This window comes from Aromatoleum diolicum (genome assembly GCF_012910955.1).
Taxonomy (GTDB): domain Bacteria; phylum Pseudomonadota; class Gammaproteobacteria; order Burkholderiales; family Rhodocyclaceae; genus Aromatoleum; species Aromatoleum diolicum.
Genome location: NZ_WTVQ01000040.1, coordinates 1 through 44,473, shown reverse-complemented (window position 1 = coordinate 44,473; position 44,473 = coordinate 1). Strand labels below are relative to the sequence as shown.

General features: G+C 63.3%; 34 protein-coding genes. 24 read left to right on the top strand and 10 right to left on the bottom strand.

The features are described from left to right. Positions 1–402: 402 nt before the first annotated feature. From GPA25_RS18765 to GPA25_RS18735, 7 genes are all read right to left on the bottom strand, one after another. On the bottom strand, positions 403–1,833 hold the full coding sequence (locus GPA25_RS18765) for an IS1182 family transposase (RefSeq protein ID WP_169261932.1): 1,431 nt from the start codon (positions 1,831–1,833) through the stop codon (positions 403–405). A 366-nt stretch (positions 1,834–2,199) separates the two neighbouring features. Then, complete coding sequence (locus GPA25_RS18760) at positions 2,200–3,978, bottom strand: SIR2 family NAD-dependent protein deacylase (RefSeq protein ID WP_169261931.1); 1,779 nt, start codon at positions 3,976–3,978, stop codon at positions 2,200–2,202. A 148-nt stretch (positions 3,979–4,126) separates the two neighbouring features. Next, positions 4,127–4,948: a dienelactone hydrolase family protein gene (locus tag GPA25_RS18755; RefSeq protein WP_169261930.1), complete on the bottom strand. Its 822-nt coding sequence runs from the start codon at positions 4,946–4,948 to the stop codon at positions 4,127–4,129. Further along, a complete protein-coding gene (locus tag GPA25_RS24315) occupies positions 4,948–6,234 on the bottom strand; it encodes an alpha/beta fold hydrolase (protein WP_169261929.1) in 1,287 nt (428 codons plus the stop codon). Before GPA25_RS24315 ends, GPA25_RS18755 begins: the two co-directional genes overlap by 1 nt. Before the next feature lie 88 nt (positions 6,235–6,322). Further along, positions 6,323–8,065, bottom strand: a complete 1,743-nt coding sequence (locus GPA25_RS18745; protein ID WP_169261928.1) for a S8 family serine peptidase — start codon at positions 8,063–8,065, stop codon at positions 6,323–6,325. A gap of 232 nt (positions 8,066–8,297) precedes the next feature. After that, positions 8,298–9,263: an alkaline phosphatase D family protein gene (locus GPA25_RS18740; protein WP_169261927.1), complete on the bottom strand. Its 966-nt coding sequence runs from the start codon at positions 9,261–9,263 to the stop codon at positions 8,298–8,300. Positions 9,264–10,092: 829 nt separating this feature from the next. Beyond that, complete coding sequence (locus tag GPA25_RS18735) at positions 10,093–10,872, bottom strand: 3-oxoacyl-ACP reductase family protein (protein ID WP_169261926.1); 780 nt, start codon at positions 10,870–10,872, stop codon at positions 10,093–10,095. Between the two features lie 153 nt (positions 10,873–11,025). On the opposite strand from GPA25_RS18735, the gene GPA25_RS18730 reads away from it, so the two are divergent. From GPA25_RS18730 to deoC, 8 genes are all read left to right on the top strand, one after another. Next, a complete protein-coding gene (locus GPA25_RS18730) occupies positions 11,026–11,961 on the top strand; it encodes a LysR family transcriptional regulator (protein WP_169261925.1) in 936 nt (311 codons plus the stop codon). Positions 11,962–12,225: 264 nt separating this feature from the next. Then, on the top strand, positions 12,226–13,101 hold the full coding sequence (locus tag GPA25_RS18725; RefSeq protein WP_169261924.1) for a tyrosine-type recombinase/integrase: 876 nt from the start codon (positions 12,226–12,228) through the stop codon (positions 13,099–13,101). A 7-nt stretch (positions 13,102–13,108) separates the two neighbouring features. Next, complete coding sequence (locus GPA25_RS18720; RefSeq protein WP_169261923.1) at positions 13,109–14,275, top strand: IS91 family transposase; 1,167 nt, start codon at positions 13,109–13,111, stop codon at positions 14,273–14,275. Between the two features lie 628 nt (positions 14,276–14,903). Beyond that, positions 14,904–15,095, top strand: a complete 192-nt coding sequence (locus tag GPA25_RS18715; RefSeq protein ID WP_169261922.1) for a hypothetical protein — start codon at positions 14,904–14,906, stop codon at positions 15,093–15,095. Positions 15,096–15,228: 133 nt separating this feature from the next. Beyond that, complete coding sequence (gene ilvD / locus GPA25_RS18710) at positions 15,229–16,908, top strand: dihydroxy-acid dehydratase (protein ID WP_169261921.1); 1,680 nt, start codon at positions 15,229–15,231, stop codon at positions 16,906–16,908. Between the two features lie 403 nt (positions 16,909–17,311). Next, positions 17,312–20,038 carry a sacsin N-terminal ATP-binding-like domain-containing protein gene (locus GPA25_RS18705; protein WP_169261920.1) on the top strand — a complete coding sequence of 909 codons (2,727 nt, stop codon included), beginning with the start codon at positions 17,312–17,314 and terminating at the stop codon, positions 20,036–20,038. Continuing rightward, positions 19,930–21,693, top strand: a complete 1,764-nt coding sequence (locus tag GPA25_RS18700) for a hypothetical protein (RefSeq protein WP_169261919.1) — start codon at positions 19,930–19,932, stop codon at positions 21,691–21,693. The genes GPA25_RS18705 and GPA25_RS18700 overlap by 109 nt, the downstream gene beginning before the upstream one ends. 1,230 nt (positions 21,694–22,923) lie before the next feature. Beyond that, positions 22,924–23,718: a deoxyribose-phosphate aldolase gene (gene deoC, locus GPA25_RS18695; RefSeq protein WP_169261918.1), complete on the top strand. Its 795-nt coding sequence runs from the start codon at positions 22,924–22,926 to the stop codon at positions 23,716–23,718. A gap of 576 nt (positions 23,719–24,294) precedes the next feature. On the opposite strand, the gene GPA25_RS18690 is transcribed toward deoC, so the two are convergent. Further along, a complete protein-coding gene (locus GPA25_RS18690; RefSeq protein WP_211163213.1) occupies positions 24,295–24,834 on the bottom strand; it encodes a cation efflux transmembrane domain-containing protein in 540 nt (179 codons plus the stop codon). Positions 24,835–25,054: 220 nt separating this feature from the next. Between GPA25_RS18690 and GPA25_RS18685 the strand changes: the two genes are divergently transcribed. From GPA25_RS18685 to GPA25_RS18625, 12 genes are all read left to right on the top strand, one after another. Next, the gene (locus tag GPA25_RS18685; RefSeq protein WP_343035004.1) at positions 25,055–25,510 is read left to right on the top strand and encodes a Cd(II)/Pb(II)-responsive transcriptional regulator; all 456 of its coding nucleotides are present in this window, start codon (positions 25,055–25,057) and stop codon (positions 25,508–25,510) included. A gap of 22 nt (positions 25,511–25,532) precedes the next feature. After that, the gene (locus GPA25_RS18680; RefSeq protein ID WP_169261917.1) at positions 25,533–25,961 is read left to right on the top strand and encodes a disulfide bond formation protein B; all 429 of its coding nucleotides are present in this window, start codon (positions 25,533–25,535) and stop codon (positions 25,959–25,961) included. Continuing rightward, the gene (locus GPA25_RS18675; protein WP_169261916.1) at positions 25,958–26,605 is read left to right on the top strand and encodes a DsbA family protein; all 648 of its coding nucleotides are present in this window, start codon (positions 25,958–25,960) and stop codon (positions 26,603–26,605) included. The genes GPA25_RS18680 and GPA25_RS18675 overlap by 4 nt, the downstream gene beginning before the upstream one ends. A 69-nt stretch (positions 26,606–26,674) precedes the next feature. Beyond that, on the top strand, positions 26,675–27,004 hold the full coding sequence (locus GPA25_RS18670) for a YnfA family protein (RefSeq protein WP_169261915.1): 330 nt from the start codon (positions 26,675–26,677) through the stop codon (positions 27,002–27,004). A 367-nt stretch (positions 27,005–27,371) separates the two neighbouring features. Then, complete coding sequence (locus GPA25_RS18665; RefSeq protein ID WP_169261914.1) at positions 27,372–30,596, top strand: NB-ARC domain-containing protein; 3,225 nt, start codon at positions 27,372–27,374, stop codon at positions 30,594–30,596. 40 nt (positions 30,597–30,636) lie between these two features. Then, positions 30,637–31,656, top strand: a complete 1,020-nt coding sequence (locus tag GPA25_RS18660) for a hypothetical protein (protein WP_169261913.1) — start codon at positions 30,637–30,639, stop codon at positions 31,654–31,656. Positions 31,657–31,906: 250 nt separating this feature from the next. Beyond that, a complete protein-coding gene (locus tag GPA25_RS18655) occupies positions 31,907–32,185 on the top strand; it encodes a hypothetical protein (protein ID WP_169261904.1) in 279 nt (92 codons plus the stop codon). Positions 32,186–32,286: 101 nt separating this feature from the next. Continuing rightward, complete coding sequence (locus tag GPA25_RS18650) at positions 32,287–32,742, top strand: hypothetical protein (RefSeq protein WP_246265849.1); 456 nt, start codon at positions 32,287–32,289, stop codon at positions 32,740–32,742. Positions 32,743–32,757: 15 nt separating this feature from the next. Then, on the top strand, positions 32,758–33,318 hold the full coding sequence (gene kdpC / locus GPA25_RS18645; RefSeq protein WP_169261912.1) for a potassium-transporting ATPase subunit KdpC: 561 nt from the start codon (positions 32,758–32,760) through the stop codon (positions 33,316–33,318). A 13-nt stretch (positions 33,319–33,331) separates the two neighbouring features. Beyond that, on the top strand, positions 33,332–33,508 hold the full coding sequence (locus GPA25_RS23860; protein ID WP_211163212.1) for a PTS sugar transporter subunit IIA: 177 nt from the start codon (positions 33,332–33,334) through the stop codon (positions 33,506–33,508). Positions 33,509–33,850: 342 nt separating this feature from the next. Continuing rightward, positions 33,851–34,816, top strand: coding sequence for a magnesium/cobalt transporter CorA (corA, locus tag GPA25_RS18635; RefSeq protein WP_169261911.1), 966 nt, complete (start codon positions 33,851–33,853; stop codon positions 34,814–34,816). Between the two features lie 979 nt (positions 34,817–35,795). Beyond that, complete coding sequence (locus GPA25_RS18625) at positions 35,796–36,020, top strand: hypothetical protein (protein WP_169261910.1); 225 nt, start codon at positions 35,796–35,798, stop codon at positions 36,018–36,020. A gap of 47 nt (positions 36,021–36,067) precedes the next feature. Here the strand turns inward: GPA25_RS18625 and GPA25_RS18620 are convergent, their stop codons facing one another. Then, positions 36,068–36,775, bottom strand: coding sequence for an aldo/keto reductase (locus tag GPA25_RS18620; protein WP_211163211.1), 708 nt, complete (start codon positions 36,773–36,775; stop codon positions 36,068–36,070). Positions 36,776–37,054: 279 nt separating this feature from the next. On the opposite strand from GPA25_RS18620, the gene GPA25_RS18615 reads away from it, so the two are divergent. The 4 genes from GPA25_RS18615 (at position 37,055) to GPA25_RS18600 (ending at position 42,993) form a co-directional block, all read left to right on the top strand. Beyond that, positions 37,055–38,722: a DUF1302 domain-containing protein gene (locus GPA25_RS18615; RefSeq protein WP_246265847.1), complete on the top strand. Its 1,668-nt coding sequence runs from the start codon at positions 37,055–37,057 to the stop codon at positions 38,720–38,722. A 28-nt stretch (positions 38,723–38,750) separates the two neighbouring features. After that, positions 38,751–40,127, top strand: a complete 1,377-nt coding sequence (locus GPA25_RS18610) for a DUF1329 domain-containing protein (protein WP_169261908.1) — start codon at positions 38,751–38,753, stop codon at positions 40,125–40,127. Between the two features lie 116 nt (positions 40,128–40,243). After that, on the top strand, positions 40,244–41,470 hold the full coding sequence (locus GPA25_RS18605; RefSeq protein ID WP_169261907.1) for an NADH:flavin oxidoreductase: 1,227 nt from the start codon (positions 40,244–40,246) through the stop codon (positions 41,468–41,470). A 53-nt stretch (positions 41,471–41,523) separates the two neighbouring features. Continuing rightward, positions 41,524–42,993, top strand: coding sequence for an FAD-dependent oxidoreductase (locus GPA25_RS18600; RefSeq protein WP_169261906.1), 1,470 nt, complete (start codon positions 41,524–41,526; stop codon positions 42,991–42,993). Here GPA25_RS18600 and GPA25_RS18595 read toward each other — a convergent pair. Continuing rightward, a complete protein-coding gene (locus tag GPA25_RS18595) occupies positions 42,947–44,380 on the bottom strand; it encodes an MFS transporter (RefSeq protein WP_169261905.1) in 1,434 nt (477 codons plus the stop codon). The two genes, GPA25_RS18600 and GPA25_RS18595, sit on opposite strands and share 47 nt — an antisense overlap. Positions 44,381–44,473: the final 93 nt, after the last annotated feature.

Below are 44,473 nucleotides of genomic sequence, written 5' to 3'. Positions count from 1 at the left end.
CGGTAGCCGCGCGACTGTTGGCGAGGGCGTCATGCGGGCGGCGACGCAGGTCAGCGCCGATGAGGAGGCCATCCCGATCGTTTGGGCGGGCCTTCACTCATGCAGGTCGTCGCGCTCGATTGACGCTGCGCCGGGGCGCAGTTCAATTTGCCGACAATTTCGCCCACCACACCGACATCGGCACTGTGAACAGCGAATTCCCGAAGGGGAAGTTGTCGCTCGTCGTCGCAGCCGCCGTAGCAACGGCGGCTTTGGAATGACACGGCCGAACTGGCACTATCGGCCGAGGCCGTGTAAAAACTCGCTGGTGCATCAGAAATCAGACGTTCCCGGACGCCGCGGCGGCAAGTCAATGAGTTCGAACACAACAGATCTGTTCAGCTGAACTTCAAAAAGGGCATTTCAGCCCTTCATCGCCGCCATCAGTGCCTCATTTCCCATCAAATTCATTACCCGCTTCAGGTTGTACGCCAGAACGTGCAAATTCATCTCCGTTCGGACGCGTTCGAGGCCCTTGGTCAGGAAGTGGGTTGCGCCCATCCACGCCTTAAGGGTGCCGAAGGGGTGTTCGACTGTCCGACGCCGAATACGCATGCTGTCGGGTGCCTGATCGAGGCGCGCCTGCATGACCTCCAGTTCCTCCTCATGCACCCAGCGGCTGACACGCCGATAGTCACTGGGCGTGCATTGGCTCTTCATGGTGCATCGCGTGCACGATGAGCTCCAGTAGCGATTCATCGTGAGCCCCGCCTCGACTCGGGCAAAGCGCCAGATCAGGCGCTCGCCGGACGGGCAGACGTACTCGTCGTTGTCACGGTCGTACACGAAGTCTGCCCGGTCGAAGCGCCCCTCCGCTTTCGCGCTGGAAGTCGTGCTTTTCGGAACGAGCGGCACGATGCCGGCTTTGTGGCAGGCGAGGATTTCCTCGCTCTTGAAGTAGCCTCGATCGGCGATTGCAGTGAGGGACTCCACGCGCATGGCCTTGCGCGCCTGCTTGCCCATCTTGCTGAGTTGGTCCCGGTCCAGCCCGTCGTTGGTCACCTCGTGGGCCACGATCAGGTGGTTCTTCGTTTCGACGGCCGTCTGCACGTTGTAGCCGACGATACCCGTGCCACGCGTCTTCATGGATCGGGCGTCGGGATCGGTGAGGGAGATCTGCTTGTCGGGCGTGTTCTCGAGCTGGACACCGATCGCCTCGAGTTCCTTCATCCGCGCCTTCAGGGTCGTGATCTTGTCCTGCAGCCGCTCCTTCTTCGCTTGGGCCACCGCCGGCTCTTGCCGGTCGGCCGTATCCATCTCGACGAGGTAACGCTCGATGCTGGATTCGATCTCCTCCATGCGCCGTTGCAGCTTGGCGCTGGTGAAGTTGCGGTCGCGGTTGTTGACCGCCTTGAACTTGCTGCCGTCGATCGCCACCACCGCTTCGGCGAAGAGCCCCAGTTCTCTGCACAGTACAACGAACTGGCGACAGACGCCGCGGATCCCCTTCGGATTGTCCTTGCGGAAGTTGGCAATGGTCTTGAAGTCGGGCGTCAGGCGCCCGACAAGCCACATCAACTCCAAGTTGCGCTGCGCCTCGCGTTCCAGGCGCCGACTCGATTGGATCCGGTTCAGGTAGCCGTAAATGTAGAGCTTGAGCAGCGCCGCCGGGTGATAGGCGGGTCTGCCAGTGGCTGCCGGATCGACGCCGACGAAGCCCAGCTTGCGCAGGTCCAGTTCATCGACGAAGACGTCGATCACCCGCACCGGATTGGTCTCGGCGACGAAGTCATCCAGGCTCTCGGGCAGCAATGCGCCCTGTGTCCGGCACTGTCCTTCGATGAAGCGCTTCATGGCTACCGATCACACTGATAACAATGCCATAAGCATACAACATCGACCGTTTTTACACAGCCTCGGCCAGTAGCTGCCATCCGGGGTCACGGCTCCAAACCGGTCACTCGTCCCCCTTATTTCTCGAAATCTGCCGTTCGCCGCCGCAAGGCGATCCTGTCGGCCTGACCTGCAGGTTTTGGATCGGACAGTCGGCAACGCGAATCGGCCGGAGTCGCTCTCCGGACATGGCCTGCCTTCGCAATGACTGCTCCGGACATCGCCACCGCTGCTTTGGGGGACTGTCGGGCATTGACGATACCACCCTGCCGCTGCCTACAGAGGCTCGAGCAGTCGTCTTGCACCACGTGCGTAATCCAGAGGGTCTCATCGTCGCCTTCGAATGAATCGGAGGGTTGATCCTGGGACGACGCCGGCGTCGAGCAGGGATACATCGAGTTCGGTCAGCCGGTTGCCTCGTCGTGGGGTCGGGTTTGGTTCCAGCACCGCCTCCCAGCCCGAGTCCAACTGAAAGTATTCCGCTACCTGCCGCACCGTCTTTACTTCGTCGACGTACATCGGCGTGCGCGTAGTCGATCCCTCGATTTCGATCTCGACGAAGAAACGCAGGGCACTGCAATCGAGCACCTCGGTCGGGTCCAGCCTTCCGGTCTCTACGGCATGCCACACTGAGCGGTCGGGAGCCTCATCGGGAACACGCGCCGCTGCCGTGTCATGTATCACGATCCGCAGTGGCGAGGCTTTTCGCAGGGGCCGAGTTTGCACGAAGCGCCGGATGCCACGCAGCATCTGGACCAGCGAGAAGATGCGTGGCCAACGGCCCTTGCGGACGCTCGCGCTCAGCAGCATGAACGATATGGTCGAGGCCCCTTTAAGCACGGCGACTTGCAGCGCACGCGTCGTGACATCGGCGACGTTCCGCAGATCCCGATCATGGCGACCGGTACCGGGATCTGGCTTCCGCGCAATAGCCAGCAGTACGGCCTGCCCGGCCACCTGCTTGAGATCGTCATGGTCGGTGATGGGAACTTGTGGCCCTCGCAATGCGGCTGGCACATCACCACTGACGCGCTTCTGCCCCGCACTGCCGACGATCCAGTTTTCTGCGGAACTCTTCTCGGGGAGCAGCGTTGGCTCAATGTCCACGCACACGGCCGGTGTCGCACCATGCATCCAGAATCGCCGGGCGCCGCGCGGCGGTTCGGTCAGCGCGTCTGCGATTTCCTGCAGGCAGGCCGCAAATCCGCTGTATTTCGGGGCGTTCAGCGGATCCTTGTATGTCAGCACGACGATGTTCAGGCGGGTGTGCATGAACCAGCAGGTGTCCCGTTTCACATCTTTCTTGTTGATCAAGACGCAGTGCGCATGCTGGTTAGCGCCGAGTCGGATTATTGACTCGCCGAACAGGCCGCGGAAGTACTCCTCCCCGAGGCCAGTGCCGACAAAGAGGAGCGAACGATTCCGATACACCTCGGAAAACGCGGCGCGGAAGGTGGCGTTCTCGAACGTTGCCCGCCGGTATTGGTCGTAGCCGAGGACAATCTCTTGGTTTAGATCGACGCCGTTGAGACCGTTGCCAAGAAAACCCTGCAGGGCCCAAAGCAGGGGGCGAACGGGGAGATTAAGGGATGCCAGTAAGGTGTGGCAGTGTGCCGCGCTTCGACCCAACACCGCCATCACGTCGTTATCGTACTTGGCGCGGTGGTGCCGCTTGTTAAAGGCGTCGAGGAACAGCGGATCGTAGTTCGTCGTCAGGATCAACGGCCACCAGGCCGACGCCAATGCGCTGACCGCCGGTGGCGGCTGGTCCTGGCTACTCTTCGGGTCAGGGAGCGTCGTTTGCATCGCGTCGGCCAAGGAGCGTCCCTGTGCCCTCAGCTGCCAGACGATGCGCTCGGAGGCAAGTATCAACTGCTGGTCCGTGGGGCGAGTTCCAAGCCGCACATCACGAATCCCTGCTTCCTCGGCGAGGGCTTTGACGAGGCCCGACCACAAGCGCAACCGGGGTGCGTTGACCCCCGATCCGATAAACGGCACAAGTAGCCCGCGACGGTATCCAACGCGCAAATGATCCAGCGCGTCACGATACGACAGAGGTCTGAACGGATCCCGAGTGATACTGTGCGAACCGACCTCGCCGCGCATGATCGTCTCCGTCTTGCCCATAAGGTTTCTTTCGTGCAAGCGATCTTGAGCTGTCGTGCCAGTTCGATCGGCGCCTGCTTTGTGACGCGGCTTGGACCCCCGGTGATCAGGCCTGGACAGCAGCTCGGAATCGAGCGATTCAGTCCTGCTACCGCCCAAGTTGTTCGTTCAGAAGCTCGATGACGCGACACAATGCCTCGCGTGTCGCGTGATCGTCATCGCCTGCGCGGTCGTACTCCTCGGTCAGAAGCGCATGCGGAGGATTGAAGACGCGGCGCCACCACGACGGATGCGAATACTCGTCGAGTTCGGCCTGGGCACCGAAGGACCGGGCGATCCGCTCCAGTCGCCTGCCCGGACAGAGGCGGTCTTCAGCGTAACGCTGCAGCAGGATTTTTTTCTGGTCCGACCTCGCGGCACACGCCCCGGCTTGCAGTTCGTTGTCCGAGATGTTCAGCTGATCCATCCACGGACCTTCACCGAGGCCGATGGTCCGGTAGACTATGCGAAGCGGAATCGCAGGCTGCGAAACCACCCCAGTGGCGACGGCCGCATCGATGAATAACGGGATCACGAAGGCCCCGGTCAAACACATGCCGATCGCTCCGATCCGGGCGCCGCCTGCGCGTTCAGCAATGTCGGCAGCCAGTGCACGCAACCAGTCCGTGATCGGGGCATGGACCCCCGCCTCGAGCCGTGCAAACTCCACCGATATGCACAGCGCCCGCCAGTTCGCCAGCGCCGCATGGCGAAGCGGCGCGCCGACCAACAGCGGCAGATGTACACGGAAGCCCGCGTCGATGAGGCGCTCAGCGAAGCGCACGCACGGCATCGCCAGCCCCGGCAGTTCATGCAGTATCAGCACCGACGGGCCACGTCCCTTCTCGAACACCGGATGGTCGATGTCACCGGACGCGAAGCTGCGTTCGACGAAGCCGAGGCTCGCCATCGTCGACGTGGCGGCCTCCATCAGCTGGCGGCCACGGCGGCGAGGAGGGCGTAAGCCGTTTCAGGGTGGATGATGTCCGAGTGACCCAGGATCAGCATCTCGCCGTTCATGTTGTAGACCCGTCCACCCTTGAACGAATAGGACGTGCCGGGCTTGCCAAAGTCCAGCTCGCTCGCCTCGGGGGTACCCTGCGCACCGTTGCGGCCCAGACCGCCGTAAGGATCGCTTGCATCGCCGAGTCCCGAGTCGTTCTGACTCGCAATTCGGGACGCGAGCGGGTAAGCCAAACCAACCGGCAGATCGCGCGACGTGTGGCTTACAAGCAACGGGCCGCTAAGCCGCGCCGGGGCGGCGACAACCCTGCGAAAGACTCCTACGGGATGCCCCGTTGAACCGTCCGAGAACGCGTTGTGCGAGAACGCCGCCTGCAACAGGGTCATCGAGCCGATGCGCAGTGGAGGCTGGTCGTCCGCGCCGAGAGCCACGGATGTGACGAGTCGGGCACCGAAACTGTGGCCTACCAGATGAATCTTCGGGGGTTTCTGCCCATCTGCAATCTCGCGGACCAGTGCATGGACTGCACCGCGGCCGATCATGCCTGCACGCTCTTTCATCTGGTAGTAGGTCGTCAAGTTCAGCAGATTGCTCGCCGCCGAGGCGATGCCGCTGAAAAAGCCGCCGATTCTCGCAGCGCCGCCTGCAACGTCCGACGCGGGGGCATCGCCAAGATTCTGTGCGCCGCCGCCGTCGGACGACGCTGTCGGTGTCGGGGGCAACTGCACGGGCCCCGCGAGCCGTTGCAGCAGGTCTTGGGCGTCGAGCGCATTATAGTAGCCATCGGTATTTCCTTCGTCATCAGCCGGCTGCCGTGTCAACAAGCCCCGTACGAGCCGGACGAATTCGCGCTGTGCGGCTGGACTGTCGGCGAGCTTGGGGGACAGTTCGCGTGCCGCAGAAAGCTTTGCGTCGGCCTCGGGATCGTCAAATGCGCCCTTCAGGGTGTCGATGTGCTCCATCAGCGCATCTGCCATTTCGCCCGAGTCGATACTTGCAGCCTGGCCCGGAATCAGGGACTTCTCGGCAAATTTCTTGGACGGCCACAGAACGGCCAGCACGCCGAGTTGACGGGCTCCGAGCGGGGGCGTGCTGGCCACGAGGCAAGCCCGCAATGCGGCGAGCAGGCGATCGTAGAGCGTGCGTGCTTCGGCCATATCGTTGTTCCAACCATGCGATAGCACCAGTAGATCGGTCACCGCGCCCTGACCGAAAACGTCAACTGCTCGAGCGCGTTCGGCGGGATCGATCACCGTTCCGGCTTTGTCGACCTGGAACTCGATGTAGGGGAAGCCATGGAGATCGGACATGAAAGCTCCTGGGTGAAATGGGTGGGATGGGTCAGACCGACTGGATCGCGCGCATTAGGTCGACGAGTCCGCTGCCCTGGAAGTAGCGGTCGCGCTTCAGGTCGGTCGCGGTGGACATGAACACCTCCTTGACCCTGTCCGGTCGACCGATGAACTCACGCCGCACGGATAGGAACGCGGCGATGACACCTGACACATGCGGTGCTGCCATGCTGGTTCCACTGTCTTCGCGGTAGCGTGCCGCAGACACTAGCGCAGGAGGGGCAGGCGTCGCGGGCTGCGCCGGCGCGGACGCGGCCGCCGGTAGTGCGGCCGCGGCGACAGCCGGCGCTTGCGGCCGTTGCCATTGCTGCACCAGCGCCTGCAGGGCTGTCTGTCGTGCAGCTTCGGCGGTGGCTGCCGCTTCGGCATCGAGCGTCCTCGCCGGCTGCCAAGACGACGCACAAGAAACAATCTTTTCCCCCGGCGCCACGAGGTCGGGCTTAGCTCTGCCGTCTCCTGTCGGTCCTTTGGACGAGAAGTAGGAGACGCCGTAGATGTGCGGCATGTCCCGGTGCGTCGATCCAACGGTGATCGCCAAGTCAGCATTGCCGGGATCGTTGATCGTCAGTCCTAGGCCGGCGGGCACTGAGCCCTTAAACGCGCTTTGCGCGGTGCCATAGCCGGTGTTCCCCGCGGCGACGACGACGACCACCCCCGACTTTACGAGCCGGTCGACCTCGACGCACAACGGGCTCTGGCCACAGGCAAACCATTCTGGCTCGAAGTTGTAGCCGACGCTCAGGTTGACGCCGTGCACGCGGATGTAGCGGCCGTGGTTGTTGATCCTCTGGACCTCCTCGAGCGCTGCGATCAAGCTGCTCGCTTGGCCCTGCCCTTTGTCATTGAGCACCTTCAGGCTCAGCAGCTTGCAGCGCGGCGCCATGCCCGAAACGCGTTGCGGATGGATCGGAATGCTGCTGATTTCGCCTTTCTCGTCGCGCGCGCGACCGACCGCGTCGATAGGACCTTGATCGACGCTGCGGAAGCCGGCAATGATCCCGGCGACGTGTGTGCCGTGTCCGAATCGATCGACCAGCGCACCGTTGGGATCCACACCGTCGCCCGTGAAATCCAAGTGCGCAAGGGGCGGCAACTCACCCAGGTCCAAATTGGCCTGCACCGCGAAATGCGGATGAAGACCATCGATGCCGGAATCGAGCACAGCCCAGACGATGCCGTCGCCGGTCGTCGCGAACGACTGCAGTGCCGCATCGGCCTTTACCGTGGAAATCGATCGGTGCAAAAGCGCCTTAACCTCGAAGTCGGGCCAGATGCGATAGATCGCGCGGCGCGGTGCGTCGGCGCCACCTGCCTGGTCGCGCCGCACCAGCTCGCGGATGAAGCGACTCTCGAACTCCCCGAATAGGTACTGCTGCGACAGGCCGCTCTTGGCTGCGTTGATGCCCTGGGGGCGCGTCTTCAGCCGCCATGCACGTGCGCGATCTTGCATGATCGCATCTACGATTTCCCGAACGCGATCGCGCGCCGCGTCTCGACCGCCCGGGTATTCGAGGTGGACGTCGATGATCACCGCAAACCGCTTAGGTGGCGCGCTGCCTCTGGGCCCGCGTGGCGCCACATCGGCCTTTTCCATCATATCGAGCAGAGGCAACGCGATCGGACTGCGGTCTAGGAGCCGCGTCTCGAACTCGAACGCTCCGCTATCTGAACCGACAGCGGCAGAGGTCGCGTCCGTCGCGGATTCTGAACTTCGCTTCTTGTGAGTCGCCACCGTGATCTCCCGCGCTGGTAGAGGCGCAGCTTAGGCGCCGAGGAAAAATGGCCCAGTCTCGTCGAGGCTGGTGGAATCAACTCGCAAGGGTTCCGACCTTCTAGGCGTTCCGCGAACCCATCTTGCCAATGACGCTTATTGCGCGGCTGCACGTAGTTAACATTCCGATCCGCTGCGGGGGAGAGACGCTCGTGAACCGCTGCGCTGGATGAATGGAAGCGCCAGCCTTCGCTCAGGGCTCCCCGGAGGAAATCGCGTCAACTGAGTGAGGCGCTGCTGCGCCACCGATCTTGTGCCGGCTCACCACCTCGCCCTTTCTGAAAAATGTCACCTCCGCGCCTCTCTCGCTCAGCTCGAGCAGGCCCCAGTTGTAACGATCATCACACCTGATTGGCTTGCCGAGTCCGAGAAGGTTGACGGCAAAGCCGGACGCGATCAACTCGTGGCACGGACGCCGCGCGTACGGAGCACCGAACGCATTGCGGTGGATGTCGCCACCGAGGAAAAGGACATCCTTACCATTGGCGATCAGCCTCGAAAGTCTGCGCAGATCACCCTTGTACGACTGCCAACTTTCCTGCCCCCTTAGCAGCGACCAGCGCGTAAGTGCGATCGGCGAGCAAATCAGCGTATAAAGCGCATCATGCTGCAGTGCGTCCGTGACGAACTCCCACTGCTTTTCACCCAGCAATACGGGACGGTCTCTCGATGGCCCGGAGTTATATGAGCGGGTGTCCAGGAAGATTGCACGTCCGAGGGGGAAGTCTACGTAGCGGTAGATGTCGTTTTCACTTTCGCTACCGTACATCCAGCGGTTGAAGAGCCTCCTCGACGCCTTCACCTTCTCGGGCGGCACATCAGCACCGACCGCACCGTTCCACGCAAAATCGTGATCGTCCCAAATCCCATACACCCCGCCCCGAGTCTTCATCCGCTCCAGCAAACGCGCGAAGTGCGGCTCCGCCCACTGCTGTGCGTACTTCTTCTCCATCCGCTCACGAAAAGCCTCAAGCGATAGCCGTGCAGGACTACGCGGTCCCCACAATGGATCGGAAACACCGACGTATCCGTAATCCATGTAGATCTGATCGCCCAGCAGAAACAGATAGTCAGGATTAGCATCCAGCACGTGCTGCCAGTGCGGCTGCGACGGAAAAGCCTCGTAGCGGATGCAGGAGGTGAACGCTATCCTGGTCATTGCTCAGCTCCGGAACGGTGCGAGAGGTCTAATTAGCAAGAAAAGCGCCATTCCAGATAGCCCGCGGATTCAAGCGGATGCTGCGTGGCTTCGCGCCGCAAGTGTAAGCGTTTCCGACACATGGTTACTCAGGCAACTGGGCATTAGCCCTGCGTGCCGAATCTGGGCGTCAAGGGACGGCGGGCCGGGCCACCGGGCTTGAGGTGGCGGACATCTTTCGCCGAGCCGGGCCCACCTACCGCCGGACCACTCTCCCAAATGCGAGTCGCCGGTGTTCGGGGGCAGTGGCTCGAAGCGTGCCACGCCTATCTTGAGTATTTCCCCTTCGTCTTGCTCATCCCCGAGCACATCGCGGTGAAGATTGCTGACGAATGAATGACAACTGACGCGTGCGACCCAACGTTCGACGATGCCCCTCCCGCGCTCCGCGACCGTCTCTTACTGGCCGGGGTGTCCGACGCCATTCCATGCGCGCAGCCCAGTCCAGCTTCAAACGTTCCGCTCAAGTCCACACACCACCTTGGTGCCAACGAACGGCCGCTTCGTCGGCACTGGTTGTTGCAGCGAATGGCCGCTTTGAGAAAGCCCGACTGGCAGGTCAGGGTCGGGTCCGGCTGTAGCCTGAAGTGACAAGCGGTCATTGACCGCCACAAGCAGGTGAGCGACAGGTGACCGGCGCATTGCCGCCCGGCGCCGGCGTCAGGCCCAAGGTCAGCAATGGCCGATTTCCGTCTAGGTCCAACATAAACGATTCTGTCTATGGCCATCTCGGACTCTCAAAACCCAAAACCAGCTAAGGCCGGTTTTGGGTTTGCCTGATTTGCAAAAGTCAGGCGGAAAAGCCGCCATCAATTAACAGGCTGGCGCCGGTGATGTAGGCAGCCTCGGGGCCGGCCAAATAAGCAGCGAAGCTCGCCACTTCCTCCACCGTGCCGTAGCGCGGCAGTGCCATCAGGCCCTTCAAGGTCTGCGCAAAATCACCGCTGTCCGGATTCATCTCGGTGTCGATCGGGCCGGGCTGAATGTTATTGACGGTAATGCCGAGCGGTCCGAGATCGCGCGCCAGGCCCTTGGTCAGACCGACGATGGCGGACTTGCTCATGGCGTATATGGAGCCGCCCTGGAAGGGCATGCGGTCGGAGTTGGTGCTACCGATGGTAATGATGCGGCCGCCCTTGTCCATGTGCTTGACCACCGCCTGCGAGGCGACGATCACGCTGCGCACATTCACGGCCAGGGTGCGATCAATGTCTTCGAGCGAGATCTCCGTTTCGGCGACATTGCCCAAGGCCAGCACGCCGGCGTTGTTCACCAGGATATCAATCTTGCCGTAGGTGTCGGCGGCCACCTGCACGGCGGACTTGATCTGCATAGCATCGGCGCTGTCGGCCTTGATCGCAATGGCGCGACCGCCGATGGCTTCGATCTCCTGGACGACTTCCTGCGCCTGGTTGGCCGAGCTGGCGTAGGTCAGCGCCACGGCGGCACCGTCACGAGCCAGCCGCTTGGCAATGGCAGCACCAATGCCGCGCGAACCGCCCTGAACGAAGGCGACCTTGCCGGCCAGATGATCGACTTGCGCTTGTACGTTTTGAGCTTGCTTCGACATGATGTAACTCCTGGAGTGGTTTGGCTTCGCAATATCGCTACGCCATGGAGCGAACTATCCGCCGATCATTGCATTGTGATAAGCCATGAATCCTTATATTCTGTTCAAACTAATGGTTTGAAATAGGCAGGCTTGATTTGGCCTGAAAAGCGCATGGAAACATTAGGCGGTATCGAATGCTTCGTCCGCAGCGCTGAAGCCGGTAGCTTCTCCGAAGCGGCGCGGCGCCTGGGTCTGACCTCGGCCGCTGTGGGCAAGAACGTGGCCCGACTGGAGGCCAGCTTGGGCATTCGCCTGTTCCAGCGCAGCACGCGCAGCCTCCGCCTAACCGAAGCCGGCACGCGCTTCCTGGCCGAGGTCAGCGGCAGTCTGGCAACCATACAGAGCGCGGTCGCCAACCTGGCAGATGCTGAAGGACAAGCCGCCGGCACGCTTAAGGTCAGCATGGGCAACGCCTTTGGGCGCGAGCACATCGTGCCCCTATTAAGCGACTTTCTCGCCCAGCATCCGGCGATCGTGCCCGACTGGCACTTTGACAATCGTCAGGTTGATCTAATCGCGGAAGGCTTTGACGCCGCCATCGGCGGCGGCTTCGAGCTTCCTCCCGGCCTGGTCGCCCGCACACTGGCGCCGGCGCACATCGTTTTGCTCGCCTCTACGGCCTACCTCGCTGCTCGACCGGCAATCACGCATCCGGATCAACTCAAGCAGCATGCCGGCATTTTCATTCGCTCGCCGCAAACCGGGCGTATCCGTCCGTGGGGGCTGATCAACAGCAAGGATGCGCGCCGCAAGGAACAGATGCCGATAGACATGCAAATCCGCATGACCATGAGCGATCCAGCCGCTTCGCTCGAGGCGGCCGAGCAGGACTTGGGCATTGCTGTCACCAGCATGCCCAACGCCCAGCCCTATCTCGCCAACAAGCGGCTCGTCCGCGTCCTGCCTGACTGGTATGCCGATGCCGGCGCCCTTTCGCTCTACTTTTCGGCGCAGAAGCTACTGCCGGCCAAGACCCGGGCTTTCATCGATTTCGTCGTGTCCTATTTCCGCAAGCACAAGATGGCGCAGCGCTTCAGTGCATACTGAAGCGCCCCGGCTTTCGTCGTCGCCTTGAAGGAACGCTTTGAATTTATCAGCGGTCTGTGTCCTGAGCAGAGACGAACGTCAGCAAAGGCCGCAAACTGCCTGATCCCAACGGCAATAAACATCAATTCGGCCTGGGACTAAACCGCTCGCGCGGTAGGGCGTGCTGAACCGCTTCGAACAGTCAGGACGTCGCGGGTGTGCATCGGCAGTGCTCTGCCATGTTGGAGATGAGGCGATCCGCCTCGTTTTCGACAGGAGCACGTCATGGAAACGACTATCCGCCCCATCAGCCCCCTGCGCCAGCGCATGATCGAGGACATGCGGATGCGCAAGCTGGGCGACAGAACCCAGGAAGGGTACGTGCGCGCCGTGCGCGACTTCGCAAAGTATCTTGGGCGCTCTCCGGATACCGCGACCGTCGAGGATCTGCGGAACTACCAGCTGTACCTGGTGGATCACGGGACATCACCCACGTCGCTCAACGCGGCAATTTGCGGCTTGAAGTTCTTCTTCACCGTCACGCTCGACCGTCCCGAGCTGATGGCCAAGATGCAGCCGGTGCATCTGCCGCGCAAGTTGCCGGTGATCCTGAGCCCGGACGAGGTGAAGCGCCTGATCGCTGCGGCTGGCAACCTGAAACACCAAACCGCCCTGGCACTGGCCTATGCGACGGGCCTACGAATCAGCGAAGTCGTGTCCCTGAAGGTCCCCGACATCGACAGCCAGCGCATGACCCTGCGGGTTGAACAAGGCAAGGGCCAGAAGGATCGTTATGCGATGCTTTCGCCGTTGCTGCTGGAACGGCTGCGCGTGTGGTGGCGGGTGGCCCGCGCGCAGGGCAAGATGCTCGATGGCGGCTGGCTGTTCCCGGGTCAGGATCCGGTCCGGCACCTCAGCGCCCGGCAACTCGACCGTGCCATCCACGCAGCCGCCGACGAAGCCGGCATCGAGAAGCGGGTATCGATGCACTCGCTGCGCCATGCCTTTGCCACGCACCTGCTGGAGCAGAAGGTCGACATCCGCCAGATCCAGGTCCTGCTCGGGCACAAGAAGCTGGAAACAACCGCCCTGTACGCCCAGGTCGCCACCGACATCCTGCGCGAGGTCGTCAGCCCGTTGGAGAAGCTGAACTCCCCATAGCGCCGCCATGGGGCGGCCTGCCCTGGAGGTCGCCGACATCTTCCGCACCCATGGCCCAGTGTGGCGAGCAAAGCAGTCAGGCCACCTGAGCCTCGGTCAGCTCAAGGTCATGTCGGCCATCGAACAGTGCCGTACCGCGGCGCTGGGCGGACACGCATTGCGTTGCAATGCCTGCGGGCATGAGGAGATCAGCTACAACTCCTGCCGCAATCGACATTGCCCGAAGTGCCAGGCGCGTGCCGCCCAGCGCTGGCTCGAGGCCCGACAAGCCGATCTGCTGCCCGTCGAGTACTACCACGTCGTCTTCACGCTGCCCGAACCGATCAGCGCCATCGCCTACACCAACAAGGCGGTGCTCTACCGGCTGCTGTTCGACATGGCGGCGGAAACGCTGACGACCATCGCCGCCGATCCGAAACACCTCGGCGCCCAGATCGGCGCCACCTTGGTCCTGCACACCTGGGGTTCGGCATTGACGCATCATCCCCACGTGCACGGCATCGTCCCCGGCGGTGGAATTTCTGCAGACGGGAAACGCTGGGTCGCTTGCCGGCGCGGGTTCTTCCTGCCGGTGCGCGTGCTGTCGCGCTTGTTCCGTCGGCGCTTCATCGAGGAACTCGAGAAGCTGTATCGCGCCGGCCAGCTGCAATTCTTCGGCGAGCACGAGCCCCTGGCCGATGCCGGCGCGTTCGGCCGGTGGTTGGTGCCGCTACGCAGGTGCGAGTGGGTGGTGTATGCCAAGCGTCCGTTCGCCGGTCCCGAGGCCGTATTGGCCTACCTCTCCCGCTACACCCACCGGGTGGCCATCTCGAACCGGCGATTGGTGGCGATGGATGAGAATGAGGTGTCCTTCCGCTGGAAGGACTACCGGGCCAAGGGCCGTACCCGCCACAAGACGATGACGCTCGCCGCCGACGAGTTCATGCGGCGCTTCCTGCTGCATGTGTTGCCAACGGGTTTTCACCGCATCCGTCACTACGGACTGCTGGCCAATGCCGGGCGACAGCAGAACCTGGCCACGGCGCGTGCCTTGCTCGATGTGCCTCGACCCGAACCGGTCGACAACGAAAGCGCCGTAACGCCACCGCCAACCTTCGTCTGTCGCTGCTGCGGCGGCGCCATGCTTGTCGTCGAGATCATGATGCGTCGACAGCCGATTCGCGCACCGCCATGATGCACAGCTTGCAGCTCTTTCGTCACACGACAGCATCGGCGCCCGAGTTCCCTGCGCCGGGAGCGGCCGGCTGTTGCTCGATGCCGTATCGCCAGCATTCGCCGCTTCTGGCACGCGCGATCGTGGCGCCAATGACCGCCGTCGGTGCCGATCTGTGCGTTGCCGACGGTTCGATGCGCCAATCATCGGCCATCTTGGGAACACCGGCTGGCCTCAAATCCCCATAGGCCGCGTCCTACCCGAACCGCGCAGCAGCATTCCGCGGTTTCGTCCCTGGAGGTTTATTCAACGTCTGCCCGCAGGCGCTCTTGCGTCATCCAGCCTCGTCACATGAAGGGCAGACGTCAAACAAACCTAAACCTGAACGGTCATCCGGGGGCAGCGTCACCAACGGCCGAAATGTATCGGTCAGCCGCCGTAGGTCTGGAAGTTGGCGTCAGCGACCGCTTCGCCCGTCTGGCTACAGCCGGACCCGACCCACTGCGGCCATCGGCGCCTGAAAATAGCCGTCATTCGCACGCGGGCCAAAGTTCGGCTTAGCGATACGCCGAATGTCGGCTTGGGGTTGCGATCACGGCTAGTGACACGACTGCTTGCTCTACCTGCAGGCCTCGAACTCGGGCAGCTGATGATCGTCATCGCCGCGACGACGTTGCTGTTCGTGCTGCGGCTGGCCACGCTATCCGGCATGGGCAATTCACGGCGGCTCGCTGGCCGCGCTGCTGGTGGGGCGGGTGTGGTTCGTCGAGCGCACCGCCGACAGCGCGCCGGAGGAACCACTGCGCCGCGATTCATTGAAACAGTACGTCTGGGGTCGTGATGATGCAGGACGTAGTCAACACTGGCACTGACTCGGGTGTTGGCAAGACCTATAACTAGACAACCCTCGCCCAATTGTTGCCCCGACGCGGAATGCCTGCGCGCTCGCGCAAGCCACTACAAAGGTTATCGAGATGACCGACATCACTGACAACATGCGCACGTATTCCTCCCAGGTGGTGGATGGCATCGAGGCCGCCCCCGCTCGTGCCATGCTGCGTGCCGTCGGTTTCACCGACGAGGATTTCAAGAAGCCGCAGATCGGCATCGCCTCGACCTGGGCCAATGTCACGCCCTGCAACATGCACATCGACAAACTCGCGCAAGAGGCCGAGAAGGGTGCTAACGCGGCGGGTGGCAAGGCCGTTATCTTCAACACCATCACCATCTCCGACGGCATCGCCAATGGCACCGAGGGCATGAAGTATTCGCTGGTGTCGCGTGAAGTTATCGCCGACTCCATCGAAGCCGTGGCCGGCTGCGAAGGCTTCGACGGCCTCATCGCCGTGGGTGGTTGCGACAAGAACATGCCCGGTTGCCTCATCGGCATGGCACGCCTGAACCGCCCCTCGATCTTCGTCTACGGTGGCACCATCAGGCCCGGCCCCGGCCACACCGACATCATCTCGGTGTTCGAGGCCGTCGGCCGGCATGCCGCAGGCGAACTCAGCCTGCTCCAGGTCAAGCAGATAGAGGACACCGCCATCCCGGGCCCGGGCTCCTGCGGCGGCATGTACACCGCCAACACCATGGCCTCGGCCATCGAAGCCCTGGGCATGTCGCTGCCGGGTTCCTCGGCGCAGGACGCGATCTCGACCGACAAGGCCTCGGACTGCTTCCGTGCCGGTCAGCAGGTGCTGGAACTGCTGGCACGCGACATCAAGCCGCGTGACATCATGACCCGCAAGGCCTTCGAGAATGCGATCCGCGTGATCATCGCGCTCGGCGGTTCCACCAACGGCGTGCTGCATTTGCTGGCCATGGCTCACGCCGTGGAGGTGAAGCTGACGCTGGATGACTTCACCGAGCTCGGCAAGACCACGCCGGTGCTCGCCGATCTGCGTCCGAGCGGCAAGTACATGATGTCCGAACTGGTCGCCATCGGCGGCATCCAGCCGCTGATGAAGCGCATGCTCGATGCCGGCCTGCTGCACGGCGACGTGCTTACCGTCACCGGCAAGACGCTAGCGGAGAATCTCACCAATGTCGCCGACTATCCGGCCGGCCAGGACATCATTCGTCCCTTCGACACCCCGATCAAGAAGGACTCGCACCTGGTCATCCTGCACGGCAACCTGTCGCCAACCGGCGCGGTCGCCAAGATCACCGGCAAGGAAGGCCTGCGCTTCGCGGGCCGCGCGCGCGTCTATCACGGCGAGGAAGCGGCGCTGGCCGGCATCCTCAAAGGCGAGGTGGTCGCCGGCGATGTCATCGTGATCCGCTACGAGGGTCCGAAGGGCGGTCCGGGCATGCGCGAAATGCTGTCGCCGACCTCGGCCGTGATGGGAAAGGGCCTCGGCAAGGACGTCGCGCTCATCACCGATGGCCGCTTCTCCGGCGGTTCGCACGGCTTCGTGGTGGGTCACATCACGCCGGAAGCCTTCGATGGCGGCCCGATTGCACTGGTCGAGAACGGCGACGCCATCACCATCGATGCGGAAAACCGCGAGATCAGCCTTGGTGTGTCGGATGCGGTGCTTGCCGAGCGCCGTGCGCGCTGGACGCAACCGAAACCGCTCTACACGCGAGGCGTGCTGGCCAAGTACGCAAAGCTGGTCTCCAGCGCCTCGGAAGGCGCCGTCACCGACAAGTAAGAGGGGGCGGACCGCTCACGAAACGGAAGAACTCGTACGCTAGACAATACGAATAAACGAGAATCTACGATGGATTTCGGGTTTCGGCCAATTGCGGCCAGTCACATTCCTGACCAATTGGAGATTCGAACGGCTGCATTGCACCTCAAAGCTGCGCACGCCACCTACGCCGCCTACCACCACGACGGCCTCAGTGTGTTTCGCTGCTTTACGGAGTTGCGACCACTCTCTCTGCTCATTCATACTGGATGAAAGGCCATGAGCTGGAGGAATCACGTGCACGCGGTTGAGCAGCAGTCTGCGGTCGAAGCCGCGGAGCTCTTGATGGAGCATGGGGCCAAGGGGAGCGGGTTCATCACGTTCCGTCCGCAAAGTGCAGGCCGCCGCGGAGGCGGTAGGCCACTTGGCCAAGCGCCTGGCTGATCTGCCCGGCGCCGTCCGCGATTCGCTGGAGCGCGGCCGCAACAGCGCCGCCATGCTGTCCGGCGACCGCCTTCAAGGCTTATCGGAGATGATCCAGAACGCGGACGACGCCGGGGCCCGTCAGGTTCGAGTTGCGCTTCTTGGAGATGGCTTGTGGCTCTCGCATGATGGCGAGCCCATCCAGCTTGAACATGTCTTCGGCATCGCGATGCCCTGGATCACAACCAAGTCGGACGACCCAGCTGCCACTGGTCGACACGGCATCGGTCTCATGACGCTGCGAGCGCTATCGTCGTCCCTGCAGGTGCACTGCGCCCCTTACCACGTCCAGCTGGAGGAATCGGCACTTTCTGCGGTCTCTGCAGCTCAGCCCCCTTCGTGGCTTGCGGAGGAAGGTTGGACTGTCCTGCATGTGCCGCTAGCCCGCCGGTCCCTTGACCTGGACAGCCTGCACGCATGGATTGAGGGTTGGGGGCATGCAGGCTTGTTGTTTCTGCGATCCGTCACGCGGGTGTCCTTGCATGACAGCGTGGGCACCAGTGTGCGGGAACTCCACTTGAATTGGACGGACGAGGGTAGCTTCGAGCAGCCGATCGCCGGCGAGGAAGTCACCGTCTACGTGCGCCGCGCGCAAGACCCGGAGGGGCAAGAGTATCGAGTGTACAAGGCAGCTTTTGCTTCACCGACGGATATTGATCGATATGGCAAAGCAAAGGCGGCTCGCACTCCGGTTGCCATTGCTTTGCCGCTGTACGACAGTCAGGACAATTGGCTCCATGCAGGCCTGCCGGTGGTCAAGACCGCGATGCGTGTGCGGATCGGTGCGCAGTTCGACACGCTGAACAACCGGCAGGGACTAGCGCCCACCGGCTGGAATCAGTGGCTCGTGGTCGTTATGGGCCAGCTCTGGCTCGCGTCAATTGCGGAGTTGCTCGGGACCAAGACGGCGCTCGCGTGGGCGCTGATTCCGCTAGAAGCGCCGGAAGATGCGAAAGGTTCGTCGCTGGTGGCCGATCTCGAACACGAAATTTGGTCTGTCGCCGGTCAGCCGCTTGCCGAGCTCGCACAAGTTCCGGCAGGCGGTCAGAACATTGCGGTTACGCAGCTAGCGGTGGAAGTTCCGCCGCTGGAACTCGTGCTCCGTGAAGAGGAGGTTGCCGCACTTGCCGACTGTGACTATACGCTGCCGCGCGAGCTGCGAGATGCCGATCGCAATTGGTGGAGCGTGCTGGCCCTATGGCGGCAAGGGTCCGAGTCGATGTTACCTCCCGTCGATACCAAACACGCGCTGCGTTTGCTGGATGACGGCGCCTTTCCGATCAACAGGCGCATCGCGCTTTCAGCCGTCGCGATCGACGACCGTTTGGACGCGGCGCTGGCGGCTCGCCCGTGCATCGCCCTCGCGGACGAGAGCATCATCGTGCCGCCCCAGGTCGATGCGCCTGAACTGCTGGTCTTGAGTGCCGGCACGTTGGCCGAAGAGCTCGGCATCGGCCTTCACCTGCACCCGAGATACCTGGACGACACGCCCGATTCGCAAACGGTCCTGAACTGGTTGCGTGCGCGCAAGGCGTTGATGGAGGATAGCAGCGCGCTCGCCTTGCTGAAACGGATCGCACAGGCGGGCTCCAGCGGTAGGCCCATCGGCAAGCCTCTGACCGAATCTCAGCTCTTGAGCCTGCGGGATGCGTTCGAAAGCGTCTCGCCTGACGATCAACAGTCGCTCGGCCCTGCTGTCGGCCGCGCTGTCCTGCTTGAGGCGTTCACCTACGACGAAAAGAAAAAGGAAGTTGCTCGTGTATGTAGCCCGGCGGACGCCTACCTGCCGCGCGCAATCGATCGCGAGACTGACAGCTTCGCCGTAGCGGCCGGTAAGGCTCCCGGCCTTTACTGGATGAGCAGCAAGTACGCGACTGTGCTCAGATCAAACCTTGGCCGCGCAGGACTGGGCGCACAGCGCTTCCTCCGCATATTGGGCGCGGAGCTCGCGCCGCGCGTCATCCGGCACTCGGGCCTTGTCCTCCGGTATGCCGATCGCCCAAAAGGATTGCCGGCAAGTGCAGGGCCTGCAACGAGGTCCACGGCGATGCAGGCAATCGACGCTAAATACACCCTGGAAGACTGGGAAAGCCCCGACTTGCAGCGAGTGGTGACCGACATCTCGGCAGAAAGGAAGCACACCCAGAGGCGCGAACGTGCGGCTGCGCTCGTTGCGGCACTTGCGCGCGCGTGGGATCAGCGTCTCGCTGATCGAGCTACGGTAATCGCGGCGTCGGCCGATTACGGGTGGCAGACGCGAGGGGATCTCCGGGCATACTGGCTGTGGGCAGCCGGCAGCGTCGAGTGGCTCGACGACGCAGCGGGCACGAAGCGACGGCCCTGCGACCTTCGACTGCGCACACCGGCCTCCGTTGCGATCTACGGAACCGAAGGAGCCAACTACCTGCGTGCGGACCTGCATACGGCTGTGCGGCAGCAGGTTCTCGAAGCGCTGGGTGTGGGGGGGAAGCTTCAACGGAAGAGCTGGTGCGACACCTTCGTGGTTTGCGCACGCAGGCGGCCGGCGCTATGGGTGAGAAGTGGGAAACGGAGACGGCCGTGGTCTACCAGGCGCTGGCCGCACGTTTTCCCGGCGGGCGTTCTGCCAAGGACATGCACTCGCGGAGGTTACTGCAAGAGTTCTCCGACTTGCCAGGGCTTATTCTGAGCAAACGGGGATGGCGTCGCCCAAGCGAGGTGCTGCTTGGGCCGCCATCCTTCGGCAATTACCGCGACTACGTGCCTGCGGTACTCCATACCGAAAACCTATGGCGCGCGCTGCAGATTCGCGACGCGACCATCGAAGACTGCCTCGATGTGCTGAAGGAGGTCGCGCAGCGACGCAAGACGCTCGAAGGCGAGGAGGTCGCCGTGGTGGTCGCGACTTTGCGCATGATGCAGGAGCGGCTGCGGACAGGTAAAGCTAACGCCACACTTCCTGGACGCATGCGTAAGACGCCGCTGTGGACGAGTCTGGGTTGGGCGCGCGATCGGCCGGTCTACGCCGTGTCGGACACGTCCATTGCCCCGGCTCTGGCCGACCACATCCCTGTCTGGATTCCCGGTTGCGAGATCTCGAACGTCAGTGCCTGCCTCGAGCCCCTCGGCCTGAAATTGATCACTCCCGGCGACTCGCACGTGGTGAGGCCGAAAGATGCCGAACCGGACGATGCGGCGACCGCCATCTTTGAACGCGCGGTTTCGCACCTGCACGAAGACCTGTCGCGAAATGATCCGCAGGTCGCCGCGGCTCTGTCCATTCAATGGGAGTCGCTCAAGCGCTTCGAGGTGCAGCGCCAACCTGATCTGCGTGTGCGGCTCGCCGGCGTCGCCGGTTGGAATGAGAGCGAGCTGATCCCCGTGCGTGCAAAGGCGGACATCGAGCGGTCGGCACTGTACGTGCGCGAGGGGTTGGAGTTGCGACGTGTGGAGTCCGGCGGCCGCGCTATCGCCGCGCTCTTCAAAGCCGATCCTCGCAAGGTCGCCTACGCGTGGCTTGCGGCGTGCGACAAGGCGCAAGAAGGAATTGCCGCCGATGAGATCGTGGCCGCTGAGGAAGCTCAGAAGCTGGAAGAGGAAAAACTCGCGCAAAGTGTGCTTGAAAGGGCCAGGCAATTGCAGGCGGAAACCGCGAACAGGAAGGCTGCCAAGAGCGGCAAGCCTCCTAGGGCTAACGCTCTGCCACCCGTGCCACAGCCGCCCGCGCCAGTGCCGGCGTTAAAGCCCCGAGTGCTGGTTGACCCGGACAGGCTGCACCTCAAGCAACCTCATGGCGAGCTTCAGGAGAAGACGCAGTCACCGCCTAGCCCGGAGAGGCTGCCGTCGTCGCCGCTACCAGCCCCGCGAAGCAGCAACTCGCCGCCAGCAGATCGAAAGTCGCTTCCCACATTCTCTGGGAGAACAAAGGAAACGCTGGGGCTTGAGCTGGCGCGTCGTGCGCTCCAGTACGACGAAGGTGAGCTGCGTGACCTGCGCGCGCAGATGGGTCTCGGTGCGGACGCGGTCGACGACGATGGGCGGTTCTTCGAACTGAAGGTGTACCTACATGGCGAGCCGAACAGCATCCAAATGACCGACTCCGAGGTAAAGCGCGCGGCGAGCACGCCCAAGTTCTACTTGGTGATCGTGTCCCAGCTTGAAGGCGAGCACGCGCAACCACGCGTGCGTGTCATCACGGATCCGTTGAAGCAACTGGGCGTCTCCGGCGATGGAGGGATTACCCTAACCAATGTGAAGCACGCCGCGAGTCTAGTCTTCAACTACGAGCACGGAGTTAGCGGGGCTGCGGCCAGCAAGAACGAATCCACCGCGGGCTCTGCGTGACCAGCGTAAGCGCGCCAACCCGTTCCAGCGATGCCGTATAGCAATCCGCCTGTCGTCAGCGCTCGCTTGGACAGTCCTCCGGAATTAGCTTGAGTCCTTGGCGCTATCGCTCTTGGACTGCATTGGGGAGCCGGACCTCGTCGTTAAAATCCGGGTGGTCAGTGATGGTCACCTGGGACGTCCCCTTGAGGCTGTCGAGTACGTCGAAAATCAACCCAAGAGGCGTTTGACCGCCTTGCGGAAGCCCTGTTTGCGCCAGATTACCCTGCGATCGCGTCGCGGCCGGCGACGGAAACGGGCGTATCCACATCCTGGCCTGGATCAAGTGTGAGCGCTGATGCCGGTCGTTGCTTCAGCAAGCGGGGCACCATTCCTATTGGCTCTCGGCGCTTACGGCAGCAGTACGGTGCCAATCAGTCGGTCGGATCGCCGAGAAGCCAAGGAGCGGAGTGGGTCGAGAGTACGCGTTCGCCGATCGGGAGCCGGCCGTTCAGCGGTCTTAGCCCTTGGGGCGGGGCGGTAGCTCACTTCTGACCGACACGGTCTGTCGCGCGACCGGCGTTTCGGCCGAGAACGAGTAGGCCAGCGGACGGAGACACGCTTCCGTTTTGCGTAAAATTCAACACAGGGGCGACATCGCCGATCGGCAGCGATGGGACGCCGAGTGCGCTTCTACTCGCAGGATTGTCCGACGTAAGACGGGTAGAGTAGGGCAATGGTGCATCCGTCAGGGGGCGACAAAATCGTTCTACAAAACGGCTAAGGCTTTAGCACTGATGCGGCTTCCAAGGGGGGTGTTGGCCGGGTTTTGTAGATCAGAAAATGACCTAAGATACTGATTTTAAACAAAACAACCGGTGATTGTGGCTCCAGGTGTCACCGGTTCGATCCCGGTATGTCGCCCCAAGTAATCAAGCACTTAGCCGTTCAGGCTATCCAAAATGATTGTAGAACGTTCTACAAAACGGCCCGCTCAGTGAGCGGGCCGTTTCCTTTTCTGAGGCGATCGGCGCCAGCGTTTCTTGCCGGCGCCGGCCGTGGCGGTTATGCGCGGATGCGAGTTTGGATGTGTCGGGTTCGCCAGTGTGAGGCGGCTGCGGTGAGCATTGCAATTCATAGAGGGGTAGGGCGCGCATACTCTGAACTGCGGCCCGGAGATTCTGGACATTGCCGGCCGCATTTCTTGATCTCATAGGTCAAGCGGTTATTTCTTGCAGTGAGGGGAAGAAGATGGAGCCCGCATTCGGACGCCTGGAGCTAGCAGGACTTGCGCTCGCTTGCCTCGACCTGACCTCGCTCAAGGCCGACGATACCGACGCCAGCATCGAAACGCTGGCCGCGCAGGCGATGACGCCGCACGGCGCGCCGGCCGCGTTATGCGTATATCCGCCCTTCGTACCGGTGGCCAAGCGCGCGCTGGCACAGCACGGGCTAACCGGCGTGCGCGTTGCGACCGTGGTCAATTTTCCGCAGGGTACCGGTGAGGCCGACGCGGTGGCCGACGAGGTTCGCCAGGCGATTGCGCACGGCGCCGACGAAATCGACGCGGTGTTGCCGTGGCGCGCCCTGCTGGCCGGCGATACGCGCCGCGCCACGCAAGTGCTGCGGTGCTGCCGCCAGGCCTGCGACGACAGCGTCGCCCCGGTGCTGCTGAAAGTGATTCTCGAGACCGGCGAACTGCGCGAGTCCCGCTGGATCCGCACCGCAGCCGAGCTCGTGATCGAGGCGGGCGCTGATTTCCTCAAAACTTCCACCGGGAAGGTGCCGCTCAATGCCACACCCGAGGCGGTGGCCTGCATGCTCGAGGTGATCCGTGCAAGCCAGAGGCAAGTCGGGCTGAAGGTGTCCGGCGGTGTGGCCACGATCGAAGACGTGGCGTGCTACGTGGCCCTGGCCACGAACGCCTGCGGTGCGGCATGGTTATCGCCGCGACATCTGCGCTTCGGCGCATCGAGCCTGCTGCCCGCGCTGCTCGCCGTGCTCGACGGTGCTTCGACCCCCGATCAACGCGGATCAGCGAGGTGATGACGAACGGCGCACACGGCGGTCGCGGGAGATCATTCGGCGCAAACGCGATGGCGCCGTCTTGTGAAGAGATGCATCGCGCGAGCAGAGTCTTGGATGCTGTCGCGTGCGCGTCAATGCACTGACGTTTTGCGGAGAAGTCGCAGGTCTAAGGTCGGCCATCAAGAGCGATAGCAGCTGAGAAATTTTGCCCAACGCGAACGGCAGGTGACCGATCCTGGACCGGTCGGCTGTCTGTCTGAGGACTCAGGCAAGTCATCGGCCGTAGCGGTGGGGCACCGTGTGCCGAATGAGCGGCGGCAGTGCCTGTCTACAGCTGCCGCCCGGCGCTCACGCCGGCTGAACGGCAGGTCTCCGATCGCTCGAAATCACCGTTTCGACCCAGTCCGGTCCGTCGCCCACGCGCAAGTTCAACTACCGCTTTCCGAGTGGAGCCACCGCGCGCAGATAGGTCCCGAACTGGCCTGCACACGATTCTCCGGACCGTTTCGGTAGCTACGCGGCCTTCCATGTTTTCTTGAAACTGCACCGGGCTGAGATAGCCGAGCAGGGAGTGACGCCGTCGCGGAATGCGGGCTACTTGACCATTGCGCCAGATTCAAGGCGCAATTCCCGCACCGCCTGAGATACCACTTCAAACGCGGACCGCAAAAAGATGAACGCAATCACCGCACCGACGGTGTAGTCCGGCCACATCGACCCCGTTGCAGCCACACCGCCCGCCGCTACGATCACGCCGCAGTTGGCGATGATGTCGTTACGCGAGCACAACCACACCGATTTCATGTTGATGTCGTCACTGCGATGTCGGGTCAGCAATATCAGGCAGGTGAGATTGCACGCAAGCGCGAACAGGCCGAAGCCGCCGATCATCTCGGCCACCGGAACGACGGGATTGAGTGCGCGACCGATCAGCGCCGCCATGATGGCGAGCCCGAATCCCAACATGATCAGCCCTTTCAACAGCGCCGCACCCGCCCGCCAGCGTTCGCTGCGAAACAGCACGTAGAGGCTGAAGGCATACACGAGGGCGTCGCCGAGACTGTCGAGCGAGTCGGCCATCAACGATGTCGAGGACGCAAGAACCCCGGCGCCCAGTTCGACCAGGAACAGCATCACGTGATCGCCAGGACGATCCGCAACGTCCGTCCCTGACGCTCGCGCAATGCGGAGATTGCACACCCTTTGTCCTGACAGCAGCTTCCCATGATTGGCCCCTTTCAAGAATCTCATCGCATTTAAAACCCTGTAGCCACTACAAGGTCAACCTGCTATAGTCGCCACCGATTTCGGATAGAAGATCATGCGAATTGGGTAACTTGGAAATGCCACCGGAGTGGATGTCGAGACCATCCGGTACTACGAGAAGGCCGGCTTGCTTTCACCGCCCGAGCGGCGCACGAATGGTTACCGCATCTATGGCGATGCGCATCTTGAGCAGTTGGCCTTCATTCGGCACTGCCGGGCACTCGACATTCCACTCGCCGAAATCAGGCGACTGCTGGAGTTGCTCGCCCGCCCGCTCGCAGATTGCGGCGATGTGGATCGGCTGGTAGACGAGCAGTTGGCCCGCGTGCGCACCCGCATCGACAGCCTGCGCGCCCTGGAGCGACAACTGTCGGCGCTGCGCAAGTGCTGCGCCGTCCCGCATGCGGTAGCCGACTGCGGCATCCTGCAGGAACTCGTGACTGCAGCGCACCGCGAAGGCGATGCCGTTCGCCTGAGCACCCCCGAAACAAACCGCCCCGCAAAGCGGCCCCGTCGCGAGCCACAAGATTCCGCCCCCGATTAACACGACTGAAAATCGCGAACTCATGCGCAACGATGCGACACCCGGATGGACGCTGATCTTTGCCGCCTGGCTGGTGGCTGCCGCCTCGACGCTGGGCGCCCTGTTTTTCGGCGAGGTCATGCACTTGCCGACCTGTGTACTGTGCTGGTATCAGCGCATCTTCATGTTTCCGCTCGCGTTGATCCTGCCGGCGGGCCTCTTTCCATTCGACCGCAGGGTCGTTCGTTATGCGCTACCGCTGGCCGTCGTCGGCTGGACGATCGCCGTGTTCCACCAACTGCTGGTCGCCGGCGTGATCCCCGAGGAAATCCGCCCGTGCACGCAGGGGGTGCCCTGTTCGCAAACCGTCATCGAGTGGTTCGGCTTCCTGACGATCCCTCTGCTGTCGGTCATCGCTTTCTCAACCATCATCGCGTTACTGATCGTGACGCATTTCCGGAGCTCGAAATGAACGGGAAGTGGGTATTTGCCGGGGCGGCTGCGCTGCTGCTGATCGTGTTCGCTGTGGCGACCATGAGCTACAAGTCCGAATCGTCCGACCAGTCGGCGCAGGCAGTGAGCCGCAACAAGGAGCGCCTCGTGCGCATGCATTCGCCGACCCTTGGCAATGCGCAGGCGAAGGTCGAGATCGTCGAATTCCTCGACCCGGCCTGCGAGACCTGCAGCCGTTTTTATCCGCTCGTGAAGCAGATGATGGCCGCCAACCCGAACGACATTCGCCTGGTGCTGCGCTACGCGCCGTTCCATAACGGTTCGGAGGCGGTCGTCGCGGTGCTCGAAGCGGCCCGCCGGCAGGGAAAGTTGTGGCCGGTTCTCGAAGCGCTGCTCGCGTCACAGTCGGCGTGGGCGCCGCAGCACACGGCGCAGGTCAATCTGGTGTGGCCGCACCTGGAAGGGCTGGGACTCGATCTCGAACGCTTGCGCGCCGACATGAACGCGCCCGAAATTGTCCGCATCATCGAACAGGACCTCGCGGATGCCCAGGCGCTGAACGTCACGAAGACCCCGGAGTTCTTCGTCAATGGCCAGCCGCTGCCGCGTTTCGGCTTCGAATACTTACAGCAGTTGGTGGATCGGGCGCTGCAAGGGACGTGAGCGGCCCGGCCCCGAACGTTCCCCGACGAGTGGCAGAATTGAAACGGTTCGAAGACCGGGTGTGACACTTTGGAACTTCTTCGCATAGCCGCATTGTTTGCCGTCACGGCACTCGCTGAGATCGTGGGATGCTACCTGCCTTGGCTCGTGCTGAGGCAGGGCAAGAGTCTTCTGCTGCTTCTGCCCGCCGCCCTATCACTCGCCCTGTTCGCCTGGCTGCTGACCCTTCATCCGACAGCGGCCGGCAGGACCTACGCAGCCTACGGGGGCATGTACGTTGCCGTCGCTCTGGTGTGGCTGCGGCTGGTCGACGGAATCGCCCTGACGCGCTGGGACGTGACGGGCGCAGCCGTCGCCCTCGTCGGCATGGCGATCATCGCTCTACAGCCGTCGGCCTGAGAAGCCCTCGTCGTCATCGACGCAGGCATCCAATTGTCGCAGCGGCCCATGCGACGACTTGGTGAAAAAGGCCGGCGGCGGCCACCAAGTCCTACTGACGGCGCTGCACAAGGGAGCAACGACCGGTTGCCCGGTCCTTGATCCTGGGTCTTGCCCACGACGGCCGGCTCGACGAAGCGTGACGCCTGCGGGCGATGACAGCGTGGCGAACAAACCCGCGGCACGTTTCCCGATATCGCCGCGCAGCCTACGTGTGGAGCCCAGCAGGTGCCGGTCTGCCCAAGGCCAACGTGGCCCTGATCCGCCTCGCGCGTTGCAGCGTGATGGTACCTATACTTCTAGGATCATCGGCGGAGAAGGAGCGGTCATGACTCCAGAACAGTCGGAAACAGACGAACCCAGGGCTGGCCGCGCAGTCCCGGTGAGCACAAATGGCGGCCCCTATGTCGGCGGAAACGTCAATGCCGGCCGCGATTTTGTCGCGGGCGACCAGATCGTCAACATCTTCCAGCCGCACAAGGCGCCCCCAAGTCCGCCCTTCCAAGCGTTACCGCCCGCGGCCGACCACGTGCAGCGCCCCCATGAACTGGCGAATCTGAAGCGGTATCTGATCGATGGCGAGGGCAAGCTCCTGTCCAATACCGTCGCGTTGCATGGCTTCGGCGGCATGGGGAAGACGACCTTGGCCCGACTGTTCTGTGCGGATGCCGAAGTTCGGCTGGCGTGCCGAGACGGCATTCTCTGGGTGCCGCTGGGCAAGCATCGACCCGCCCCCGAGGCGCAGATCGCGGATCTGGTGACGGCCCTCACCGGGGAATGCAGCGGCTGCGCAACGCTGGCCGGCGCCCGATCGCAGCTTCAGGCAGCAGTGTCGTCGCGCACGCTTCTGATCGTGCTCGATGATGTCTGGGACGAAGCCCATATCAGGGACATCCTCGACGCCAGCGCCGGCTGTGCTCGCCTGATCACCACGCGAAAGACCGAAACGCTGCCCTTCGACGCCATCCTGATGGACATCGCAGCAATGCACGAGCAGGACGCACGGCAATTGTTGGGTGCCGGCTTGCCGACCGGCGAAGATGCGCGCCTCGACGTCCTGGTGCGGCAACTTGGATCCTGGCCGGTGCTGCTGCGCCTTGCCAACCGGACCTTGCGCCAGAGCGTCCTGCGCCAGAAGACGCCATTCCCGAAGGCCCTCGACGCGATCAAGGAAGACCTCGCGCGGAAGGGCGTCGTCGCCTTCGATCCAAGGCGCGACGTAACCGAGCGAGATCAGGCGGTCGCAGCGACGGTCGACGTCAGCCTGGTGGATCTGGAGCCGGACGAGCGGCAGCGCTATGGCGAGCTCTCCCTCTTCCCGCAGGACGTCCCCATCCCGCTCTCCCGCGCGGCCGAACTTTGGGGGCTCATCGCCGGCATGGATGAGGTTGCGGCCAGGACGCTGATCACATCTCGCATCGAACCGCTCGCGTTGCTGGATTACAACGGCGAAACGGAAACGCTGGCGCTGCACGACGTGTTGCGCAGCTACGTGTCGACCAAGCTTCCGGACAGGGCCTTGCTACATCTGCGTCTGGCCGAGCACTGGGGGGACACGCCGACTCAGAGCAATGCCTATGCGTGGCGCTGGCTCGCGTTTCACCGTGCGCAGGCGGCCCGGCTGAGCGTACAGCCGCGGCGGCACCAGCTGACTGAAAGCCTGGTGCGGCTGACCGGTGACGTGACCTGGCAGCAGGGGCACGAAGATGCCCTCCAGGATCTGCCGGCGCTGCGCGAAGCGCTGTCGTGGGCGCTTGATGCTGCGGTGGCGAATGACGAAACGCTCGGTGTTCCGCTCGTAGTCGAATCGGCGGACACGCTGGTGAGCTTTCGCCGTGATCACCTGCGTCCAGGCCCAATCTTCGAGCTCGCACGTGGGGGGCAACTGGACGCCGCCTGGCGTCGCAGTGCGCTGTTCGCCATCGACGATCACTGGCGCCAGGCCCTCCTGTTGACCTTGGCCTGGCTTGCGCATCGGACCGAACGCGACCGCGCGCGCAGCCTATGTGAACAAATCCTGGGCGAGTTGGGATCGCAGCCCGCCCTGCACGATCTCGTTAGCTGGATACGGGCCGATCTCTGGGATGAGCCGGCGCCGCAGTTTGATTCTCCCGTACAGCCGCACCAGGCAGACGAAAAGCTGATCGAGGAGTTGCTGAAGCGTGTTGGCGGAGGTGCATACAGCCGTGAGTTGATCGCGAGCCGAGGGCTCGACGCCGATGCCGAAGCCCCCGACCCGCCTCGGACACGTGGCCTCCACCGCGCGACCGATTCCGCGGATGAACGGAGCACGACCCGCTACTTGGCCGAGTTGGACGGACCCTACCTCGTCGCCCATGCCGCCGCAGATCCCGGCAAGGGCACCGAGACCCTGAAGCGCTACCTGAGCGTCTATACCAACTACAACTACCCGGAATATCGCTTCAGCACGCTGTGGCTCCTGCTGGGATTCGTCATCAGATTTCCCCGTGCCGAGTGCAGCCAGTGGGTGCAGGACGCGGTGCTGCGGATCCTCGATGCGGCGCTGGGCGGCGGAAGCGTCGAGTTCGACCAGGGCCTTGCCATCGCTGTCCGGGCAATCCGTGCCCAGGCCGGCGATGAGGCTGCACGAAACGCGCTGCAGCTTCAGGCGCACGAACTCATCGGCGAAGCGATGCGCCTCAAGCCGGGCCGTGATCGGGCAGGCAGTGACATCTGGGCGCATCACAAGCGCCGCATGCTGGCGAGCGCACAGGCGAATGGCTGGCTGCTCGGTGATGAAGCGCTCGCCGGCCGGTTGCTGCGTGAGGCTGTGGAGCTGACCGAGTCCGGCTTCGCGGGCTATCAGGCGCCGGCGTGCCTGGCCGTGGCCGAAGCCTTCCACGTCTGCCAGCAGGGTGCGCCTGCAGTCACAGACATCGAGACCGCCCTGGAGGCGGCGCAGCGGGCCGCGCACAACGTGCAGGATCCGACCTTCTGCGCGCGTATGACGGCGCGCGTCAATGCCATGCGCAAGTACTGGTGGCAGGGCTTCGACCTGGAGGAACGGGCCCGGCGCCTGGCCGAAGCTGCCCATCTGCGCGAGTTCGCCGCCGTGCACCGGGTCGGCCATCCATACCCCGGCCGCCGCCAGGACGCACTGAAACTGCCGCCCTGGACCACCGACGACCGAAGCTTTGCCGGCCTCGAGCGGCTCTACCAGCGCAACAAGGCGGATTTCCTGCGCCTCAATGGGGGCGAGCGGCCACTGAACGAAGGCGACGAGGTTTCCGTGCCCGATCCGGGCCTGGTGCCACACCTCGCGGCGCGGCTGTCCGCCGAGATGCTGGCGCAGGCTGGCGGGGCACCGCTGCCGCCTCAGCGCCTGCAATTGCTACGGGCGCTGGTGCCCTACGCCCTGCTCAGTCCGACCGCGCTGGACGCCGTGCTGACCCGGCTGGTGCTGGCGCACGCTCGCCGTACCCCGGCGCCGGACTTGGCAGAGGCGACCGCGCTGGAAGCCGTATTGGATCGACGGCCGCCACCCGACCAGCCGGATACAGGGAGCGAACTTATTGCCGGCAGGCTCGCATAGCGGGATCTTGCCTGCCCTGCCTCAAAGGGAGACCGTCAAGATGCAAACCAAGAGGATATTCCTCGCCTCCTCGGCCGAGTTGAAGGCTGACCGCGACCAGTTCGAGATTTTGATCGGGCGCAAGAACAAGGACTGGAACGCCAAGGGAGTCTTCCTCGAGCTCGTGATGTGGGAGGACTTTCTCGACGCCATGTCGCAGACACGGCTGCAGGACCAGTACAACAAGGCCATCGCCGAATCCGACATCTTTGTCATGCTGTTCTGGACCAAGGTGGGCAAGTACACCGCGGAGGAGTTCGAGCACGCTTTCACGCAGTTCAAGGCGACGAACAAGCCGTTCGTCTTCACGTACTTCAAGAACGCGCCCGGCAGCAGCAGCCGCAACCGGGAGGACCTGACGAGCCTGTGGGTATTCCAGGACAAGCTTAAGGCGCTCGGGCATTTCCAGACCGAATACCAGAACGTGGAGAGTCTGCTCCTCCATTTCACTTCGCAACTGGACAAACTCGTCGCGAACGGCTTCATCGAATTTGGGCCGGATGACGGCGAACCAGGCGGCAACCGCTACAGCGTCACCCTCACCGGCAACGGAGCGACTGTGCAAGGAGCCGGTGCGACAGCGGTCGGGACCGGAGGTGTGCAGATTGGCGGCAGCAATACCGGAAGCATCAACACGGGAACGCAAGTAAATACCGCCGGCGGCGCGTATGTCGGCGGGAATGTGCATGCTGGCGGCGACTTCGTAGGAGGCAACAAGATCATCTACGGCACTTTGCCGGCGGATCTGGAACCGCTTTTCGCGACGCTGCTCGCTGCGGTCGCACGACGCGCTCCCGCCGACAAGCGGACAGCGGCGGTGCAGCAAGTTCAGGAACTCAAAGCCGAAGCCGCCAAAGGCAAGGATGCCGACGACGGCAAGCTCGGCAGGATCATCGATGGCCTGACCGGCATGGTGCCCGGTGCGATCGGCGCGGTGGTCAGCATGTTCGCCACACCGATCCTCGGCGGCATCGCGGGCCCGGTGACGAAATTCGTACTGGAAAGGCTGAAGCCAGACTGAGGTGCGCCCCATGGAATCAGAGCCGCAAAACCCGGCCGACATGGGGTAGCCCCAACGCTCGTGTCACCAGCTGCTATTTCTACCATTCGTCGGCCGTCGATCCAGACCGAGAATCCGGTCGCGAACGGCAGGTGGCGGGAACGAAGCTCAGAGGCCTGACTCGGCCATCCTGTGTCAGCGCGGTGTGATCGCTGACTTGCCGACGCCGTCGGGTCCCATCACCGAAGAACTGAGCCGCTACGACGCTTACATGCTCGATACCCGCGGGCTGGCCAGCGGCACCCGTTCGGTCCGACTGCGGATCATCGAGCGGCTACTGGTGCACAAGTTCGCCGGCCATCCTCTGGATCTGCGCAAGCTGCAGCCTCAGGACATCCGCCGCTTCGTCGCCGAGCAGATGGAGCTACGCAACACGATCAACAACGCGGTGACCATCAACGCCGCCTTGCGTGGCTATCTGCGCTGGCGCTCCACTTGCAGCGATTCGGTGCAAGCCCTGCTGGGCGTCATCGCTTCGCCCGCGAACTAGGCTCATGCGTCGCTGCCACGAGCGCTGCAGTCTCGTGAGGTCGGCCGTGTCCTGAGTTCATTCACCCAGGCACACGGCCGGGACACACCCTACGCCACACTTTGGCCTGTCGGCTGGTCAACAGCGGCGGCTCGATCAAAGAAGTGGCCGACGTGCTGCGGCACCGCTCGCTGAACACCGCGCTCATTTACGCCAAGACCGGCAAGCAGATGCTGATGACCCGCGGTTCGCTGACGACTTTTTCCATCGCCAACGACATCGCCAAGTACTTCGCGATCATTCCGGCCGCTTTTGTCACGACCTATCCGCAGCTTTCCGCCCTCAACGTCATGGGGCTGGCAAGTCCTGCGTCGGCGATCCTGTCGGCGGTGATATTCAACGCCCTCGTCATCATCTTCCTCATCCCGCTGGCGCTGAAGGGCGTCCGGTACCGGCCTGTCGGGGCGGCTACGCTGCTGCGGCAGAACCTCGCGATCTACGGCGTGGGCGGTGTCGTCGTCCCCTTTATCGGCATCAAGCTGATCGATCTGCTGATTGCGGCCGTCGGCCTGGCCTGAGAACGGAGAACATTCATGAAAACCCTGTTGCGTCCCGCCGTATCGCTCTTTATCACCGGCGTCGTCTATCCCGTGGTCGTCACCGGAATCGCCAAGGTGGCCTTCCCCGCGGCGGCGGAAGGCAGCCTGATTGTCAGCGGCGGCAAGGCGGTGGGCTCCGAGCTGATCGGGCAGAATTTCAGCGATCCGAAGTATTTCTGGGGTCGCCCCTCGGCCACCTTGCCGATGCCATACAATGCCGCCGCCTCCAGCGGTTCGAACCAAGGGCCGCTGAATCCGGCGCTCAGCGAAGCGGTCGAGGGGCGTGTCGAAGCGCTCAAGGCGGCCAATCCGACGAACGCCAAGGCTATCCCTATCGACCTCGTCACCGCGTCGGCCAGCGGCCTCGATCCCCACGTCAGCCCGGCGGCCGCCGAGTATCAGATCGAGCGCGTCGCCCGCGCGCGGGCGCTCCGCCCGGAGGCCGTCAGGGCACTCGTCGAGCAGTACACCGAAGGCCGCCAGTGGGGCATTTTCGGCGAACCTCGCGTGAGCGTACTGAAGCTCAACCTCGCCCTCGATGCGCAGCGGTCCTGATCGGGGAACCGCCTTGAACACCATCGCCAATCTATTGATACCCGAAGGCATCGGCCTCGACGTCAAGGTCGCGGACAAAGCCCAACTGCTTGATGAAATCGGGAAACATATGGAACGGCGGCATGGATTGTCCCGCGACTGGGTGGTCGCAGGTCTCTCTCGCCGCGAGCAGGCGGGTTCGACCGCCTGAGACAAGGGGTTGCCATTCCGCATGCCCGGGCCAGGGTGCCGAAACTGGCCACAGAGAACACCTCAGGATTCTCGCCGACGCAGCGCAGATGCTCGCCGATATCGGCTTCCGCAAGAGATTGCACGCGTGTTCCCATCCGCAGGACGTAAGCCGGACATTTGTCGAGTGGCCGAACCCGGCCTAGTTTGTTTGCCTGGGAGGTTTCATATTCTGTTGCCTGGACGACGTGCACGCCACACTGCAAGCCGAGGACGCCCACCATGGAGCGTGCGTGCCAAGGTACTAGCCGAACTGGCGCGAAATCGGCAGGATGAGCCATTTCGAAGGAAAACGGACTGAAGCATGCTCGTCAACTGCGTCGCCTATGAACACGGATCGCGTCTCGCCGACCTGTCGGTCGAGGAAATCAGCGATTACCTTGAACGGCCGAATTGTTTCGTCTGGGTTGCGTTGCGCGATGCGACGCCTGAGGAACTCGACAAGATGCAGGAGGAGTTCAACCTGCATGAACTGGCGGTCGAGGATGCCCGCCACGGCCACCAGCGTCCGAAAATCGAGGAATACGGCGACTCGGTGTTTGCCGTCATGCACCTGCTGGATCTGGTCAATGGCGAGTTCATACTCGGCGAGGTGAACGTTTTCGTCGGGCGGAACTACGTGCTGTCCGTGCGCAATCGCAGCCAGCAGCATTTCCTCGGGGTGCGCGAACGCTGCGAACGGGAGCCGCACATGCTCACGCAGGGCGCGGGATTCGTGTTCTATGCCCTGATGGACGCGGTGGTCGATCGCTATTTTCCGATCACGGACAAGCTGGAGTCGGAACTGGAAGACATCGAGGGCCGGATTTTTAGCAAGGGCGCTGCGCGCAGCAATATCGAGGGGCTGTACGAGCTGAAGCGCAAGATCATGGTCCTGAAGCATGCCGTCGCGCCACTGATGGAGGCGGCGGGCAAGCTATCGAGCGGTCGGGTTCCCCCCGCATGCGCAAACAGCCGCGACTATTTCCGCGATGTTTACGACCACCTGGCCCGTATCAACGCTTCCCTCGACAACATCCGCGACACCATCGGCACGGCCATCCAGGTCAACTTGTCGATGGTGACAATCGAGGAAAGCGAGGTGAACAAAAAGCTGGCGGCCTGGGCCGGGATCTTTGCCGTCGCCACGGCTTTTGCCGGGATCTGGGGAATGAATTTCGAGGTGATGCCCGAACTCGAATGGAAGTACGGCTATCCGATGGCGCTCTCGGCAATCGGCGTGGCCTGCGTAGTGCTGTATTTCCGCTTCAAGCGGGTCGGATGGTTGTAAGGAATCCAGTCCATGCCTGATCAACGCCCCGATCCGGACCAACTGCTCGACCGCGTCAACGCCGAAGAGGCCAAGGCACGGTGCGGCAAGCTGAAGATCTTCTTCGGCGCCTCCGCCGGCGTCGGCACGTAAAGCCAGGTCATTTTTGGCCTCCCAGCCGGGCGCAGCCGGCGGCAAGGCCTGCCATCAAGGCGAACAACAGCCCGACGGCGGCGAGATAGACGAGATCCATGAGCATGCTCCCTGTAGTTGTTTCGACAGGGTCATGCTAGGAAATCGGGTGTCAAAGTTTTCGAAAAAGCCGGGGGTGGAAACATAAAGAAGCGGTAAAAAGGATCAGCAGGCTCTGCATTGTGGGGCTAAGACTTCGTCGGAGGGTGAGTTCAAGGAACGGGAAACCAGCCATTCAGCCCACTCCCAGCGCTCGCTTGGGCGTCCGCTCAGCGCGTGCGGAAGTGCGCCGAAACCGTTCTACAAAATTGCCCAGCCATGAGCACTGATGGGGCTTCCGAGGCCACAGATGAGTGCGGATTGTAGATTTAAAAAACACTTAAGTGACTGATTTATAAGAAACAGGATAGTGATTGTGGCTCCAGGTGTCACCGGTTCGATCCCGGTATGTCGCCCATATAATCAATGACTTACGGCACCCTTCGGGGTGCCGTTTTTTCAAAAGTCCTCCGTTTTATGTAAAATCCCCAGTGTGTATATCCCAATGGCAGGGATTGGCGCCGGCCGTGAGGAACATGGGGCGCAAGGATCGCCGGTGCTGCTCGAACGGCTGCGGATCTAGTGGAAAGTCGCCCGTGCCGACGGCAAGATGTTCGATGGCGGCTGGCTGTTCCCGGGCCTGAATCCGATCGAGTCGACAGCCTTGCGTGACCTGTCCTCGTCACTCGCCCACGACGACGCCTGAAATAGTTGGCGCAGCTGATGGCATCGGGCGAAACCTTTTGACCGAACCTACGGCATGCCCAAAATGAACCGAAATAGACGCTTGACCCTCGCAGCTCTGGCGCTCAGCGGCCTGGGTGCCGCCGCCTTCACCGTCGTGACGGTAAAGGACCAAACCTACGTTCCGAGCGCCGATTACGTCCCGGAGGGCGACTCGAACCGGGAAGTCGCAGTCGTCTACTACTCGCGTTCCGGCCACGGCCGGATTATTCGGGCTACCGTACCGGACGACTTCAGCCTGGCCAGGTAGCCCGAGGCCATTTGCGGGGGTTGCCTTCCCCGACTACGAGCTTCGCGTCATGACGAGCGTTTTTCGCCGGGCAACGGAGACAGACGATGTCCACCGCGCGAGCTCGTGCCCAACTTGGCGCCCACGTCGGTCTGCCTCAGGATCGCTTCGCTGGAGCGCGCACCCTGTACCTCGATCCGCGCGAATCCGTCCTCGATCTCCCCAAGGTCGGCCGGTGTCAGCGCGACCTCGGTTGCCTGAACGTTCTGCTCCATGTGGCTGATCTTCGTGGTCCCCGGAATGGGCACGATCCATGGATGGCGAGCAAGCAGCCACGCGAGCGCGACTTGCCCCGGTGTTGCCTGATGGCGCGCTGCGACGCGTTGTAGCAACTCGACGACCGGCCAGTTGGCACGGCGCGCTTCCGTCGCAAGACAGGGGAGCATTCTTCGCAGGTCCCCTTCGCGGAAAGTCGTCCGAGGGGTGATCGTGCCCGTCAGGTAGCCTTTGCCGAGGGGCCCCCACGGTACCAGCCCGATCCCGAGCTCTTCGCACACCGGAATCACCTCCATCTCGGGGTCCCGTGACCAGACGGAGTATTCGTTCTGGACTGCCGTTATCGGCTGCACGGCATGAGCGCGACGGATCGTCGCACCACCCGCTTCGGACAGGCCGAAGTGCAGAACCTTCCCCGCCACGATCAGGTCCTTCACCGCACCGGCGACATCTTCGATCGGGACTTCCGGATCGACGCGGTCATCCGGGCCCGGCGTCATAGTCCGTATTGGCGATGCGCCTGCCATGCGCCAAATGTCAGCATCCGTCGGCCTGCATTGGCAAGAACCGACGAATTTCAGGTCACCTACAACTTCTGTTGGTGCTGGCCTGTTGGGCGCATTCCCGCCTTCTGCGCGACGGTTTGAAACCTTGCCGGTTCCGGCACAGCGGCGGATCAGGCACGCGTGTCCCATCTCAAGCTGTCGCCGGATCGTTGACCATCCGCACGTGAGACGTCGCATGCGGCGGCACTGCGGACTAACAAGATTGGGGGAGACATGTCTGGAAAACGTAGTTCCGAGTTTGTCCGCCGGCCCTTGCGGCGGCGCCATGTGCTGCGCCTCTCACCGCTCATCCTCGCGATGGCGAGCGGCTCGTCGATTGCCGCTCCCACGATCCAGTTCGGGCCGGAAACGACGCTCGACTATTCGCTGACGCTTTCCTATACGGCTTCGGGCCGGACGCAGAAGGCGGCGCACGAATTTCTGGAAGACCTGAACAACGACGACGGGACGAGGAATTTCAAACGCGGCAGTTTGATCACGAACCGCGTCAACGCCCTCGGCGAAGTGCGGATCAGACATGACAACGTCGGCGCCTTGCTGCGTGCGAGCACCTTCCAGGACTGGGCGTACGGTTCCGGCAACGACAACGATTCCCCGCTGACGGTGAACAAGACCGGGGCGCACGATGAATTTACGAGCCGTACGAGAACCCTGAGCGGGCGCAACTCGCGCATTCTCGACGCGTTCGCGTACGGAAACTGGACGCTCGGCGAGGAGCAATACCTGTCGCTGAAGGCGGGGCGCCACGTGCTGGCGTGGGGCGAGAGCCTGTTCTGGCCGAACATCAGCCAGGGGCAGTCGCCGCTCGACGCGACGAAGTTCAACGTTCCCGGTACCGAGGCCAAGGAGGGCTATCTTCCGGTCGGGCAGCTTTCGGGCGCTCTCACCGTGAATCCCTGGCTCACGCTGACGGGGTACTACCAGTACAAGTGGGAGAAGACCCAGCTCAATCCGGTGGGGGATTATTTCGGCAGCGACTACTTCGGCCCCGGTGCGGAGTTTTTCAGGTTGGCGCCGGGCGTTATCAACGCTTTGCCCGACCACACTTTCCGGGTCGCCAATTTCGCGGGTGAAATCAAGCCCAAGGATTCCGGTCAGTGGGGCCTCGGTACGCGGCTGCGTGTGGGCGAGACGACGGAACTGGGCGTGTATCACTACCGCTATCACGACCGCGTCGGCGCGATGTTCTTCGACTTTACCGGTGCGACGCAGTATTCCTCATTCACGCGCTTCGGACGCAAGGCATCACCCGCGAGCGCGCCGTATTACAAGCTGGCCTATTTCGACGACATCGAGCTCACGGGTCTGAGCCTCAGTACCAAGATCGGCGATTCCGTGCAGATCGGGGCAGATCTGAGCTACCGCGACGGCACGCCCGTGTATCTGTCGAACGGCGCGCCGGCTCGGGGGCAGGTGACGCAGGGCAACCTGAATTTCCTCTACATCCTCGGACCGACGAAGATTGCGCACCAGACCACGCTGATGGGCGAGGTCGTGCATCAGCGCATCGAGGGCGTCGACAAGCTGACCGTGAGCGGGGGATTGCCGGGACAGAACGGCACGTTCAAGGACTTCACGTACGACACGCAGACGAAGACCACGAGCCTGCTGGGCCTGGGGGCGATCTTCGACTATCCGAACGTGTTCGACGGCTGGGACCTGAGCACCAAGGTGATCTGGACGCAGAACGTCGATGGCAGCTCCATGTCCGGCATGGGCAAGGACGACCGCCGCATCACGCTCGGCGCCGATTTCAAGCGACTCGGCAATTTCACGATCGGTGTCACCTACGTCGGTTACCTCGGCTCGCCCGATATCGCCAATGGCCGGACGCTGACCGACCGCGACTACGTGTCGTTGAGCGCCAAGTACACGTACTGATTCCGTCTCCTTCGAAGAGGGTCTGTTCATGAAAAAGAAATTTTGCGGACTGGTGTTGTCGTTCGCTGTGGTAGCGCAGTTGTTGCCGGTCCTGGCGCATGCCAAGGGTAGCGCGGAAGAAATCGCCCGCCTGGGCAAGGATTTGACCTGCATAGGTGCCGAGAAAGCCGGGAGCAAGGACGGCGTCATTCCGGAATACAGCGGGAAGTGGTTGGGTGCGCCGCCGCATGTGCTGTTCAAGGGGACGGGGAAACATCCGATCGATCCCTATCCGGACGAGAAGCCCTTGTTCGTGATCACCGCGGCGAACATGGATCAGTATGCACAGCGCCTGTCGGACGGCCAGAAGGCGCTGTTCAGGAAATTTCCGCAAACCTTCCGCATGCCGGTGTATCCGTCCCATCGCGACTTCCGTTTTCCCGATTCGGTCTGCCAGACGGCGAAGGAAAACGCCGCGAGCGCCGAGCTCGTGAATGACGGCGAGGGTGTCATGGGGGTTACCGGCGGGCCGATTTTCCCGTTTCCCAAGACGGGAACCGAACTGTTGTGGAACGCGATCATTCCCTATCGCGCCTTCACCGAGGAATTGGTTTCGGACAATGCCTATGTGCTGGCCGATGGAGCGATCAACTGGGGGCGCGTGAAATCGCGCAACTTCGGCGCGGCGAACGAGCCGGGAGCGCGGCACAAGACGGAAGGGCAGTCGTCGTACTACCTGAACGAGACGCTGCTGCCGGAACGCGACAAGGGCGAGATCAACACGGGCATGGAGTTCTTCAATTTCGCCCAGAATCCTCGCCAGAGCTGGCGCTTCGATCCGGGTACGCGCCGTGTGCGCCAGTCGCCCGGCTACGGCTACGACATGTCTTTCCCGGGGACCGGCGGTTCGATCACGGTCGATGAGGTGCGCATCTTCAACGGATCGCCCGAGCGCTACAACTGGACCATCGTCGGCAAGAAGGAGATCTACATCCCCTACAACGCCTACCGCGTGCATTCGCCGGCGATCAAGTATTCGGAGCTGGTCAAGCCCGGCCATGCGAATCCGGACTTCATGCGCTACGAACTCCACCGCGTCTGGGTGCTGGAAGGCAAGCTGAAGGAAGGCTTCCGCCACCTGTACGGCCGCCGGGTGATGTTCATCGACGAGGACACGCTGTTCCCGATCATGGCCGACAACTACGACGCGCGTGGCGGTCTGTGGCGGACCTCGATGCTGAATCACTTCTATGCTTACGAGATGCAGACCTGGCAGGCGGGCGTCGGCTTCTACTACGACCTGAATGCCGGGACCTACCTGGCTTTCAATCTCGTGAATGAACAGCCGTCGGCCTATCGACTGAACGAAAACAAGATCACGCCGCAGATGTTCGGGCCCGAGGCTGCAAGGCGCATGGGTCTTTGATTCCGCAGTTGCCGCAGCGGGCGGGAACCGATGATGACGGTCGGTTTCCGCCCGCGCGCGGCCTTCAGTCGTTTCTGCGGCAGGCGGCCTGCCGCGACAATCGCGAGGAGATGCCGATGGAAACCGCTGCATCACCGTTCGATGCGCTGACAGTGGGGCCCCTGCGGCTCCGCAATCGTTTCATCCGTGCCGGGGCCAACGAAGGCATGGTCGTGGATGGAGCGCCCAGCCGGGCGCTCGTCAAGCACCATCGCGACCTGGCGGCCGGCGGAGTCGGCATGACGACCGTGGCATACGGGGCCGTTGCGAAGGTGGGCCGCACCCTGCCGAACCAGGTCTGGCTGCGGCGCGAGATCCTGCCGGATCTGCGCGTGCTGGCCGACGCCGTGCATGCCGAAGGCGCGGCGGTGTCCTATCAATTGACCCACGGGGGCTCATTCGTGACCTCGTGCAAGGTGGCTGGCCCGACCATCAGCGCCTCGTCCGGGCTGAACAAGGCGGGCCTGATGCGCGGCAACTTCTTTCAGCGGGCCATGACCGGCGCGGACATGGTGCGCGTGACGCAAGAGTTCGTGGACGCCGCGCTGCTGTGCCGGGAGGCCGGCTTCGACGCGGTCGAGCTGCACATGGGGCACGGCTACCTGCTCAACCAGTTCATCTCGCCGCTGTCGAACCGGCGCCGCGACGAGTTCGGCGGCACGCTGGAGAACCGCGTGCGTTTCCCGGCGGCGGTGCTGGTGCGCGTGAAGGAGGCCGTGGGCGACCGCATGGCGGTGCTGGCGAAGATCAACGTCGCCGACGGCGTGCGCGGCGGTGCGACGGTCGAGGACGCGATCGTCACCGCCAGGGCCTTGCAGGCTGCCGGGGCGGACATGCTGGTGCTGTCCGGCGGCCGAAACGTCGAATCGGGCTGGTTCATGTTCGGCAGCAACCACGACATGGACGAGATGAGGAAGGTCCTGTCCGGAAGCTGGCTCACCGGGCAGATGCTGCGCCTCTCACAGCTCGGGGCGCCGAAAGTGGTCTTCCGCGAAATGTATTTCCTCGAGCACTCGCGCCGCATCCGCGCCGAAGTCACGGTGCCTCTGGGCTACCTCGGTGGGGCCAAGTCCCTGGCCAACGCGGAGACTGCCGTGCGCGAGGGCTTCGATGCCGTGGTGATGGCGCGCGCCCTGATCCACGATCCCGCGATCGTGAACAGGTTTCGCGACGGCAGTACGAAGGTGTCCGGTTGCACGAACTGCAACCGTTGCGTTCCCTATATCTATCACCCCGCGGGCACATGGTGCGTCATGAAGCCGCCCAATGACCCGCAACTCAACAGGATCCGGGCAGCAGGCTGAGCCCGGGCCGTCGCGCACCGGATCCGGATTTTCCCCTCGTCAGGAGTAGCGAGATGCAGAAGAGCTTTTCACCCGCGCGCCCGTGCCGCGAAGAGGATGTGACGTATTGGGACATCGAGACCGATGTCGCCATCGTCGGCTTCGGCGCCGCCGGGAGCTGCGCAGCGATCGAGGCGCGGCAGGCAGGCGCCGAGGTTGCCGTGTTCGAGGTCGCCGCGGCGGCAGGCGGCAGCGCCGCGCTGTCGGGCGGGGAGGTGTATGTCGGCGGCAGCGGTGGCACGTCGGTGCAGCGTGCCGCGGGTTTCGAGGACTCGACCGAGGATTTCTACAAGTACCTGATGATGTCGGGCGGTCCGGGCGCCGATGCGGCGCGGGTGCGCGCGTACGCGGACAACGCGGAGGCGCATTTCCGCTGGCTGCAGGAGCAGGGCGTGCCGTACAAGGGGACCTTCCTGCCGGGCAAGTGGCTGGAGCCGCACACGGACGACACTCTGGTGTGGTCCGGCTCCGAGCAGGCATGGCCGTTTTCGGGCGAAGCGAAGCCGGCTCCGCGCGGTCACACCGCGCAGCAGGAAGGCTGGAGTGCCGGCCGCATCCTGATGGAGAAGCTGTGCGGCCGCGCCGAGGCCCTCGGTGCGAGCATTCACTACAACGCGCGCGCGCTGGCGCTGGTCCTCGCGCGGGATGGCAGCGTGGTCGGTCTGGCCGTCCGTATCGACGGTACGCCGCGCTACGTGCGCGTGAGGCGGGGTGTCATCCTCGCGTCGGGCGGCTTCATCGCGAACCGCGAGATGCTGTCCCGCTACGCGCCGGGGGCCCTCGCGTGCGAAACGCAGGTGTCGGCGGGCAACGACGACGGGTCTGGCATCCGCATGGGCATCGGTGCCGGCGCGGCGGCGATCCACATGGACCAGTTCTTCGCGACGCTGCCTTATTTTCCGCCGGACTCGCTGGTGAAGGGCATCTTCGTCAATGAACGCGGCGAGCGTTTCATCAACGAGGATGCCTACCACGGCCGGATTGCTCATTACGTGCTGCGCCAGCCCAACGGCAAGGCGTGGCTGCTGGTCGACGACGAGATCTTTGGCCGGCCGATGATTCATCGCGACATGACCATCGCGGCCGTCGGCGAAACTTGGGGCGAGGTCGAGGCGGAGCTGGGCCTGGTGGCAGGAACCCTAGAACATACGGTGGAGACCTTCAATCGCGAGGCGGCCGAGGGGCGCGACCCGGGCTTCCACAAGGCGGCGGCCTGGCTGCGCCCCCTCACGAAGGCGCCGTTCGCGGCACTGAGTTACTGCCGCGGCGACGTCCCCGGGCACGCATTCACGCTCGGCGGACTGGCGACGGACACCGACGGCACCGTCCTCGATGCCGACGGCAACGCAATCCGCGGGCTGTATGCCGCGGGACGCTGCGCCTGCGGCCTGCCGCGGTGGGGCGAGGGATACAGCTCCGGCATGTCCCTCGGTGATTCTACGTTCTTTGGTCGGCAGGCCGGGCGTCACGCAGCGGGACGCTGAGCGTGTCGCTGCTGCCGGGCCGTGCGAGGCGCAGGCTCAGCAGCAGCGCGATCGAGATCAGTCCCGTCAGCAGCCAGGCAACGTTGCTCAGGGAGGCGGCGAGCGCCTCCGGATTGCCCGCCGCCTTGTGAAATGCGAGGGAGGCGCTGAAGACCGCGAGCCCCAGTGAGGAGCCGGTGGGGGCGCCCAGGTCGCGCAGCGTGCTGAAGAGTCCTGTGCCCGCGCCGAGCTTTTCGGCCGGAACGGCCCCCAGCGCGAGTTTCATCACCGCGGGCGTGTTGCTGCCTATCATCAGGCCAAGCACGCACACCGTCGCCACGATGGACCAGAGCGGGGTGTCGGCACGAAAACCCTGCAGCATTGCCAGCCCCGCCAGGGTGCCCATGAGCGCGGCGATCGATACCCAGCGGGCGGCGAAGCGGTCGATCAAACGGCCTGCAAGCGGCGCCGCGAGCATGCTGCTGCCATAGAGGAAGAGCGCGACGAAGCCGAACTGCGAGGCGCTGCCGCCGGGGCGGCCATTGACGAAGAATGCCAGCGAATAGACGATCCCGCTGGACGTCACGAGGTGCAGCCAGTAGATCGCGGTCGGCAGGGCGAAGGCGCGGTTGCGCAGGATCGCGATGTCGACGACCGGGGCGGCGGTGTGCCGGCCGGAGCGCCACAGCATCGCCAGCGCGAGGACGCCGACGGCGATGATTCCGACGCCCCACGGCGAGGTGAGGCCGAAGTTGCCGATCCAGGTCGGCAGGGTCAGCAGGGCGCCGATCGTCGCGAACAGGAACAGCGCCCCCTTGAGATCGAATGGCGAACGCGGTTGATTGCTGCGCATGTCCGGCACGACGAGCGCGACCGGCACGATGCCGACGATCGCGAGCGCGCCGCTGACCCAGTACACGCTCGGCCAGCCGAAGCGATCGATCAGCAGTCCGCCGAGCAGGCCGCCGCTTGCGGCACCCAGCGTCATCGTCATCGCAAAGATGCCGAGCGCCATGCCGCGCCGGTGTTCGGGGAAGAGATGGGTGATGTAGGCCAGCACGCCCGGCATGATGCAGGCGACGCTCAACCCTTGGACGAATCGTGCGCCGAGGAAGACCCCGAAGTTCGGCGCGGCCGCAGCGGCCACTTCCGACAGCGCGAAGCCGAGCAGTCCTGCGAGGAGTACCCGCTTGCGCCCGAGCTGGTCGCCCAGGCGCCCCATGATGGGGGCGAAGACCGTGAGTCCGAGCGAGTAGAACACCAGGATCAGCGCGGCGAGGTTGATCGCAATGCCGAAGTGCTTCGTGAGGCTGGGCAGGGCCGGCGCCTGGAAAGCGGCCGCCTCGATCGTGATGAAGGTGCCGAACAGCAGGGCGGCGTAGATCTTCCACGCGGCGCGTGAATCCATGATTCCTCCTGGGATTCAGGAAAAGGTCCGTTAAGGGCGCCGGCTATCCTGGCTCCCTCTCCCCCGGGCCCCTCTCCCCCGAGCGGAGAGGGG

Excerpts from the sequence above, each read along its gene's own strand:
- GPA25_RS18765 (WP_169261932.1), bottom strand. The coding sequence starts at position 1,833 with ATGAAGCGCTTCATCGAAGGACAGTGCCGGACACAGGGCGCATTGCTG.
- GPA25_RS18760 (WP_169261931.1), bottom strand. The coding sequence starts at position 3,978 with ATGCGCGGCGAGGTCGGTTCGCACAGTATCACTCGGGATCCGTTCAGA.
- GPA25_RS18755 (WP_169261930.1), bottom strand. The coding sequence starts at position 4,948 with ATGGAGGCCGCCACGTCGACGATGGCGAGCCTCGGCTTCGTCGAACGC.
- GPA25_RS18740 (WP_169261927.1), bottom strand. The coding sequence starts at position 9,263 with ATGACCAGGATAGCGTTCACCTCCTGCATCCGCTACGAGGCTTTTCCG.
- GPA25_RS18735 (WP_169261926.1), bottom strand. The coding sequence starts at position 10,872 with ATGTCGAAGCAAGCTCAAAACGTACAAGCGCAAGTCGATCATCTGGCC.
- GPA25_RS18730 (WP_169261925.1), top strand. The coding sequence starts at position 11,026 with ATGGAAACATTAGGCGGTATCGAATGCTTCGTCCGCAGCGCTGAAGCC.
- GPA25_RS18725 (WP_169261924.1), top strand. The coding sequence starts at position 12,226 with ATGGAAACGACTATCCGCCCCATCAGCCCCCTGCGCCAGCGCATGATC.
- GPA25_RS18720 (WP_169261923.1), top strand. The coding sequence starts at position 13,109 with ATGGGGCGGCCTGCCCTGGAGGTCGCCGACATCTTCCGCACCCATGGC.
- GPA25_RS18715 (WP_169261922.1), top strand. The coding sequence starts at position 14,904 with ATGATCGTCATCGCCGCGACGACGTTGCTGTTCGTGCTGCGGCTGGCC.
- ilvD (WP_169261921.1), top strand. The coding sequence starts at position 15,229 with ATGACCGACATCACTGACAACATGCGCACGTATTCCTCCCAGGTGGTG.
- deoC (WP_169261918.1), top strand. The coding sequence starts at position 22,924 with ATGGAGCCCGCATTCGGACGCCTGGAGCTAGCAGGACTTGCGCTCGCT.
- GPA25_RS18690 (WP_211163213.1), bottom strand. The coding sequence starts at position 24,834 with ATGCTGTTCCTGGTCGAACTGGGCGCCGGGGTTCTTGCGTCCTCGACA.
- GPA25_RS18680 (WP_169261917.1), top strand. The coding sequence starts at position 25,533 with ATGCGCAACGATGCGACACCCGGATGGACGCTGATCTTTGCCGCCTGG.
- GPA25_RS18675 (WP_169261916.1), top strand. The coding sequence starts at position 25,958 with ATGAACGGGAAGTGGGTATTTGCCGGGGCGGCTGCGCTGCTGCTGATC.
- GPA25_RS18665 (WP_169261914.1), top strand. The coding sequence starts at position 27,372 with ATGACTCCAGAACAGTCGGAAACAGACGAACCCAGGGCTGGCCGCGCA.
- GPA25_RS18660 (WP_169261913.1), top strand. The coding sequence starts at position 30,637 with ATGCAAACCAAGAGGATATTCCTCGCCTCCTCGGCCGAGTTGAAGGCT.
- GPA25_RS18655 (WP_169261904.1), top strand. The coding sequence starts at position 31,907 with ATGCTCGATACCCGCGGGCTGGCCAGCGGCACCCGTTCGGTCCGACTG.
- kdpC (WP_169261912.1), top strand. The coding sequence starts at position 32,758 with ATGAAAACCCTGTTGCGTCCCGCCGTATCGCTCTTTATCACCGGCGTC.
- corA (WP_169261911.1), top strand. The coding sequence starts at position 33,851 with ATGCTCGTCAACTGCGTCGCCTATGAACACGGATCGCGTCTCGCCGAC.
- GPA25_RS18625 (WP_169261910.1), top strand. The coding sequence starts at position 35,796 with ATGAACCGAAATAGACGCTTGACCCTCGCAGCTCTGGCGCTCAGCGGC.
- GPA25_RS18620 (WP_211163211.1), bottom strand. The coding sequence starts at position 36,775 with ATGACGCCGGGCCCGGATGACCGCGTCGATCCGGAAGTCCCGATCGAA.
- GPA25_RS18615 (WP_246265847.1), top strand. The coding sequence starts at position 37,055 with ATGTCTGGAAAACGTAGTTCCGAGTTTGTCCGCCGGCCCTTGCGGCGG.
- GPA25_RS18610 (WP_169261908.1), top strand. The coding sequence starts at position 38,751 with ATGAAAAAGAAATTTTGCGGACTGGTGTTGTCGTTCGCTGTGGTAGCG.
- GPA25_RS18605 (WP_169261907.1), top strand. The coding sequence starts at position 40,244 with ATGGAAACCGCTGCATCACCGTTCGATGCGCTGACAGTGGGGCCCCTG.
- GPA25_RS18600 (WP_169261906.1), top strand. The coding sequence starts at position 41,524 with ATGCAGAAGAGCTTTTCACCCGCGCGCCCGTGCCGCGAAGAGGATGTG.
- GPA25_RS18595 (WP_169261905.1), bottom strand. The coding sequence starts at position 44,380 with ATGGATTCACGCGCCGCGTGGAAGATCTACGCCGCCCTGCTGTTCGGC.